The 57,671-nt window shown below is 72.8% G+C and carries 40 protein-coding genes and 1 pseudogene; 10 read left to right on the top strand and 31 right to left on the bottom strand.

Features of this window, described 5'->3' with window-relative positions; genetic code table 11:
* Positions 1 to 184: 184 nt before the first annotated feature.
* From AC068A_RS24145 to AC068A_RS24115, 7 genes are all read right to left on the bottom strand, one after another.
* Positions 185 to 1,051: a S1 family peptidase gene (locus AC068A_RS24145; RefSeq protein WP_478588066.1), complete on the bottom strand. Its 867-nt coding sequence runs from the start codon at positions 1,049 to 1,051 to the stop codon at positions 185 to 187.
* Positions 1,052 to 1,175: 124 nt separating this feature from the next.
* Positions 1,176 to 2,753, bottom strand: coding sequence for an RNA polymerase sigma factor (locus AC068A_RS24140; protein ID WP_478588064.1), 1,578 nt, complete (start codon positions 2,751 to 2,753; stop codon positions 1,176 to 1,178).
* A 451-nt stretch (positions 2,754 to 3,204) separates the two neighbouring features.
* Positions 3,205 to 4,146 (bottom strand): FadR/GntR family transcriptional regulator, encoded by a 942-nt coding sequence (locus AC068A_RS24135; RefSeq protein ID WP_478588062.1) that lies wholly within the window; start codon positions 4,144 to 4,146, stop codon positions 3,205 to 3,207.
* A 137-nt stretch (positions 4,147 to 4,283) separates the two neighbouring features.
* A complete protein-coding gene (locus tag AC068A_RS24130) occupies positions 4,284 to 6,113 on the bottom strand; it encodes an ATP-binding cassette domain-containing protein (protein ID WP_478588060.1) in 1,830 nt (609 codons plus the stop codon).
* 143 nt (positions 6,114 to 6,256) lie between these two features.
* The gene (locus tag AC068A_RS24125; protein ID WP_360629282.1) at positions 6,257 to 7,003 is read right to left on the bottom strand and encodes an NUDIX hydrolase; all 747 of its coding nucleotides are present in this window, start codon (positions 7,001 to 7,003) and stop codon (positions 6,257 to 6,259) included.
* Positions 7,004 to 7,072: 69 nt separating this feature from the next.
* On the bottom strand, positions 7,073 to 9,040 hold the full coding sequence (locus AC068A_RS24120) for a glycogen debranching N-terminal domain-containing protein (protein ID WP_478588058.1): 1,968 nt from the start codon (positions 9,038 to 9,040) through the stop codon (positions 7,073 to 7,075).
* Between the two features lie 245 nt (positions 9,041 to 9,285).
* Positions 9,286 to 10,548, bottom strand: a complete 1,263-nt coding sequence (locus tag AC068A_RS24115; protein WP_478588056.1) for a DUF4192 domain-containing protein — start codon at positions 10,546 to 10,548, stop codon at positions 9,286 to 9,288.
* 122 nt (positions 10,549 to 10,670) lie between these two features.
* On the opposite strand from AC068A_RS24115, the gene AC068A_RS24110 reads away from it, so the two are divergent.
* Together AC068A_RS24110 and AC068A_RS24105 are read left to right on the top strand one after the other, a co-directional pair.
* Positions 10,671 to 12,830 carry a RecQ family ATP-dependent DNA helicase gene (locus AC068A_RS24110; RefSeq protein ID WP_478588054.1) on the top strand — a complete coding sequence of 720 codons (2,160 nt, stop codon included), beginning with the start codon at positions 10,671 to 10,673 and terminating at the stop codon, positions 12,828 to 12,830.
* A gap of 214 nt (positions 12,831 to 13,044) precedes the next feature.
* Positions 13,045 to 13,674, top strand: coding sequence for a hypothetical protein (locus tag AC068A_RS24105; protein WP_478588052.1), 630 nt, complete (start codon positions 13,045 to 13,047; stop codon positions 13,672 to 13,674).
* Positions 13,675 to 13,878: 204 nt separating this feature from the next.
* On the opposite strand, the gene AC068A_RS24100 is transcribed toward AC068A_RS24105, so the two are convergent.
* The 7 genes from AC068A_RS24100 to AC068A_RS24070 form a co-directional block, all read right to left on the bottom strand.
* Positions 13,879 to 14,511 carry a hypothetical protein gene (locus AC068A_RS24100; protein ID WP_478588051.1) on the bottom strand — a complete coding sequence of 211 codons (633 nt, stop codon included), beginning with the start codon at positions 14,509 to 14,511 and terminating at the stop codon, positions 13,879 to 13,881.
* 62 nt (positions 14,512 to 14,573) lie between these two features.
* Positions 14,574 to 15,284, bottom strand: coding sequence for a ribonuclease HII (locus tag AC068A_RS24095; RefSeq protein WP_478588049.1), 711 nt, complete (start codon positions 15,282 to 15,284; stop codon positions 14,574 to 14,576).
* 430 nt (positions 15,285 to 15,714) lie between these two features.
* Positions 15,715 to 17,475, bottom strand: a complete 1,761-nt coding sequence (locus tag AC068A_RS24090) for a DUF4153 domain-containing protein (protein WP_478588047.1) — start codon at positions 17,473 to 17,475, stop codon at positions 15,715 to 15,717.
* 283 nt (positions 17,476 to 17,758) lie between these two features.
* A complete protein-coding gene (locus AC068A_RS24085) occupies positions 17,759 to 18,676 on the bottom strand; it encodes an ADP-ribosylglycohydrolase family protein (RefSeq protein ID WP_478588045.1) in 918 nt (305 codons plus the stop codon).
* Positions 18,677 to 18,687: 11 nt separating this feature from the next.
* Positions 18,688 to 19,347, bottom strand: a complete 660-nt coding sequence (locus AC068A_RS24080) for a histidine phosphatase family protein (RefSeq protein ID WP_478588043.1) — start codon at positions 19,345 to 19,347, stop codon at positions 18,688 to 18,690.
* A 73-nt stretch (positions 19,348 to 19,420) separates the two neighbouring features.
* Positions 19,421 to 20,026, bottom strand: a complete 606-nt coding sequence (locus AC068A_RS24075) for a YdbC family protein (protein ID WP_478588041.1) — start codon at positions 20,024 to 20,026, stop codon at positions 19,421 to 19,423.
* A gap of 32 nt (positions 20,027 to 20,058) precedes the next feature.
* Positions 20,059 to 20,898 (bottom strand): arylamine N-acetyltransferase family protein, encoded by an 840-nt coding sequence (locus tag AC068A_RS24070; RefSeq protein ID WP_478588039.1) that lies wholly within the window; start codon positions 20,896 to 20,898, stop codon positions 20,059 to 20,061.
* A gap of 76 nt (positions 20,899 to 20,974) precedes the next feature.
* Between AC068A_RS24070 and AC068A_RS24065 the strand changes: the two are divergent.
* Positions 20,975 to 21,467, top strand: a pseudogene (locus AC068A_RS24065) (DUF1152 domain-containing protein); the annotation flags it as partial.
* Positions 21,468 to 21,579: 112 nt separating this feature from the next.
* Here AC068A_RS24065 and AC068A_RS24060 read toward each other — a convergent pair.
* Positions 21,580 to 24,465 carry a vitamin B12-dependent ribonucleotide reductase gene (locus AC068A_RS24060; protein WP_478588037.1) on the bottom strand — a complete coding sequence of 962 codons (2,886 nt, stop codon included), beginning with the start codon at positions 24,463 to 24,465 and terminating at the stop codon, positions 21,580 to 21,582.
* A gap of 176 nt (positions 24,466 to 24,641) precedes the next feature.
* Complete coding sequence (gene nrdR, locus AC068A_RS24055; protein ID WP_478588035.1) at positions 24,642 to 25,154, bottom strand: transcriptional regulator NrdR; 513 nt, start codon at positions 25,152 to 25,154, stop codon at positions 24,642 to 24,644.
* 487 nt (positions 25,155 to 25,641) lie between these two features.
* Here nrdR and lexA point away from each other — a divergent pair, with 487 nt between their 5' ends.
* Positions 25,642 to 26,433, top strand: a complete 792-nt coding sequence (gene lexA, locus AC068A_RS24050; RefSeq protein ID WP_478588033.1) for a transcriptional repressor LexA — start codon at positions 25,642 to 25,644, stop codon at positions 26,431 to 26,433.
* 218 nt (positions 26,434 to 26,651) lie between these two features.
* Here lexA and AC068A_RS24045 read toward each other — a convergent pair whose 3' ends face one another.
* The 4 genes from AC068A_RS24045 to AC068A_RS24030 form a co-directional block, all read right to left on the bottom strand.
* Entirely contained in the window at positions 26,652 to 28,622 is a 1,971-nt protein-coding gene (locus AC068A_RS24045; protein ID WP_478588031.1) for an ATP-dependent DNA helicase, read from the bottom strand.
* 271 nt (positions 28,623 to 28,893) lie between these two features.
* Positions 28,894 to 29,571 (bottom strand): GNAT family N-acetyltransferase, encoded by a 678-nt coding sequence (locus tag AC068A_RS24040; RefSeq protein WP_478588030.1) that lies wholly within the window; start codon positions 29,569 to 29,571, stop codon positions 28,894 to 28,896.
* A gap of 5 nt (positions 29,572 to 29,576) precedes the next feature.
* Positions 29,577 to 31,568 (bottom strand): IucA/IucC family protein, encoded by a 1,992-nt coding sequence (locus AC068A_RS24035; protein ID WP_478588028.1) that lies wholly within the window; start codon positions 31,566 to 31,568, stop codon positions 29,577 to 29,579.
* Between the two features lie 1,982 nt (positions 31,569 to 33,550).
* Positions 33,551 to 34,807 carry an aminotransferase class III-fold pyridoxal phosphate-dependent enzyme gene (locus AC068A_RS24030; RefSeq protein WP_478588146.1) on the bottom strand — a complete coding sequence of 419 codons (1,257 nt, stop codon included), beginning with the start codon at positions 34,805 to 34,807 and terminating at the stop codon, positions 33,551 to 33,553.
* Between the two features lie 493 nt (positions 34,808 to 35,300).
* Here AC068A_RS24030 and AC068A_RS24025 point away from each other — a divergent pair, with 493 nt between their 5' ends.
* Positions 35,301 to 36,476 carry a trypsin-like serine peptidase gene (locus AC068A_RS24025; protein WP_478588026.1) on the top strand — a complete coding sequence of 392 codons (1,176 nt, stop codon included), beginning with the start codon at positions 35,301 to 35,303 and terminating at the stop codon, positions 36,474 to 36,476.
* A gap of 113 nt (positions 36,477 to 36,589) precedes the next feature.
* Here the strand turns inward: AC068A_RS24025 and hflX are convergent, their stop codons facing one another.
* The 6 genes from hflX to miaA form a co-directional block, all read right to left on the bottom strand.
* A complete protein-coding gene (gene hflX, locus AC068A_RS24020) occupies positions 36,590 to 38,095 on the bottom strand; it encodes a GTPase HflX (protein WP_478588024.1) in 1,506 nt (501 codons plus the stop codon).
* Positions 38,096 to 38,299: 204 nt separating this feature from the next.
* Positions 38,300 to 39,745, bottom strand: a complete 1,446-nt coding sequence (locus AC068A_RS24015; RefSeq protein WP_478588022.1) for a M1 family metallopeptidase — start codon at positions 39,743 to 39,745, stop codon at positions 38,300 to 38,302.
* Positions 39,746 to 39,992: 247 nt separating this feature from the next.
* Positions 39,993 to 42,119, bottom strand: a complete 2,127-nt coding sequence (locus AC068A_RS24010; protein ID WP_478588020.1) for a RelA/SpoT family protein — start codon at positions 42,117 to 42,119, stop codon at positions 39,993 to 39,995.
* Between the two features lie 140 nt (positions 42,120 to 42,259).
* Positions 42,260 to 43,135, bottom strand: a complete 876-nt coding sequence (dapF, locus tag AC068A_RS24005; protein ID WP_478588018.1) for a diaminopimelate epimerase — start codon at positions 43,133 to 43,135, stop codon at positions 42,260 to 42,262.
* A gap of 112 nt (positions 43,136 to 43,247) precedes the next feature.
* The gene (locus tag AC068A_RS24000; RefSeq protein WP_478588145.1) at positions 43,248 to 43,778 is read right to left on the bottom strand and encodes a hypothetical protein; all 531 of its coding nucleotides are present in this window, start codon (positions 43,776 to 43,778) and stop codon (positions 43,248 to 43,250) included.
* A gap of 131 nt (positions 43,779 to 43,909) precedes the next feature.
* Positions 43,910 to 44,848, bottom strand: coding sequence for a tRNA (adenosine(37)-N6)-dimethylallyltransferase MiaA (gene miaA, locus AC068A_RS23995; RefSeq protein ID WP_478588016.1), 939 nt, complete (start codon positions 44,846 to 44,848; stop codon positions 43,910 to 43,912).
* Between the two features lie 164 nt (positions 44,849 to 45,012).
* On the opposite strand from miaA, the gene AC068A_RS23990 reads away from it, so the two are divergent.
* Complete coding sequence (locus AC068A_RS23990) at positions 45,013 to 45,231, top strand: hypothetical protein (RefSeq protein ID WP_478588014.1); 219 nt, start codon at positions 45,013 to 45,015, stop codon at positions 45,229 to 45,231.
* A 23-nt stretch (positions 45,232 to 45,254) separates the two neighbouring features.
* Positions 45,255 to 45,500 carry an antitoxin gene (locus AC068A_RS23985; RefSeq protein WP_478588012.1) on the top strand — a complete coding sequence of 82 codons (246 nt, stop codon included), beginning with the start codon at positions 45,255 to 45,257 and terminating at the stop codon, positions 45,498 to 45,500.
* A gap of 90 nt (positions 45,501 to 45,590) precedes the next feature.
* Here the strand turns inward: AC068A_RS23985 and AC068A_RS23980 are convergent, their stop codons facing one another.
* Together AC068A_RS23980 and miaB are read right to left on the bottom strand one after the other, a co-directional pair.
* The gene (locus tag AC068A_RS23980; RefSeq protein WP_478588010.1) at positions 45,591 to 46,328 is read right to left on the bottom strand and encodes a class III extradiol ring-cleavage dioxygenase family protein; all 738 of its coding nucleotides are present in this window, start codon (positions 46,326 to 46,328) and stop codon (positions 45,591 to 45,593) included.
* 203 nt (positions 46,329 to 46,531) lie between these two features.
* Entirely contained in the window at positions 46,532 to 48,052 is a 1,521-nt protein-coding gene (gene miaB / locus AC068A_RS23975) for a tRNA (N6-isopentenyl adenosine(37)-C2)-methylthiotransferase MiaB (protein WP_478588008.1), read from the bottom strand.
* 524 nt (positions 48,053 to 48,576) lie between these two features.
* Between miaB and AC068A_RS23970 the strand changes: the two genes are divergently transcribed.
* From AC068A_RS23970 to AC068A_RS23960, 3 genes are read left to right on the top strand one after another with little or no spacing between them, the layout of a single operon-like run.
* The gene (locus tag AC068A_RS23970) at positions 48,577 to 49,635 is read left to right on the top strand and encodes a pyridoxal phosphate-dependent aminotransferase (protein WP_478588006.1); all 1,059 of its coding nucleotides are present in this window, start codon (positions 48,577 to 48,579) and stop codon (positions 49,633 to 49,635) included.
* 35 nt (positions 49,636 to 49,670) lie between these two features.
* A complete protein-coding gene (locus AC068A_RS23965) occupies positions 49,671 to 50,753 on the top strand; it encodes a cupin domain-containing protein (RefSeq protein WP_478588004.1) in 1,083 nt (360 codons plus the stop codon).
* A 27-nt stretch (positions 50,754 to 50,780) separates the two neighbouring features.
* Positions 50,781 to 52,628 (top strand): pyridoxal phosphate-dependent decarboxylase family protein, encoded by a 1,848-nt coding sequence (locus AC068A_RS23960; protein WP_478588002.1) that lies wholly within the window; start codon positions 50,781 to 50,783, stop codon positions 52,626 to 52,628.
* On the opposite strand, the gene AC068A_RS23955 is transcribed toward AC068A_RS23960, so the two are convergent.
* The 3 genes from AC068A_RS23955 to AC068A_RS23945 form a co-directional block, all read right to left on the bottom strand.
* Complete coding sequence (locus AC068A_RS23955) at positions 52,622 to 53,449, bottom strand: methyltransferase domain-containing protein (RefSeq protein ID WP_478588001.1); 828 nt, start codon at positions 53,447 to 53,449, stop codon at positions 52,622 to 52,624. The two genes, AC068A_RS23960 and AC068A_RS23955, sit on opposite strands and share 7 nt — an antisense overlap.
* Positions 53,450 to 53,481: 32 nt before the next feature.
* A complete protein-coding gene (locus AC068A_RS23950) occupies positions 53,482 to 55,830 on the bottom strand; it encodes an ATP-binding cassette domain-containing protein (protein ID WP_478587999.1) in 2,349 nt (782 codons plus the stop codon).
* Between the two features lie 95 nt (positions 55,831 to 55,925).
* On the bottom strand, positions 55,926 to 57,524 hold the full coding sequence (locus tag AC068A_RS23945; protein WP_478587997.1) for a condensation domain-containing protein: 1,599 nt from the start codon (positions 57,522 to 57,524) through the stop codon (positions 55,926 to 55,928).
* Between the last annotated feature and the right edge of the window lie 147 nt (positions 57,525 to 57,671).

The raw sequence follows: 57,671 nt of genomic DNA, 5'->3' as shown, positions 1-57,671 counted from the left end.
GGCCCTTCCGGCGCGCCGGGACCTCCGGGCGACCGTGGCGCGCATGGCCGAAAACAGACCCTGAGAGGGCCGGCGGCGCTCCCGCCCGACCCTGAGGCCACAGCGGCGCGGTGAGCCGCTCCCGCCACTCCCTCCGGATGCCCCGTAAGAGCCTTGCAGCCGGTGCGTAGCGCTTTGCGCCGCCCTACGCGATGTCCTGGTCGGCCGTGCGCCGCCGGGCCGCCTCGGGGGCAGTCACGAAGCCTGCGAAGGATGCGATACGCGTGTAGACGCCCGGGTTGTCCGCCTTGCCGCAGCCCCGCCCCCAGGACACCACGCCGATGAGCCGCCCCTGCGCGACGAGCGGACCGCCGCTGTCGCCCTGGCAGGCGTCCCTGCCCCCGCTGCGGTGGCCCGCGCAGACCATGGCCTCGGGCCGGTACTGGCCGTCCGCATCCCCCGGGTAGGCGCGCAGGCACGCCTCGTCCGCCAGCACCGTCACCTGGGCGGCGTGCAGCCCGTACGCATAGTCACCGAATCCGGTCGTGTCGCCCCATCCGTAGACGACGGCCTCACTGCCCTCGGCGTAGGCCGCATGCCCCTCCTCGGCCAGCGGCAGCACGGAACGTGCGGGTACGGCTTCGTCGAGTTCCAGGACGGCCAGGTCCCCGGTGTTGCTGTAGGGGTCGTAGTCCGGGTTCACCCGGGCCGCGCGCACCGCGATCTCCTTGCCCTCGGCCGCCCGCAGCTCCGTGCGGCCGGTGATCACCCGGAGGTCGGGGACGGTGTCGACCGGGCCGCCGAGCGCCTCGCTGCTCAGGCAATGGGCCGCGGTGACCACCCGGGTCGGGCCTACGAGGACGCCGCCGCAGAAGTGACCGGCCCGCATACCTCCGAACCGGTCACGGCTGGCCAGGGCCACCACCCAGGGGCTGTCGGCCACCTTCACCGGTCGGCCGCCGATCACCACACTGTCCGCGGCAGCCTGGGGCACGCGGGCCGGCGGCGCCGCGGCCGCCCCCGCCGCCAGGGCCAGCGCACCCGCCAGAGCACGGGAAAAGGTTCGACGCATCGGGCCTCCTGACTCTGAGTGTGGATGACTCCACCCAGAGTGGGATGCCCGGTGGCCGTGCGCATCTGCGGGCGGCCTGGGCCGCCAGGCGGCGACCCAGGCCGCCCGCGGCGGCCTCGGGATGTCAGTCCAGGTAGTCGCGCAGCACCTGGGAGCGGGAGGGGTGGCGCAGCTTCGACATCGTCTTCGACTCGATCTGGCGAATGCGCTCGCGCGTCACGCCGTAGACCTTGCCGATCTCGTCGAGGGTCTTGGGCTGGCCGTCGGTGAGGCCGAAGCGCATGGACACGACGCCGGCCTCGCGCTCGCTGAGGGTGTCGAGCACCGAGTGCAGCTGCTCCTGGAGCAGCGTGAAACTGACCGCGTCGGCCGGGACGACCGCTTCGGAGTCCTCGATGAGGTCGCCGAACTCGCTGTCGCCATCCTCACCGAGCGGGGTGTGCAGGGAGATCGGCTCGCGGCCGTACTTCTGGACCTCGATGACCTTCTCCGGGGTCATGTCGAGTTCCTTGGCCAGCTCCTCCGGGGTGGGCTCGCGGCCCAGGTCCTGGAGCATCTGCCGCTGCACACGGGCGAGCTTGTTGATCACCTCGACCATGTGGACGGGGATGCGGATCGTGCGGGCCTGGTCGGCCATGGCCCGGGTGATCGCCTGCCGGATCCACCAGGTCGCGTACGTGGAGAACTTGTAGCCCTTGGTGTAGTCGAACTTCTCGACCGCGCGGATCAGGCCCAGGTTCCCCTCCTGGATCAGGTCCAGGAAGAGCATGCCGCGGCCGGTGTAGCGCTTGGCCAGGGAGACCACGAGGCGGAGGTTGGCCTCCAGCAGGTGGTTCTTGGCCCGGCGGCCGTCCTCGGCGATGATCTCCAGCTCGCGCTTGAGCTTGGGCGCCAGCTTGTCCGAGCTGGCCAGCTTGTCCTCGGCGAACAGGCCGGCCTCGATCCGCTTGGCGAGCTCGACCTCCTGCTCGGCGTTGAGCAGCGGGACCTTGCCGATCTGCTTGAGGTAGTCCTTGACCGGGTCGGCGGTGGCGCCGGCCACGGCGACCTGCTGGGCCGGGGCGTCGTCCTCGTCGTCGGAGATGACGAAGCCCTTGCTCTCGCCGCTGTCCTCGTCCTCTTCGACGTCGCCCTTGGCCTCGCCGGGGCCCTCTTCGAGGAGGTCCTCCTCGGCGATCTCGCCGGTGTCCTTCTTCGCGGCCGTCTTCTTCGCGGCCGTCTTCTTGGCGGCGGGCGCGGCCTTCTTGGCCGCGGTCTTCTTCGCCGCCGTCTTCTTGGCCGCCGTCTTCTTCGCGGCGGGCTCGGCTGCGGGCTCCTGCACCAGCGCGTCCGCGGGCTCCGGGTCCGCCGTTTCGGCCGCCGGTGCCGCGGCGGCGACGGTCCGCGCAGCCGTCGTCTTCGTCGCGGCGGTCTTCGTGGCCGTCCGCTTGGCCGGGGTCTTCGCTGCGACGCTCTTGCGGGTGGTGCGCTTGGGCGACTCCGCGGCACTGACCATCAGCGTCACACCCTCTTCCTCGAGGATCTGGTTGAGGCTGCGCAGAACATTCTTCCACTGGGTCGCAGGAATCTGGTCAGCCTCGAAGGCCCGACGCACGTCATCGCCGGCGATCTGCCCCTCGGCCTTGCCCCGCTCGATGAGCGCCATCACAGACTCGGAATCGGCGATCTCCGGCGGGAGCGTACGGGATGTGCTGGCCGACACGAACAACCTCTCGGAACGATGGAAACGGCTTCCGACCCCGGCCGGGTGGTGCTGGACCGGAGCCGACGACCACCGACTGGGGATGGGCCGGGGGCGCGGGCAGGGGCCGGGGAGCTGCACAGCACCCGCAAGGGCTGCTGTCTTCCCTCCGTCGGCCATCACCTCTCTAGGTCATCGCTTGACTTCGCAGAGCGTTACGCCCCAATCTTCGTGGCCCAAGTCACACCGAGGGGCTGAAGAGGCCGCCGTGGAGGACATAAGCGCAGATCAGACGGGGTCTATGGGCGGCCGGGACAGAGTCGCAAAACGGCCGGAAAGGGCTCGGTGGGGGCCGGATCTGCGCGCCGCGGAGAGCCGGCGCCGAGGGGCTCGCGCACGCTGGTGCCGCCGGACCCGGCCGGGTCCGGCGACAGGTGCGAGTACCTCCGTGCCTTCCGTCCGCGCGGCTCCGTCAGTGCTCGCGCGGGGCGGGTACCACGCGCTCGACCTCGGGGTGCACCGTCAGCAGCTGCCGCATGGCGCTCTCGGCGTCGGCCGCGTCCCCCGATGCGAGGGCCTCGACGATCCGCGCGTGGTGGGCGACGCAGGCCTCGCTGGGGCGGTCGCAGGTGGTCGTGGGGCTGCCGGAGACCTGGAGCGCGGCGGAGACGATGCCGGAGAGGTGCTCCAGCATGCGGTTCCCCGCGACCTGGATCAGGAGGGCGTGGAACTCGTTATCGGCGCGCGCGAAGGTGATCGCATCGCCCTGTCCGAGGGCGTGGCCCATGATCTCGACCATGTCGGCGAGGCGCTGCTGGACGTCCGCGCGGCCGTGGCCCGCGGCGAGGCGGGCGGCGAGGGGCTCGATGGTCCAGCGGAGCTCGTTGAGCTCGCGGCGCTGGTCATCGCGCTGGGGGCCGAAGGCACGCCACTCGATGATGTCGGGGTCGAGGAGGTTCCAGTCGGCGACGGGACGGACCCGGGTGCCGACGTTGGGGCGGGCGCTGACGAGGCCCTTGGCCTCCAGCACGCGCAGCGATTCGCGGACCACCGTGCGGGAGACCTCGAAGCGCTGGCCGATCTCCTCGGGGACCAGCGGGCGGTCCGCGCCCAGGTCGCCGGAGACGATCATCTGGCCGAGCTGCTGGACGAGTTGGCCGTGCAGTCCGCGGCCTCGGCTGCCTGCCGCGCGCCGGCCGACCCGGCTCAGTTCGACGTCGGCGCCGTCCCAGTGGGGCGCTCCGCCGCGGTCGGTCCCGGAGGACTCCGTGTAGGGGTAGCGGTCCAGTTCGCCCGGGCCGACGAGGCCGGAGTCGGCATGGCGGGCGGCGGTCATCATGGTGTGCGCAAGGGTACTCACGAATCCTTTGTCGGCCGTGCCTTCATGAGCCTTGAGGTCTTTGGTGAAAAGCACACGAAAGGGTGATAGGCGTCACCTGCGCAATTGACGACTTATCGTAAAGAACCGGGCCTTTCATGGGGGGTTGCGGTCCCGTTCACCTGATGTGAGCGCGACCGGTCGTCCGGCGGCCGTTAACAGGGCCGCATCGATCACCAGCGGACGCGACCGCGCAGTCCTGTGAACCCATAGGCGCACAACAGGACCATCAGTGACAACACCAGTGCGGTGCCCACGGGTTGGACCATCATCCGGAGGACCCCGAGGACCAGGCGGTCGGCCTCCGGGGGCCACTGCGCCCAGGCCAGTCCGCGCAGTCGGGCCGCAACCCCGGTCACCGGATGGGCAGACGGGCCCTCCAGCACCTTGCGCACCAGCGGTACCACCGCGAGGGGTACGGCGAGCACCGCAGCCAAACCCGCGGTCGCCGATCGGAAGACGCCGGAGGCCAGCACCCCGGCCCAGGCACAGCCGACGAGCAGGCCGGCCCAGCTCACGGCCGGGGAGACCCACCGGTCGGGGGCACCCAGCGGTCCGCTGCCGAAGACGACGTACAGGGCCGCGGCGTCGGCGGTCACGGCGAGCGCGCCGAGCAGCAGGGCGAGGACGGCGCAGACGCCGAGCTTGGCGGCGAGCAGACCCATCCGGCGCGGCACGGTGCCGCGATGGGCGGCGAGCGCGGGGTAGCGGTACTCCTCACCGAAGGACAGGGCGCCGAGCAGGCCGGCCCCGAGGGCGGCGGGCGGCAGGGGCAGCAGCTCCGGCCAGGCGGCCAGCACGCGGCTCTGCGAGGCGTGGCCGGAGCGCGCCAGCGCCAGGGCGGTGACGGCGGAGACGGCGACGACGAGGGCGGCGGCGAGGGCGGGCGCGGCGGTTCCGAAGACGCGCAGCAGCTCGTAGCGCAGGGGCCGCAACGGGCCGCCCACCCTGCGCACCTGCGAGGCGGGCGGCCGGGCGGGAAGGGGCAGTCGGCGGCTCCCCCCGGCAGGGGACCGACTCTCCGTGCCGGAGGAGGAGGGGGAGGCGGTTCCGCCCGCTTCGGCGGGGGCTTCGGCATCGGAGGCGGAGCGCGCCTGCGGGACGGGCGTCTCCTCCGGCGCGACGGCCGCCCGGACGTCGCCGGTCTCGTAGGCGAGCTGGTGGACCAGGACGCCGTGGCGGAAGGCCGCCTCGCCGACCTCGGCGCAGTTCGTCCCGTACACGTACAGGTGGTTGCCGCTCTCCTCGACGATCTCGACGGCGCGCCGGGCGGTCCGGGCCTCCCGGCTCAGGACGTCGGCCAGCCGGGCGGCGTGCGGGGTGCGCACGGCGACCCGCGACCGCAGCCGGGTGCGCGCGAAGGCGGCGGCGTCCTGGTCGGCGACGAGCCGCCCGGCGGCGATGCTGACGACCCGGTCCGCCCAGCGTGCGGCTTCCTTCGCGTCTTCGGTGGTGAACAGGACCACGCCGCCGAGGGTGGCGTGGCCGCGGAGCAGGCCGTGGAGCCAGCCGCGGTCGCGGGGCGAGAGTCCCGCGGCGGGCTCGTCGAGGAGCAGGGTGCACGGGTCGGCCAGCAGGGCCGCGGCCAGGGCCACCCGGCGCTCCATGCCGAGCGAGAGGGAGCCGAGCCGCTGGTCGCGCAGGCCCCCGACGCCGACGACCTCCAGGACGGTGTCGGCCCGGGAGGCGGGCACCCCGGCCGCCGCACAGAGCATCCGCAGCTGGCCGCGGACCGTCCGCGAGGGGTTGCCGGGGACGTCGCCGAGCAGCACGCCGACCTCACGGCCGGGATGCGGGATCTGGTGCAGCGGGCGGCCGCGGAAGTAGGTGACGCCGCGGCCCGGTTCGAGCTCCAGCATGAGCCGCAGGGCGGTGGTCTTGCCCGAACCCGGTGCGCCGAGAAGGGCTGTGACGGTACCCGGGCGGGCCTCGAAGGTGAGGTCGTCCACGAGGGGCGGAAGGTCTCGACGGGGAGTGCTGGTGAGTCCGATGGCCTGGAGCATCGCTTCTCTCGCGAGGGGTGAGACCGCTCTGCGGCAGGGTCAATACCCCATGCAAGATAACTCGACATGTCCGATTTTCGCCGCATTCTAGGCGTATATACGCACGTGTCGGCATCGGAGTTCTCGGGCCCGGGACCCGGAACTCAGGCTTCCGGCCGCAGCATCGGCGGGTTGAGCAGGGTGGCGCCGCCGGCCCGGAACAGCTGGGCGGGCCGCCCGCCCTGACGGGTCGTCGTGCCCCCGGCCGGCACGAGGAACCCGGGGGTCCCGGTGACCTTGCGGTGGAAGTTGCGGGGGTCGAGGGCCACGCCCCACACCGCCTCATAGACCCGGCGCAGCTCGCCGACGGTGAACTCGGGCGGGCAGAACGCGGTGGCCAGGGAGGAGTATTCGATCTTCGAGCGGGCCCGCTCCACACCGTCGGCGAGGATCCGGGCGTGGTCGAAGGCGAGTCCGGAGGACGCTTCCTCCTCGGCCGCCAGGAGCTCGTCGACGGGGGCCCAGCGCGCGCTGTTGGCGTCTCCGCCGGCGCGGGGCGCGGGCAGGTCCGGAGCCAGGACAAGGTGCGCCACGCTGACCACGCGCATCCGCGGATCCCGCTTCGGGTCCCCGTACGTGGCGAGCTGCTCGAGGTGGGCGCCGTTGCCCGCGCCCGGCTCGGCGGGGTCGTGCGCGCACAGCCCGGTTTCCTCGGAGAGCTCCCGGGCCGCCGCGGCCGCCAGGTCCTCGTCCCCGCGTACGAAGCCGCCGGGCAGGGCCCAGCGCCCCTGGAACGGCTGCTCACCGCGCCGGACGACGAGTGCGCAGAGGGCGTGGCGCCGTACGGTGAGCACGACCAGGTCGACGGTGACGGCGAACGGCGGATAGGCCGACGGGTCGTAGGGAGACATGCCGCGATCATAGTCGTCTTCCTGACGATAAACAGGGCTTTCGTGATCCCGGAGACGACGACGGGAAGCCTACCCGCCCAGTTGAAGCGCATCCGCGGCCTCCTCCACCATGCCGAGGCCGAGCCTGCTGATCCGCAGGGCGAACGGCTCGCCCGCCACCCGCAGGCCGGAGAGCAGCAGTGCGCCCAGCGGAGCGCCGGGCAGGGGGACGAGGGCGACCGTGCCGGCCGGGGCGTCGGGGCGGATGCCGGCGAGCGCGACCAGCACGTGCACCCCCGCGGCCGCGGACACCGCGGCCGGACGGCAGGCCGCAGGGTGCGGGAGGGGAGCGCTGCCCGTGGTGCGCTGCTCGGCGGCGTACATCTCCGGCAGCCGGAACCCGAAGCTCTCCGCGGCGTCCAGCAGCCCCCGCAGCAGTGCGGCGGCCTCCTTCTCGAAGCCGGCCTGCGCCAGGCCGGCGACCGCCACGGCGCTCTCGTACGCCCGCACCGCGCCCGAACGGTGGCCGAAGGGGTTGTGCCCGGGCTCCCGCGAGGCCATGCTCCGCAGCCCCCATCCGGAATCCATGGCCGGGGCTCCGAGGAGGCGGGCGAGCTGTTCGGCGCGGACGCGGTCCAGCAGTCCCGGGGCGAGCAGGCCGCCGCCGAGCAGGCCGGTGTCCAGGAGGTGGGCGGCGGCTCCGGTGAGCCGGGGCAGCGGCCGCCCGTCGGGATGCAGGGCGGCGGCGGGCCGCCCGCCGTCGGGGCCGTCGATCCAGAACCGGTCCCGGAACCGGGTGCGCAGTGCCCCCGCCCACTCGCGCCACTCCTGCGCGCCGGGCCGCCCGCACCCGTCCAGCAGGTCGGCGCCGAGCAGTGCGGCCCGGTGGGCGTGGGCCTGGGTCTCGCAGCGGCGCGGCCCCGGATCCGGATCGGCGACGAACCCGTCCTCGCCGAGGGCGCCGCGCAGCCAGGCCAGGCACTGCTCCGCGACCGGGAGCAGCCGGGCCACGTCCGCTTCGGGCATCCCCCACCGCCGTGCTTCAGCCAGTACTGCCGGGAAGGCGAGCGTGGCCTCGGTGCCGGTACACCCCGGCGGGAGCTGCGGGCCGGCGCCGCGGAGCGGACCGGGGATCTTCCCGGCGTCGGGGCCGCGGCCGCCCGCCTGGGTCCGGGCCAGGGTGCGCAGGGTGGCCGCGGCGAGCCCGGTCCCGAGCGGCAGCGCCATCCTGGCGGCCCACAGGGACTCGGCGGGGGCCAGGCCGAGCCGCCACGGCACGCCGGCGGCGGCGAAGGCGTCGGTCGGCTGCTCGCGGTCCCGCAGGAGCAGCGCGCCGAGGTCCTCGACGCTGGTCCGGAACCAGGCCCCGGCCCGCGGATCGTCGCACTCGGCCCGGGCGTCGGACAGCGGGTTGGCCACCTGCCCGGCCGGCGCCCGGGAGGTGCGGGCGTGCGTGGTCCGCAGCTCGATGGTGCGGGACTCCCCCGGCCCGAGATCGAGCTGCCAGCGCAGCAGCCCCGGGGAGGCGAGCGCGTCGTCCGGAGCGGGTTCGGCGGCGGTGACGGCCTGCGCCTCGCCCGTGCTCCAGCGCAGCCCGGCGGCGTGCACCCCGGCGGGCAGTTCCGGCCCGGCCCGGCCGGCGGCCACCGCCGCGAGCTCCGCGAGGTCCGTGCCGAGCAGGATCTCCACGGTCAGGCGCACCGCGCGGGCGGTGAAGCTGCGCAGGGTGATCCGCTCGGTGCCGTCCGCGTGCCGCACCCGTTCGACGCCGATGTCGGGATCGGGCCCGGCTTCGGCACCGGTGCGGATGGTCGCGGTGAACGAGGCCCGGTCGGCACCGAGACTGCGTCCCTGGACCGCGACCGGCTCCCGGCCGCCGACCCTCAGCACGCAGCGGGACAGCAGCCGCCGCCCGGACCGGTAGATCCCGTCGATCCCGCGGCCGGTGAGCTGGCCGTGCTCGGGCGAGATGACCAGGCAGGGCGCCGATACGCAGATGACGGCGCCGTGCACGGGCGGCAGCTCGGGTCTGGGGGCTGGGATTACAGAGTGGGCCATGGTCCGCCTTGTCTGGGCGCGCTGCGCTCCGGTGGGTTCCGCCGGGCGGCGGGGCCGGGCCCCCGTCACCCTCCTGGGGAACGCCCCCGCCCCCGCGCGGGTCACGGGCCCCGGCGGCGGCGCGGCCCGCCGCCGGCCGGAGCAGTGGCGGATGCCTCGCTCCGGCCCCGCCCCGGCTGCGGTGTTCCGCCGTCCGCAGTCCCGCCGGTCACGGGCCCCGAGGCACGCCCGGGGCAGGCCCCGGCTCACCGGTCGCTCCCGGTCGTGCGGCGGCCCTCGCGGCGGCCTCCCCGGTCCTTGCGGCCCGGCGGGCGGGTGAGGGCCGCGGTGCGCTTGCGGCGGGGTTCCCTGCTCCGCCGCTCGGCCCGCAGGCAGGCACGCAGCCCTTCCGGGTCGATGCCCTCGTTGCAGGCGTGGTGGAGCAGTTGGGCGAAGCGGTAGTCGGCGTCGGCCTGCAGAGCGAGTCCCAGGGCGATGCGGGCGGTCGGCTCGTCCCCGGTGGACCACGAGACCCAGCCGGCGAGGGTGAGCGGGGCGGCGGCGTGCTCGCCGTAGGCGCCGACGCAGCGCCTGGCCAGGGCCCGCCACAGGCGCAGCGCGGCAGCTGCCTCCTCGTTCTCCATCCATTCGGCGGCGATGTCCCGCGTCTCGCGGTCCTGGAGGCCGAGGATCAGGGCCGCGGCCTCGTCGTGCCCGAGCAGGGCGTCGTCCCAGTCGTCGGCCCCGGGCCCGCCCTCGACGGGCGGGGCGAGGGTCAGCCGCTGCATGAGGGTGCGGGCCAGCGTGATGGTCTCGGCGCCGATCTCCTTTCGGCTCGCACCGTCGAGGATCCTCGGCACGAGGGTGGCGGCGGCCTGGTCGAGGGCGCGCTCCATCTCCCGCGCGGTCGCCCCGCGCAGCGGCGCGAGGCGGCCCTCGATCTCCCGCAGGGAGCCGCGGATGCGCAGGCCCGCGAAGGTGGCGGAAGCCGCTGCCACCGAGGTGCCCGGGGCCGCCAGGATGCTGCCCTCGGCGGGGCAGCAGTGCTCGTCGGGGCAGCAGTAGGACCAGTACCTGCCGCCGGAGATGCACAGGGCCTCCAGGACGGGGACGTCGAGCGCGCCGCAGGCCAGCCTGATCCGCTGGGCCAGGGGCCGCAGCCGGGTCATCACCCGCTGGCCGCTCTCGCCGGCGGACGGGTCCTGGCACAGGAACAGGATGATGCCGTCGGGCTTGCCGGTGCGCCGCTCGCTGCCTTGGATCAGGCATTCGACGACCAGCCGGGCGGTGTCCTCCCACTCCGCCGGCGCGGTGGGGATGCCGAGCCTGAGTCGGCCGCCGAAGCGCCCGCCCTCGCCGTGCACGGCGACCATGACGAGGGAGTCGGTGGGGTGGAATCCGAGCAGGTAGGGCAGCGCGTCGGCCAGCTCGGCCGGGCTGCGCAGGGTGATCTGGGGGTCGGTGGGAGATCCGGACGGGCTGATGGTGGGCCGGCCGGACGGGGTGCGGGATGTGTGGTCGTTCGTCATGCCCTGACGGTCCCGCGCAAGATCCGATCAGGAAAGCCCTGTGGATAACTCTTGATCGTTCAACATCCACAGGTTCGGGCCGCCGTTGGCGCGATGTCGGAGGCATCGGGTTGCATGGGGGCATGAACGCAGACCTGAGGTCCTCGGCCGACTCCGTACTGGCCCGTCTCGTGGGCGACACGACGGGCACCGCCCGACTGCGCGAGGACCAATGGCTCGCGATCGAGGCGCTGGTGGCGCACAAGCGGCGCGCCCTCGTGGTGCAGCGCACCGGCTGGGGCAAGTCCGCGGTCTACTTCGTCGCCACCTCGCTGCTGCGGGCCGCCGGCGCCGGACCCACCGTGATCGTCTCCCCGCTGCTCGCGCTGATGCGCAATCAGGTCGAGGCCGCGGCCCGCGCCGGCATCCACGCCCGCACCATCAACTCCGCCAACCCGGAAGAGTGGGAGGGGATCCAGGCCGAGGTGGCGGCGGGCGAGGTGGACGTCCTGCTCGTGAGCCCCGAGCGGCTCAACAATCCCGACTTCCGCGACCAGGTCCTGCCCAAGCTCGCCGCCGCGACCGGACTGCTCGTGGTGGACGAGGCCCACTGCATCTCCGACTGGGGGCACGACTTCCGCCCCGACTACCGGCGGCTGCGCACGATGCTGGCCGACCTGCCGCCCGGCGTCCCGGTGCTGGCGACGACCGCCACGGCCAATGCCCGGGTGACCGCCGACGTCGCCGAGCAGCTGGGCACGGGGGCCGGGAGCGACGCGCTGGTGCTGCGCGGCCCGTTGGACCGGGAGAGCCTGAGCCTGGCCGTGCTGACCCTGCCCGACGCGGCGCACCGGCTGGCCTGGCTCGCCGACCACCTGGGCGAACTGCCGGGCTCCGGGATCATCTACACGCTGACCGTGGCCGCGGCCGAGGAAGTCACCGCGTACCTGCGCCACCGCGGGCACACGGTGGCTTCGTACACCGGCAAGACGGAGAACGCCGACCGGCAGCAGGCCGAGGACGACCTCCAGGCCAACCGGGTCAAGGCCCTCGTGGCGACTTCGGCGCTGGGCATGGGCTTCGACAAGCCCGACCTGGGCTTCGTCGTGCATCTGGGCTCGCCGTCCTCGCCCATTGCGTACTACCAGCAGGTCGGCCGCGCCGGCCGCGGTGTGGAGCACGCGGAGGTGCTGCTGCTGCCGGGCCGCGAGGACGAGGCCATCTGGCAGTACTTCGCCTCGGTGGCCTTCCCGCCGGAGGAGCAGGTGCGCCGCACCCTGGACGTGCTGGCCCGGGCGGGCAGACCGATGTCGCTGCCCGCCCTGGAGCCGCTGGTGGACTTGAGGCGCACCCGGCTGGAGACGATGCTCAAGGTCCTGGACGTGGACGGCGCGGTGCACCGCGTCAAGGGCGGCTGGACCGCGACGGGCGAGCCGTGGGTGTACGACGCCGAGCGCTACGCCTGGGTGGCCCGCCAGCGGGCCGCCGAGCAGCAGGCCATGCGGGAGTACGCGGCGGCCACGGGCTGTCGGATGGAGTTCCTGCGGCGGCAGTTGGACGACGAGGCGGCGAAGCCGTGCGGCCGCTGCGACAACTGCGCCGGGGCCCGGTTCACGGCGGACGTCTCCGACACCGCCCTGGACACCGCCCGCGGTGAGCTCGGCCGTCCCGGCGTGGAGTTGGAGACGCGCAGGATGTGGCCGACCGGGCTCGCAGCCGTCGGCGTCGACCTCAAGGGGCGCATCCCTGCCGGGGAACAAGCCGCTCCGGGGCGGGCGCTCGGCCGGCTCTCCGACATCGGCTGGGGCAACCGCCTGCGTCCCATGCTCAACGCGGACGCCCCGGACCAGCCGATCCCGGACGACGTGGCACAGGCGGTGGTGGCGGTCCTCGCCGACTGGGCACGGGGCCCGGGCGGCTGGGCCTCAGGTGCCCCGGACGCGCCCGCCCGGCCGGTGGGTGTCGTGTCCCTGCCCTCGCGCAGCCGCCCCCGACTGGTCGGCTCACTGGCCGCGCGCATCGCGGAGGTCGGCCGACTCCCCCTGCTCGGGGCGCTGGTCTATACCGACCAGGTCCCGGAGTTCGGCCTGCCCTCCTCCAACAGCGCCCAGCGGGTGCGCGCACTCCACCAGGCCCTGGCCGTGCCTGCGGAGCTGGCGGCGGCAGTGGCCGCAGCGTCAGGCCCCGTACTCCTCGTCGACGACCGGGCGGAGACCGGCTGGACCCTCGCGGTAGCCGCCCGACTGCTCCGTCAGGTGGGCGCGAAGGAGGTGTTTCCGCTGGTACTCGCGGTTCAGCCGTAGCCGGATGGGGCGCCGTCAGCGCGGCGGGGCAGGGATATGAGCGGCATACAGGCGAATTCCGGTCGGCGGCGCCAATTGCTCATTGCCGCGCGCTCGCGCACCACGCGAGAATTGGGGAGCTCCCGCTCGGCTCGACGGCACTCATTGGGCCATGCTGCGGCGCGCCCGCACTCCAGCTGTGCCCGTCCGCGGGCGTGTACCCGAAGGGAGGACCGTGTCCTTCGGATTCGCCCCGCCCTCCACATCGCCACTGGCGTCAGCGGCCCGCGGCGGCAGTCGGCACGGAAGACTGCTGGAACCCGCAGAGTGGACGGCGGCGGGCATCCCCCTGCTGCGCAACCCCCGCGAGGTCGTCAGCGGACTGCACTCCCGGCACGGCCCCAGGCCGTCGACCGCGGTGATCGCCGTCCTCGACTCCGAGGAACGGCTCGTCGCGAGCGCGTCGTTCGTCCAGCGGTCCGCGTCGGCCGACGGCTGGGAGTACCGCAACGCGCTGCTGGCCGCCCTGCGCCGGGTCATACCCCACGACCTGCGGCGCCGCACCCCGGTGCGCACGGCCGTGCTGATGTACTGCCGGGAGGGCGACGAGCGGTGGACCGAGGAGGACGGCGCGTGGATGTGGGGGCTGCGGGACGCCTGCACCCTGCACGGGCTGCGCTGCGGCGCCTACATCACGCTGACCCGCAACGGCTGGCAGGTGCTCGGTGAAGGCCGCGGCGGCCGACGCCCCAGCTCTGACTCGCGACCGGAGCACCTCGGCGACACGGTGGCCGAGTTCGCCCCGCTGAACCTGAGCACCGGTGGCGGCGCGGCCGAGGCCCTGCGCCGCACTGCCGCACGCTGACGCGCCCCCGCCGATCCGCATTCCGGCCGGCTGCCAAGTCCCCCGCGCACGCGGTCGCTGCCGCGCAACGCGCGTCCGCGAAACCGCTTACGGGCAGCCCTTGCGACCGTACACCCTCGGCGGGCGTACGGCGGTTCGGGCCGCGGCTTCAGCGGGGCCGGCTCGGGCCAGCCCCGCCCCTCGCCCGCACCGGGGGACGGGGCGTCAGACGCCCGCGCCCAGCACGGAGTTGATCCGCTGCGGGTCACCGCACACGATCAGCAGCGCACCGGCCCGCGCCAGCGCGGTCGACAGGGTGGCGGCAGCGGCCTCCCCGGGTCCGCCGTTGGCCGCGAAGACCACGACGGGACGGGCCGCGGCACGCTTGACCTGCGCCGCGTCCGCGTAGAACACGTCGTCCGCGGCGTCGTGCAGGGCCCAGTACGCGGCCTCGCCGAAGGACAGTTCGTGTGCGGCCCACGGGTGCAGTTCGCCGGTGGTGAGCACGAGGATGTCACCGGGCGCGCGCCCGGTGTCGAGCAGCAGGTCGACGGCCTCTTCGGCCGCGTCGAGCGCGCCCTCGGCGGAGGCCGGGATCAGCTGGATCTGGGGCACCGCCGTCGAGACGGACGGTGCGGTGGCGGTGGGAACGGGCCCGGCTGCGGGTGCGGCCTGCGGTGCACGCTGTGCGGGCGGCGCGGGCCGGGGGGCGGGACCGGGGCGTCCGGGCCGCGGGACGGCGGCGGGACGCGGACCAGGTACGGGGCGAGGGGTCTGCGCGGTGCGGCTCGCGGCCGGCGTGACGCGGGGACCCTGGGCACTCTCGTGAATCTGAGGCTCCTCGGGGATGAGAGGCATGAGTTGATATCTATCAAACACCGGTACGAAACGTATCGGTGGGGGGCACTTGGGTGGTGCGATCAGAAATCGAAGCCGAGTTGGCCTCCGTTTTCCAGTTCCATCGCTTCCTCGCTGCGGCGCACCTTCTTCAGGTGGCGCCACCGGGGCAGTGCGTCGAGGTACGACCACGAGAGCCGGTGGAGCGGGCTGGGACCCAATTCCTCCAGCGCGGCCCGGTGTACGGGCGAGGGGTATCCGGCGTTGTCGCCGAAGCCGTAGGCCTCGAACCCGCCGCCCTGCACGCCGAGTTCGGCCATCATCCGGTCGCGCCTGACCTTGGCGATCACCGATGCCGCGGCGACGGCCACGCAGGACTGGTCGCCTTTGATCACCGTGCGGACCTGCCAGGGGGCGCCGAGGTAGTCGTGCTTGCCGTCGAGGATCACCGCATCGGGCGGTACGGGCAGCGCTCCCAGGGCGCGCTCCGCGGCCAGCCGCAGGGCGGCCGTCATCCCGAGATCGTCGATCTCCTCCGGGGAGGCGTGCCCCAGGCCGTACGAGGTGACCCACGCCTCCAGGACCTCGATGAGGGCGTCGCGCCGCTTGTGCGTGAGGAGCTTGGAGTCGGTGAGGCCTTCGGGCGGCCGACGCAGTCCGGTGATCGCCGCGCACACGGTGACCGGACCGGCCCAGGCCCCTCGTCCGACTTCGTCGACCCCGGCGATGACCTTGGCGCCGGTGGTTGCGCGGAGGGAGCGTTCGACGGTGTGGGTGGGTGCTTCGTAGGCCATGGCGCCAGCAAGATTACGCCGCCCCGGGCCGCCTGCACACCCCGGCCCGGGTGGAGTCCGCACGGCGGTGCGCTCGGCGGCCCGGGCACCGACGGCGGAGCGGTCGGCCGGGCGGCTGTTTCCCTGCTATCCGGGTCTTCTTGTTCGCTCCTGCATACTTTCTTGGAGCGTGTCGGTGGCGCCGCACGACACCGGGCGACAAACGGATCCCGCGCGTCCACAGGCCTTCAACCCGGCCCGACCCCCTGCGATACACGACCCCGATCAGCGGCGGCCCTACACTCCCGGGCCCTGCCGACGACAAGGCCACGGAGCCCGTTCGCACACGGGGCGTCGCATTCGTGAAGCACGGCTCGCAGCCGCTGACAGCACAGGGCCCGGGCGGGGGATCTCGTCCCGGGCCCGGGCCCGCGTACCGTGCGAGCGTCCCCTACTCGGAGCGGCTCGCGAACGCGCCGAGGCGGTGGCAGACCTCGTACGGGACGGTCACCGGACGGTCGTCGAGGATCTTCCGGGCCCGGTACTCGTCGAGGCTCATCGCGTACCACGGCACCCGGCCGGCCCGCGCGAGCTCGTCGTTGATCCCCCTCAGGGCGCAGGAGCGCTGCGGTTCGGGCAGCCGGTCCAGCGCGGGCACCGCGTCTGCCGACAGGAATCGGAAGTAGGCCAGGTCGATCTTGCCGGTCGCCCGGAAGCGGTCGGTGTTCTTGTCGGCCACCACGGCGTCCGGGGACATCAGCCCGAAGGCGAGGGCGGCTGCCGCGGCGCTGCCGACGACCGCGCGCGGCAGCCAGCGGGCGCCGAACACCCCGGCGGCCATGATCAGCACGATGACGAGGCCGAGCCAGAGCTCCATCGCGGCCACCGACACCCGCAGCCGGGTCAGGCCGTACGCGTCCACGTACAGGTCCATGCGGCGCAGCGCGGAGGCGACCACCACCAGGGTCAGCGCGCACAGCGTGCCGAGGACGCCGCGGACGAGCCGCCGGTCGGCGGTTCCGGAGCGCGGGGCCCAGCGCAGCGCGAGCGCGATCACGGCGAGGGTGAGCAGGGTCGCCCAGAGCAGCTGCCAGAAGCCCTGGCGGGCGTACTCGGCGTAGGTGAGCCCGGTGCTGTGCAGGACCTTGTCGTAGCCGCCGAAGAGGACGGCGAGTTGGACGGCGTTGAAGCCGGCGAAGAGCAGGTTCAGCACGACGAGCGGGAGCGCCCATTCGACGCGGGAGCGGGGCTTGCCGGCGGATATCTCGATCCGGTCCCAGCGCGACGGCGCCGCGGCGGTGCGGGCGAGGCCGAGGGCGACGACGGCCGCCATCAGGAAGAGCAGCAGCCGCACCGGGCCGTCGCCGATCGAGACGTCGGGGATGAGCCCGCCCAGCAGGTCTGCGAAGGCGGCGTCGGCGGACGCGAACAGGGCGCCGAAGAGCACCAGCAGGACCACCGCCACACCGGCCGCCTTGATCACGGGCATCCAGCGGCCCCGGTCGACCCCGCTGCCCCGCGCGCGCAGCCCGGCCCAGGTCCAGCGGATCCCGGTCACGGTCCCGTCGACTAGCCCGAGCGGGCTGAGCAGCGTGCCGTGCCAGGTGCGGCTGCCGTGCAGGGCGAGCGCGCCCGCGAGGAGGGCGCCGAGCAGCGCGAGGGTGGTGGGCCAGCCGGAGTCGCGCAGCGCGGGGACGGCGAGGAGGGCCACGCAGCCGAGCGCCCAGGCCACGGTCCACGGGCGGACGGTACGGCCGGCCGTGCGGGCGGCGGCGTACGCGGCGGCCATCGCCGGCAGGGCGACGAGCAGCAGGCCGGGGCCGAGGCCGTCGCCGAGGAACAGGGCGGCGGCGATGCCGGCGGCGAGGGCGGAGGCCAGTACGGCGGTGGAGACGGGCGCCGCCTCGGCGGGCTGGGCGGCCACGGCCCAGGAGAGCGGCGCGACGGACCAGGCGCCGCTGCGTCTGCGCTCCTGCCGGGTCTGGTAGGTCCGCCAGGCTGTGGGGTCCCAGCCCGGGGGCGGTCCGGCGGAGCCCCGCGCGGGTGCACCCGTGGCTGCGGCGCCGGGCCCGCCCGTTGCCGGAATCTGCTTCCCCGGTTGCGGGTTGGTGCTCCTCGGCGCTGCGTGCGTGCCGTCGCCCCCGGGCGCTGCCCCCGCATTGTCGTCCCCGGACGCTGCTTCCGCTGCGGCCGCGTCGGCGTTGTCTGCCATCGGGTTCCCCTCCCCTGTCAGCCGCCCCCGCCCACCTGCGGAAGCGGCGAAGCGCACAGGTTAGGCGTGTGACGCGCGGCTTCAGTGGGAGCGACAGACGCCTGTGGCAGGACCGTGACAATCCGGGGCGCGGGCGCGGGCGCGGGCGGCGGCGCGGGCCCGCGCGGCGGACTCTCCGGCCGGCTGTTCCGGCACAACACCCTCCGCCCGCTCCGGAGGAAACCACCTCACCCCCGCCCGGCCCCCGCAACGGGCAGCGATCCGTTCGGCTACCGGCTACCGGCTAGTGCGCCGGCGTCTGCGGAAGCCACGACGGGAGGGCTTCGGTGCGCGCCAGCCAGGCGGCCGGCAGCACTTCCTCCCCTTGCCCGCCCAGCACTCCGCCGACGATCGCGCAGGTCGTGTCGACGTCCCCGCCCACCTGCGCGGTGGTCCAGAACGCCTGCTCGTAGTCGTTCAGCGAGCGCGCCGCCGACCAGAGGGCGAACGGCACGGTGTCGTGCGCGCTGGTACGGCGCCCACAGCCCAGGACGGCCGCCACCGTGGTCGCGTCGCCGTAGTCCAGCATGTCCCGTGCCCGCCGCAGCCCCGCACCCACGGCGCTGCGCGGTACCAGGGCGATGACGTTGTCCAGCAGGTCGGGGGCGGTCGGCGGGCCCAGCGGATCTGCCGCCAGCGCGGCTGCCGCGGCGACGGCCATCGCCCCGCACACCGCCTCGCGGTGCTGGTGGGTGGTGTAGGCGGAGATCTCCGCCTGGTGGGTCGCCTGCTCTGGATCGCCGGCGTACCAGGCGCCCAGGGGCGCGATGCGCATGGCCGCGCCGTTGCCCCACGAGCCCTGCCCGTTGAACAGCGCGGCGGCGAGGGTCCGCCAGTCCTCGCCCTCCCGGATCAGGCGCAGCATCCGGTTCACTGCGGGACCGTAGCCGCGGTCGAAGTCGTGGTGGTGGGCGAAGGAGTTGGCGAGGGCGTCCTGGTCGATGCGGCCGTGTTCGGCGAGGACCGCGACGACCGAGCAGGCCATCTCGGTGTCGTCGGTCCACTGCCAGGTCTCGGTGCCTGCGGGCAGTTCCCGGCGCTTGAGCAGGGGGTAGTTGACGGGGACGAAGTACTGGGAGCCCAGGGAGTCTCCCAGGGCCAGCCCGCGGAGGCTGGCCATGGCGCGTGCGAGGCGCCGTTCGGAAGAGGAGTCAGCGGTCATCGCGCGTCACTTTAGCCGTCCAGGTCATAAGGCTCGGGTGTGGTCCACCGCTCAAACGGGCGGTCCAGGCGGTAGCGGCCGTCGGGCTCCAGCATGAGCACCCGGTACTCGCCGTTCCCGGGATTGGAGAGGCATTCGAATTCGGCCACCGACCAGTGGAACCAGCGCATGCAGAACAGCCTCATCGTCAGCCCGTGCGTCACCAGCAGCACGTTCGGGGGGTGGTCGGGTGCTTCGAAGCTGCGGTGGAGGCTTTCCAGGAAGGAGCCGACGCGGTCGTAGACGTCCGCTCCGGACTCGCCTTGCGCGAAGCGGTAGAAGAAGTGCCCGTACGCGTCCCGGTAGGTCTTCTGCAGGCGCACGTCCTCCCGGTCCTGCCAGTTTCCCCAGTCCTGCTCGCGCAGCCGCGGCTCCTCGCGGACCCGGACCCGCGCCGGGTCCAGTCGCAGGTCCCGGAAGGTCTGCAGGGTCCGGCGGTACGGGGACACGTACGCGCTGACGCGCTCGTCGCCGAAGAGCTCGCGCAGCCGCGCGCCGGCTTCGGTGGCCTGCTGGTGGCCCAGCTTGGTCATCCGCAGGGCGTGGTCGGGTTCCCGCTCGTACACGGTGTCGTCGACGTTGCCCTCGGATTCCCCGTGCCGGACGAGGACGATGCGCCGTGGTCTTGCCATCTCTCGACCCTATGCGGCCTTCGGCGTGCCCGGCACCCGGGCACGCCGGTCGAGCGGGCCGATCCTCATACGGTCATACCGTCCAGGAGGCTTCCAGGTCGACGACGTCCCCGGTGAGCGCCTCGATGTCGGCCTCGGTCTGGGCGCGCAGGGAGAGCCGCTCGACCCGCTCCTGGCGGTACTTGCCGTGCTCGGCGGCCGCGTGCCACATCGACAGGACCAGGAACTCCCGGCCCGGTGCCTCCCCGAACAGGCCGCGGATCATTCCGGGAGACCCGGCCATGGCCGGATTCCACACCTTCTCCTGCATGAGCGCGAAGTGGTCCACGCGGCCCTCCCGTACCCGGGTGTGGGCCACGCGGACGACGTCGGCATCGGTGAAGCGCGGCTCGAAGCCGGTCTTCACGTCGAAGCGGTGGTCGAAGAGGCTGACCCGCGCATGGGTGTACGTGCCGGCCTGGGCCGCGGCCAGCCGGTCGTGCGAGCGGGCCATGAACGAGTCGTAGAAGGAACGGCTCTCCCAGAACGCGAAGACATGCGCGACCCCCTGCCTCCCCCGGCTCCAACCGCCGCCCTGTCCCCGGAATCCCGGCTCCCCCGGCAGCCCCGCCCATTTGCGCTGCCCGCGCTCGAACCCGCGTCGGTCCGTCACCGTGCAGCGAATCCACTTGACCAGCACGGCGTCATGGTACGGGCCCGGCGCGGCCCGGGTCAGTCCCTGGCGAGGTTCACCCGGTCCAGTTCCTCCGCATCCCGCTCGGAGAGGCGAAGTCCGAACTCGCGGTCGAGCACGGCGGGCAGTTCGTCCGGGGCGACGGACCGGCGCTCGCTGCGCCCGTCCGGGTGGAGGCGGGTGAGTTCCCGCCCGACGAGCGCGCTGCGGACGGCGTCGCCCGGCTTCTGCACGATGACCTGTCCGATGAATGCGGACCGGGGGTGGGTGGAGCTGTAGTGGTTCAGCAGGACGTAGTCGACGGGGTGGTAGCGCTGCGGGGAGAAGGCGTACAGATCGCGCCAGACGTCCCCGCGCAACAGGGACAGGGCGAGGATGCCGTCCTCCTCCTCGCGGACGGCATAGGTCCAGCTCCCTTGCGTCACTTCGGCTCCGGGCTGCGCCAGCGGGACCGGCTCCAGCGGGCCCTGGTGACCGAACCCGGCGTCGCACAGCCAGGGTTGGCCGTCGACGGTGACGACGAGGACGGCGTGCGTCACCGGGAGGAGGGTCTCGCCCCGGGTGCGGTTGCGGGCGCCGCGCCCGGACACCTCGAAGCCGATCCGCTCCAGGGCAGCGGCCAGCAGCGAGTTCTGCTCGTAGCAGTAGCCGCCGCGGCGGCCGTGTACGAGCTTGTCCTCGATGGCCTTGACGTCCAGCGCGATGGGGCGGCCGAGCAGTACGTCCAGGCTTTCGAAGGCCAGGGCACCGGTGTGGGCCCGGTGCACTGCGTACAACGTCTCGAGGTCCGGCCGGAGTTCCCCGTCGTCGCCAACGGGTCCGCCGTATCCGATCCGCGCGAGATACGCCCCGAGATCCAGCTGGTCACCACTCCACATGACGCTCCCCCGTTCCGGCCTCGCGGCCCTGAAAAAGTCCGCGGCGCCCACGCGCCGCGCTCGCACAATGATCGGCATGACGGCCCTGCACACCAACCCGCTCTTCGCCCGCCTCGCCGATGCCGAGACCGTCCTGGTCGCCGGCGCCGGCGGAGGCTTCGACGCCGTACTTCCCGGAGCGGGCACTGGCCCGGTGGCTGAAACTGCACGGCTATCCGTCCACGGTCCACGCCTTCCCCCAGCTCGGAGTGCAACCCCTGCGCGCCGCCTACCGGGCACTGATCGACCGGCACGCCGTCGACGCGGTCGTCCTCGTCGACGACGGCACGGACATCCTGGTGCGGGGGGACGAGGCCGGACTGGGCACCCCGGAGGAGGACCTGGCCAGCGTCGCGGCACTGGCCGCCCTGGACGACGTTCGGGAACGCCTCGTGGTCTCGGTCGGCTTCGGAGTGGACGCCTACCCCGGGGTGAGCCACGCCCTGGTCCTGGAGAACATCCCGGCGCTGGACCGCGAGGGAGCGTACCTGGGCGCGTTCTCGATCCCGCGGGCCACCCGGGAGGGCGCGCCGGCGCGGTCGCCGGACACGACGACGGGGACCGACCGGTGGTCGATCCCCGTCGTGTGCTGCCAGCCCGCGGACCGGGCGGATCACCCCGCCCGGCCCGCGGCGCCGCGGATCAGCTGCAGCCGCTGGTGGAGCCGCAGCCCTCGCAGATGTAGCAGGAGCCGGCGCGCTGCATCTTCGTACCGCAGGAGAAGCAGAGCGGGGCGTCGGCGGAGACACCGAGCTGCATCTCGACCAGTTCCGCGCTGGAGTGCGCGGTCTTCGGCGCCGGGACGGTCACGGCCTGCGCCTTCGGAGCCGCGGGAATGGAGGCCAGCGGGGCGGACTGGGCCAGGGACTCCGTGTCGATCTCCTCCTCGAGGGGCTCGTACGAGCCGGTCTCCAGGTGGCGCTGGCGCTCCTCGGCGGTGTGGATGCCGAGGGCGGAGCGGGTCTCGAACGGCAGGAAGTCCAGGGCCAGGCGGCGGAAGATGTAGTCGACGATCGACTGCGCCATCCGCACGTCCGGGTCGTCCGTCATGCCGGCGGGCTCGAAGCGCATGTTGGTGAACTTCGAGACGTAGGTCTCCAGCGGGACGCCGTACTGCAGGCCGACCGAGACGGCGATGGAGAAGGCGTCCATCATGCCCGCGAGGGTGGAGCCCTGCTTGGACATCTTCAGGAAGACCTCGCCCAGGCCGTCGTCCGGGTAGGAGTTGGCGGTCATGTAGCCCTCGGCGCCACCGACCGTGAAGGAGGTGGTGATGCCGGGACGGCCCTTGGGCAGGCGCTTGCGGACCGGGCGGTATTCGATGACCTTCTCGACGGCCGCGCGGATGGTGTCCTCGGCCTTCTCCGTGATCTCGGCCTTCTCCTGCTCCTTCTTCTTGGCGGAGAGGGGCTGGCCGACCTTGCAGTTGTCGCGGTAGATCGCGAGGGCCTTGACGCCGAGCTTCCAGGCCTCGAAGTAGATCTCCTCGACCTCCTCGACGGTCGCCGACTCCGGCATGTTGACCGTCTTGGAGATGGCGCCGGAGATCCACGGCTGGATCGCGGCCATCATGCGGACGTGGCCCATCGGGGAGATGGAACGCTCGCCCATGGCGCAGTCGAAGACCTCGTAGTGCTCGGTCTTCAGGCCGGGGGCGTCGATCACGTTGCCGTGCTCGGCGATGTGGGCGACGATCGCCTCGATCTGCTCCTCCTGGTAGCCCAGGCGGCGCAGGGCCTGCGGGACTGTGCCGTTGACGATCTGCATCGAGCCGCCGCCGACGAGCTTCTTGAACTTGACCAGGGCCAGGTCCGGCTCGACACCGGTGGTGTCGCAGGACATCGCCAGACCGATGGTGCCGGTCGGGGCCAGGACGGAGGCCTGGGAGTTGCGGAAGCCGTTCTTCTCGCCAAGGCGCAGGACGTCCTGCCAGGCCTCGGTGGCCGCGGCCCAGATCGCGTTGTCCAGGTCCTCGGTGCGCGGGGCGGCGGCGTTGGCGTCGGCGTGCTGCTTCATGACGCGCTTGTGGGCGTCGGCGTTGCGGGCGTAGCCGTCGTACGGGCCGACGATGGCGGCCAGCTCGGCGGAGCGCTTGTACGCGGTGCCGGTCATCAGCGAGGTGATGGAGGCGGCGAGGGTGCGGCCGCCGTCCGAGTCGTACGCGTGGCCGGTCGCCATCAGCAAGGCGCCGAGGTTGGCGTAGCCGATGCCGAGCTGGCGGTAGGCGCGGGTGTTCTCGCCGATCTTCTGCGTCGGGAAGTCCGCGAAGCAGATCGAGATGTCCATCGCGGTGATGACGAGCTCGACGACCTTGGCGAAGCGCTCGGCGTCGAAGGACTGGCTGCCCTTGCCGTCGTCGTCGAGGAACTTCATCAGGTTCAGCGAGGCGAGGTTGCAGGACGTGTTGTCCAGGTGCATGTACTCGCTGCACGGGTTCGACGCGGTGATGCGGCCGGACTCGGGGCAGGTGTGCCAGCGGTTGATCACACCGTCGTACTGGATGCCCGGGTCGGCACAGGCCCACGCGGCCTCGGCCATCTTGCGGAAGAGCGCCTTGGCGTCGACCTCCTCGATGACCTCGCCGGTCATGCGGGCGCGCAGGCCGAAGCTGGTGCCGTTCTCGACGGCCGTCATGAACTCGTCGTTCACGCGGACGGAGTTGTTGGCGTTCTGGTACTGGACAGACGTGATGTCGTCGCCGCCCAGGTCCATGTCGAAGCCCGCGTCGCGCAGGGCGCGGATCTTCTCCTCCTCCTTCACCTTGGTGTCGATGAAGTCCTCGACGTCCGGGTGGTCCACGTCGAGCACGACCATCTTGGCCGCGCGGCGGGTGGCGCCGCCCGACTTGATCGTTCCGGCGGACGCGTCGGCGCCGCGCATGAAGGAGACCGGGCCGGAGGCGTTGCCGCCGGAGGAGAGGAGCTCCTTGGAGGAGCGGATGCGGGAGAGGTTCAGGCCGGCGCCGGAGCCGCCCTTGAAGATCATGCCCTCTTCCTTGTACCAGTCGAGGATCGACTCCATGGAGTCGTCGACGGACAGGATGAAGCAGGCGGAGACCTGCTGCGGCTGGGGCGTGCCGACGTTGAACCACACCGGGGAGTTGAAGCTGAAGATCTGGTGCAGGAGGGCGTAGGTCAGCTCGTGCTCGAAGATCTCCGCGTCGGCGGGGGACGCGAAGTAGCCGTAGTCCTCGCCGGCCTTCGTGTACGTCTTCACGATGCGGTCGATGAGCTGCTTCAGACCGGTCTCGCGCTGCGGGGTGCCGACGGCGCCGCGGAAGTACTTGCTGGTGACGATGTTGACCGCGTTCACCGACCAGAAGTCGGGGAACTCGACGCCGCGCTGCTCGAAGTTGACCGAGCCGTCGCGCCAGTTGGTCATGACGACGTCACGGAGCTCCCAGTTCACCTCGTCGTACGGGTGCACGCCCGGGGTGGTGTGGATGCGCTCGATCCGCAGGCCGCCCTTGGCGGCCTTGGTCCCCTTGGTGCGGGAACCACGTGCCGAGCTGCTCGCCGTCTCTGTCATGCCGCCTGCCTCCCATATGCGGGCAAAAACGCCCTAAAGTGCCAGCAATATTCCGCGGCACAGTGCTGTGTCTTGTTACGTTTCTTCTCCCCCGGCTGCACCGGGAGTCCCCCGGCTAGCTCGGGGCGCTGGCGCCAGGCCGAGCAGACGGGCCGCGCCGGCGCGCGGCCGTCCGGTCAGTCGGCGGCGGAGGCGGGCACGGGGACCGAACCGGCCCCTCCGGACTCGCACTCTTCAGGGCGAGGCCGCCGGTCGCGCAGTTCCGCTATGGCGGTCTCGAAGTCTTCAAGGGTGTCGAACGCTTTGTACACGGACGCGAACCGCAGGTACGCGACCAGATCGAGCTCCTGGAGCGGGCCGAGTATGGCCAGGCCCACGTCGTGGGTGGTCAGCTCGGCGCTGCCGGTGGCGCGCACCGCCTCCTCGACCCGCTGGCCGAGCTTGGCGAGGGCGTCCTCGGTCACGGGCCGTCCCTGGCACGCCTTGCGCACGCCGGAGATGACCTTGGTGCGGCTGAAGGGTTCGGTGACCCCGCTTCGCTTGATCACCATCAGCGAGGCCGTCTCCACCGTCGTGAAGCGGCGGGAGCAGTCCGGGCACTGACGGCGTCTGCGGATCGACGTGCCGTCGTCGGTGGTCCGGCTGTCGACTACGCGGCTGTCGGGGTGCCTGCAGAAGGGGCAGTGCATGGGTTTCCTTCACCCTCCCTCTCGGCACGACTGAATCACCCCGCCACACCCCTGGACGACAGGGGCTCACCCTGTCGGGGGCTCGCGGAGCAGCCACAAGCATATGCGATTCCGGGGGCCTCGTGAGCCCGCTGAAACACAAGTTGTGGGTGACCTCGCTCATCCAACCACTAGATATGGGGTTGTGTCGGATTGACTCCGCTACCGCGTGTCGCGGCCCGATGACCAGGCGGAAGGGCCGCGCGGTGCCACACTGGCCAGGGACCGGAAGGCGCCGATCCGCGCGGGAAGGGTACCGTAAGCAGCGAACGCAGGACCGAACCCGCGTTCGGTGGAGCTGTCGCCGCCGCCACAGCTGCCATACACCTCTCGATGCAGCCACGGCGAGCGATCTGCGATATTTCACTCGAACGTGTGTTTGGCGCAACCTTTCGAAAGCAACTACCGTTGTCCAGCTAGGGAGAACATTTCGAGAGGGGCCGCCGACGTGACCACGACCGCAGACAGTGCCGCCATCACTGCCCAGAACCGCTCCCAGAGCCGACTCGACCCGGTGCACGCCATGAACGAAGCAAGCCTGAACCCGGAGGCGGAGTCCGTCCGGCCCGCACGCTCGCTGCCAGGGCGCCCCCCAGGCATCCGCGCCGACAGCTCCGGGCTCACGGACCGGCAGCGGAGGGTCATCGAGGTCATCCGCGACTCCGTGCAGCGGCGGGGCTACCCGCCGTCGATGCGGGAGATCGGCCAGGCGGTGGGCCTGTCCAGCACCTCATCCGTCGCCCACCAGCTGATGGCCCTGGAGCGCAAGGGGTTCCTGCGCCGCGACCCGCACCGGCCCCGGGCGTACGAGGTCCGCGCGTCGGACCAGCCCAGCTCGCAGCCCACCGACACCACCGGCAAGCCCGCCGCCTCGTACGTTCCCCTGGTCGGCCGGATCGCGGCCGGCGGCCCGATCCTCGCCGAGGAGTCGGTGGAGGACGTGTTCCCGCTCCCCCGCCAGCTCGTCGGCGACGGTGAGCTCTTCGTCCTGAAGGTCGTCGGCGACTCGATGATCGAAGCCGCGATCTGCGACGGCGACTGGGTCACCGTCCGCCGCCAGCCGGTCGCCGAGAACGGCGACATCGTCGCCGCGATGCTCGACGGCGAGGCCACGGTCAAGCGGTTCAAGCGGGAGGACGGCCATGTCTGGCTGCTCCCGCACAACTCGGCGTACCAGCCGATCCCCGGCGACGAGGCCACCATCCTCGGCAAGGTCGTCGCCGTACTGCGCCGGGTCTGAGCCCGCGCCCCTGTCCAGCTCCGGGACTCACTGCGCCGGTCCCGGAGCTGCCTTGTATCGCTTGCCGGTGCAGAGCATGCAGCCGCCGAGCTGACGGCCGTCGGCACCCTGGCTCTGGTGGTCCCGGTCCGGGTGCCGGCGGCTTCGTCGTGTTCCGTCGCTGCTTCGCGGCTCGTCCTGCGCCGCCGCTTCCTGCCGTGCGCCGGTAGTTCCCGTCGTTACTTCCCGTCCGCCTTGGCGGCCGCGTCGATGGCGGCGAGGGAGCGGCGGACCTGGTTGCGGTCCGTGGTGTACCAGAAGTCCGGGAGCGAGGCCTTCAGGAAGCTGCCGTAGCGGGCCGTGGCCAGCCGGGGGTCCAGGACCGCGACGATGCCCCGGTCTCCGGATGCCCGGACGAGCCGGCCCGCGCCCTGGGCCATCAGCAGCGCGGCGTGCGTGGCGGCGACCGCCATGAACCCATTGCCTCCGTGCTCCTCGACCGACTTCTGCCGGGCGCTCATCAGCGGGTCGTCGGGGCGCGGGAACGGAATCCGGTCCATGATGACAAGCTGGCAGCTCGGGCCGGGCACGTCCACGCCCTGCCACAGGGACAGCGTCCCGAACAGGCAGGTCTTCGGGTCGGCGGCGAACGTCTTGATCAGCTCGCCCAGGGTTTCCTCCCCCTGGAGCAGGATCGGGTGGTCGAGCCGGCCGCGGAGCTCCTCGGCGGCCGCCTTGGCGCCGCGCATCGAGGAGAACAGGCCGAGGGTGCGGCCGCCGGCCGCCTCGATCAGCTCGGCGAGCTCGTCCATCATGTCGCCGCGGGTACCCTCGCGGCCAGGCGTGGCCAGGTGCTTGGCGACGTAGAGGATGCCCTGCTTGGGGTAGTCGAACGGCGAGCCGACGTCCAGGCCCTTCCAGGCCGGCGCGTCGTCCGCCTCCACACCTTCGGGGGACAGCCCCAGCGAGGCCGCGACCCCGTTGAAGTCCCCGCCCAGCTTGAGGGTCGCCGAGGTCAGGACCACGGAGCGGTCCTCGAACAGCTTCTCGCGCAGCAGCCCGGACACCGACAGCGGGGCCACGCGGAGGGTGGCGCCGAAGCGGTCGTGGCGCTCGTACCAGACGACGTCGTACTCGGAGCCGGCGATGATCCGCTCCGCGACCGCGTGGACGTTCTCCACGGAGGCGAGTGCCTGCTTGCGGACCGCGTCCTCGTCGTGGACGGACTTGTCCCTGGTCGCCCCGATCGCGGAGATCACATTGCGCGCGGCGTCCCGCAGGGCGGTCAGCGCGTATCCGAGGTCCTCCGGGATCTCCTCCAGCCGGCCGGGGAGGGCCAGCTCCATGACCCGCTCGAAGGACTCCGAGGCGGTCTGCAGGGAATCGGCGGTCTTCTCGTCGACCAGCTTCGCGGCACGCTTCACGGCGCGGTTGACCTGGCCGGGGGTGAGCTCGCCGGTGGCGACCCCGGTCACGCGGGACACGAGCTCGTGGGCCTCGTCCACGATCAGCACCTCGTGCTGGGGCAGAACGGGGGCGCCCTCGATCGCGTCGATGGCGAGCAGCGCGTGGTTGGTGACGACCACGTCGGCGAGCTTGGCCCGCTCGCGGGCGGCCTCGGCGAAGCACTCGGCGCCGTACGCGCACTTCGACGCGCCGAGGCACTCGCGGGAGGAGACCGAGACCTGGCTCCAGGCCCGGTCGGAGACACCGGGCGTGAGATCGTCGCGGTCGCCGGTCTCCGTCTCGTCGGCCCAGTCGCGCAGGCGCAGCAGATCCTGCCCGAGCTTGCTGGTGGGGGCGGCCGCCTCGAACTGGTCGAAGAGGCCCTCCTCCTCGTCCTGCGGCGCGCCCTCGTGCAGCCGGTGCAGACACAGGTAGTTGGAGCGGCCCTTGAGCATGGCGAACTGCGGGCGGCGGCGCAGTTGCGGGTGCAGCGCCTCCACCGTCCGCGGCAGATCGCGCTCGACCAGCTGCCGCTGGAGCGCCAGGGTCGCTGTGGCGACGACCACGTGCTCGCCGTGCGCGAGGGCCGGCACCAGGTAGCCGAGGGACTTGCCGGTGCCGGTACCGGCCTGGATGAGCCGGTGGGTGTTGTCGTCGATCGCTTCGGCGACGGCTTCGGCCATGGCGACCTGGCCGGGCCGCTCCGTACCGCCGACGGCGGAGACGGCGGCGTGGAGCAGGTCGGTGAGGGAGGGCTTCGTCATAGCACCTCCCACCCTACGGGGCGCCACCGACAGTGACGGCCAGAGCGAGGATGCATGGTCGATACAAGGGTGCCGCGACCCCGGGCGGCGAGGGCCTGGCGGACGACGGCTTCACTCTCCCGGGTGAACCTCCACCCCTCGGGAACCTTGCTGCGCGGCGCAGAGTTTTTGGAAATGAAAGGACGGACGAGGAGGCCACGCGGCGGCCAGGAGAAGTACGAGGAGGCAGAGGAGACATGCGACGTCGGGATCCCGGGATGCGGGGCGGCCGTCAGATGAGATTTCGCAGCGCTCGCTCCCGGATCATCAGCGCGGCCCGCTTCCCGGGGAGGTCGATCTCGGTGGAACAGCGGAAGCCGGATGCAAGGAAGGCCGACACGGAGGGGGTGTTGCGGATGTCCGGTTCGGCGATGACGCGGGTGCAGCGCGGGCGGTTGTCGAGCACCAGGTCGGCGGCGGCGCGGAGCAGGGTCGTGCCCAGGCCGCGGCCGCGATTCGCGCCGTCTCCGATGAGCAGGTGGATACCGGTGTCGTGGGGCCGCGCGCGGTAGTGGCGGGCGAGCGGGTCGAGGTCGGCCCGGTAGACCTCCCAGTAGCTCATCGGTGCACCGTCGAGGAAGCCGATGCAGGGGATGCGGCTGCCGTCGCCGTCGAGCTGGGCCCGCAGGTGTGCGGCAGCGACGGAGGCGGGGCCGGCGAGGTGCCAGTACGCAGCCACTTCGGGGTCGTTCATCCACCGGGTGAGGAGTTCCAGGTCGCGGCCGAGGCGGACGGGCTCGAGGCGGAACACCCCCGCCACGGTGGTGAGGCTGCCCCATCCGGCCGGTGAGTCGAGCAGCTCGGCTTCGGCGAGCAGGGGCAGCAGCCGGGCCGCGAAGCGGAATGCGGCGGTGTGGGCAGTGGTGGGCCCGGCCGCGGGGGCGCGGGTTTCGGTCTCGGTGGAGGGCATCGGGCTCAATCGTGGAGGGGGTTGGTGATGGTGACGTAGACGGACGGGGAGTCGAGGCGGCCGACGAGTTCGTCGGGCCCGGCCGGGCGGGTGAGCAGGTTCGCCTCGCAGCGCAGGGTGGGTGAATCCAGCAGCCGCGCGGGCAGGGGGCCGAGGCCGGAGGCCTTGCCGAGGAAGCGGCGGAAGGCGGCGAGCAGCACGCGTTCGTCGGTGAGCCCCTCGGACCCGAAGGCCCCGATGAGGCCGAGCACGTTGTCGATGCCCAGGGAGGAGGTCAAGCGGTCGTCGGTCACGGCGTCTGAGACGAAGGTGTCGCTGGCCCTGCCGATGCCGGGGAGCCTGCGTTCCAGTTCCGCGCGGCGGGACGCGCGGAAGCAGTAGCCCTGGTTGCCGCGGTACCGGCCGCCGACGGGCCAGCCGGCCGGGTCGAGCACGACCAGCGTGTTCTGCTGGTGCGCTTCGAGGGCGATTCCTGCGAGCGCGTCGAAGGAGAGGACGGGCAGGACGACGTGGTCGAGGTAGCGCAGGAACCACTCGGTGGCGACGGCGGAGGTCGGGCGCCGGGTGGTGGCGGCGAGGCGGGAGACGGTCTCGGCGAGCCGCGAACGGATCGTGGGCCGGCCCGGCCAGGGGCGGAGCGCGGTGAGTGCGGCGATGCACAAGGCGTCGTCGTGGGAGCGGAAGGGGTTGTGGCGCAGTACGACGTCGAGTCCGGGGACGGGGGTGCCGTCCGGGGCGTCGACAGCGACCCAGGCGGGGTCGCGTACGAGGTCGAAGCCGGGGTGGGCCGCCCGCCACTGTTCCGCGAGGCCGGTGCGGAGCAGCCGGTGCACCTCGACGCCGCGGTGGAGTTCCTCGCGGAGGTTCTCCCGGCGGGAATTGGCGATGCGCAGGCCGAGGGAGAGCTTGAGCATCGCGGGGGCGCCGGGGCGGTGGACGGTGCGGATGGAGGAGGTGGGGTACCAGGGCTCGCCGTGCGGGCCGAGGTCGTGCAGGAGTCCGGCGTCGCGCAGGGCGGCGACGGATGGGCGCTGGAGCAGGTCACGGGCCTGCCAGGGGTGCACAGGAAGGGGGGTTGTGCCATCGGGCAGCGGGAGTTCGGGGGCGAGCCGGCCGAGGAGCCGGGCGGCGGTCACCGGGCGGCCGCGTTCGGTCCAGGCGGAGTCGGTTGCGAGGACGGAAGGGGCGACGGAAAACCAGTGCAGGGGGAAGGAGCCGTGGAGTTCGGGTGAGTAGCGGCGCGCTTCGATCTCGGAGAGCCCTTCGCGGCTCTTCGGATCGGGTTGGAGGGGGTGACCGAGGAGGAGGGACTGTTCGGCGGTGAGGAAGAGGTCACCGGCGACAGGGGCGGGCGGGGTGGGCCGTGCACGCCGGTCGGCGATGAACACCGCAGTCTTGCGCACCGAGTCGGCGACCCGGCCGACGAGGTCGCTGCCGTCGCGGCCGAAGGGCCCGACGGGGCTGCCCTCGCGGGCGATGACCGAGGCGAGGGTGACGGCGTCCAAGGCCGGGGCGTGGGCGGGGGCACCTTCGAGCCGGGCAAGGGCGAAACGGTGCCGGCCGGACGGGGACCAGTAGCGGACCGCAACGAGCAGGGCGGTGCCGGACGCGGGGAGGGGGATGCGCAGCAGAGTGCCGGCGGGCCCGTCGGGACGGCCGATGCCGTTCTCGCGGACCCAGCACCGCAGGAGGTTCTCCACCGCCGCGGCCTCGGCGGCAGTGGCCGGGTCGGGGTGGTCCAACAGGTCGGGAAGCAAAGCGGGTTCGTGCCCGGCCGGGCGCGCGGATCCTACGCGGATGCGGAACGCTCCGTGGTTCTGGCGGGGCACCAGGGCCCCGGCAGCCGGGGGCATTGGCGGAGCCGGCAGGTCCGGGTCGACCCCGCTCCCGCCTGCACCGCCCTCTGACCGGGCAGGGCTGCCGGAGTCCGGCTGCGGGCGGGCCGGCGAGGCCGGATCCGGGACAGTGTTCCCGCTGCCACCCCCGGCATCGGCCATCCGGCCGCCCCCGCCCGGGTCGGCCTGCGGGGCCTCGGCCGCTGCCGGGTCTGGGGGCTCGGGGGGCGTCGCAGCGTCCCCGGGCACCTGCGCAGCCGCTGGCGGAACCCCCTGCGCCGAGGTGCCGCCCGCGTCCGGAACCCCCGGGCCACCGGGGCCCGGTACGGCCTCCGGCCGAGCTGCACCAAGCGGCTCAGCCGGAGCGCTTGCAGGGTCGTCCTGCACGCCGTGCCGGGCCGGCCCGGGACGCTCCCGCTCCGTGGCTCGGCCCGTCGGAGCCCCGGCCGGAGGCGCGGCGGGCGCAGGGTGCCGCACATCGGCGTGCTGGACCGCTGGCGTACCCGGCACCGGCGGCGGAGCCTCCAGGCCTCTGCCCGACCCGGCGAGCTCGGCCGCCGACGGGGCGCTTCCCGGCCCGACGGGTCCGGCTGGGTCGGCCTGCGGGACGCCTGCGGGGAGGTGCTGTGCTCCAGGTCCGAAACCCTGCCCGGCGGGCGGGTTGGGCAGTCGGGCAGCCGAAGGACGCTGCGCGGACTGCCCAACGCCTCCCGCCCTGGCGGCCACATCGGGCTGATCGGTGGACGTCCGCTTGGAGGCGCTTGCGGGATGTTCCGCGTCCTCGGGCTGGGCCGAAGGGAAGGAGGGCATACCCCCCTGCCTCTGCAGGGGGCTCCCGTGTCCGACGGACCCGGCCGCGTCGCGCTGCGGTGCGGCCGCGGGCGAGTACGGGACCTCGGCGTTGGACCCCAGCCGTGCTGCCGCAGCCTCCGGGAGGGCCTGCCCGGCCGCCGGTTGGCGCTGCGCGGACTGCTCAAGGTCTCCGGCCGGGGTTGACCGGGGCCCCTGGACAGCGGGCGGGATGGGTGCGGTCCCGGCCACGAGCCCGGGCCCGGCGGGCCCACCCGCCGGGATGGGCCGCCCATCCGTCGGAAGGTGATGCGCGGACTGCTCAACGTGCCCGGCCGGGGTTGAGCGAGGCACTTGGCCAGCAGGCGGGATGGGTGAGGTCCCGGCAGCGGCCGCCGGCCCCGCCGACTCTGCCTCCGGGAGGGGTTGCCCAGCCGCCGGAGAGCGGTGTGCGGGCTGCCCAAGGCCCCGGTCGGGGTTTGGCCGGGGCGCCTGCCCGGCGGGCGGCGGTGGTGTCAGCCCGGCCGCGGGACCCTGTCCGGTCGGCCCGGCCTTCAGGCTGGGCTGCTGGGCAGTTGGCGGGTTCTGCACGATCTGCCCAAGACGCCGCGCGGGGGTCGACGGGGCGGCCGACTGGTCGGCGGGCGGCAGGGGCGGGGGCCCGGCCGTCGGCCCCGCTCCTGCTGGCTCGATCTTCGGACGGGGCTGCTGGGCGGCCGGAGAGTGGGGCGCAGGCCGACCAGGGTCCCCGGCGGGGGTCGGCCAGGCCCGCTGGTCGGCGGGCGGCAGGGGCGTGGGCTCAGCCGCGGGCCCCGGACCGGCCGGTGGGGTGGAGGGGCGGGCAGCGGGAGGGTGGTGCGCGGTGTGTTCAGGGTCCCCGGCGGGGGTTGGCCGGGCCGGCCGGCCGGTGGGTGTCGGGTCGGCCGGTGGGGTGGAGGGGCGGGCAGCCGGGGGGTGGGGAGGGGTGTGCTCAGGGGCCTCGGTCGCGGCTGGTGGGGGCGGCGGGGGCGTGGGGGGCAGCTGCGGGCGGCCGGCTGTGGGTGCCGGGGCGGTCCGGGTGGGCTGTTCGGGGCATTCGGTCGGCTGGACCGCGGTGAGCAGCGTCGGGTTGGGGTGCGGGGTTGGGGGGTGGGGAGGGGTGGCGGTCGCGGGTGGGCGGGGGGACGAGTGGGCGGGGTCTTCCGCGGTGGGGAGATGCGGGCTGGAGGAAGGCGGGGTTGGGGTGCGGTGGTCCGCCTCTGCGGGGTGGGGCGAAGAGGGGAGTTGGGTGGGTCCGGGTGTTCTCGTGGGGGCGGGTGGGGTGGTTGTGGGGGGCGGGGGCGTGGGGTCGGGCATGGAGGGTCCTTCGGGGTGGGTCAGTGGCGGCGGGCTGCGGCGGCGGGGATCGCGTCGGCGAGGCGGTCGAGGACGGCGCCGGCCTGCTCGTCGGTGAGGGTCAGCGGGGGCAGGAGCCGTACGACGCCGGAGTGGCGGCCGCCGAGGTCGACGATCAGGCCCCGTCTGAGGCACTGCTGCCGGACTGCCGTGGCGAGGTCGGGGGCGGCGGCCCGGGTTTCGGGGTCGACCAGTTCGACGCCGGTCATCAGGCCGCGGCCGCGGACGTCGCCGATGCAGGGGTGGTCCTCGGCGAGGCCGCGAAGGGTGGTGAGCATCCGCTCGCCCAGCGCTGCGGCGCGCTCGGCGAGACGGTTCTGCCGTACGAAGGCCAGGGTGGCGGTGCCGGCGGCCATGGCCAGCTGGTTGCCGTGGAAGGTGCCGGTGTGGGCTCCGGGGGCCCGGACGTCCAGGCCGGAGCGGTACACGATCAGGGCCAGCGGGAGGCTGCCGCCGATGGCCTTGGACATGACCATCACGTCAGGGACCACCCCTGCGTGGTCGATGCCCCAGAAGGCCCCGGTCCGGCCGACGCCCGTCTGCACCTCGTCCGCGATCAGCGGGATCCCGCGTTCCTCGGTGATCCCCCGCATGCGGCGCAGCCAGGAGTCCGGGGCCGGCAGGACCCCGCCTTCGGTCTGCACCGGCTCGACGAGCATCCCGGCCGGAGCCGGCACCCTGCCCTTGGGGTCGTCCGGGAGGCTCCCGGTCCAGCGGGCCGCGAGCCGGACGCCCTCGGCGTCTCCGACGCCGAACGGGCAGCGGAAGTCCTGCGGGTACGGAAGCCGGGTCACCCGTACGCCGAGGGCCCTGGCGGTCGTGCCGTGGTCGGCTCCGGTGAACGCGAGCAGCCCGGATCGGCCGGTCGCGGTGGTGACCAGCTCGAGCGCGGCCTCGACGGCGTCCGCGGCGGTGGGCCCGCAGAACCGGATGCGGGCGTCCGCGGCCAGTTCCGCGGGCAGGGTGGCGAACAGCTCGGTGGTGAAGGCGTCCTTGACCGGGGTGGCCACGTCCGGGACGTGCAGGGGGGCACCGGATTCGAGGACGCCGCGGATGGCTTCGAGCACCACCGGGTGGTTGTGGCCCAGGGCGAGGCTGCCCGCGCCGGAGAGGCAGTCGAGGTAGCGGCGTCCGTCGGCGCCCTCGATGGTGAGGCCGCGGGCGCGGACCGGGACGATCGGCAGGGAGTGCGCGTACGTGCGGGCGGGCGGCTCCCGCACCGCCTGGCGCCGCAGGATGCCCTCCGGCGCCTCCGCAAGGCCGCGCCCCGCACCGCCGCCGCGCCCCGCGCCCCCGCGGCCCGTACTGCCGCGGTCCGCTCCCCCGCGCCCCTGCGCCGCCCGGATCGCCTGTGCCGGGACCTGTACCGGGGCTCGGCCCGGCTGCGGAGGCAGGGGGGACGGGCGGTCGGACGGCGTGCCCGACGCCACGTCATGCCCGGTCAACGCCACGAGTGTCGGACCTCCTGCACGGACTGCTCTACCCGGTTGCGCCTCGAACACGAACGCGGCGCCCCATTCCCCGTACGTACCAACGACGGTGACGGCGGCTGAACACGGGTGGGCCCAAGATCCTTGCGCTGCGCGGTGCCGGGCCTGAGCCTCCCGGGAACCGCGGGCCCCGGCTGTGCCGTCCCCAACGGCAGCGGCATAGTGGGGTGCTGCACTCTCGGCGGCCCGCACCCCACCGCGGCCGCCGCCCACGCCCGGAACCACCAGGGGGATTGACGACATGCGACCGAACCGACCGGTCACCGCGATTCTGTGCGCGGCGGCACTTGCGATGACCGCCGCCGCCTGCGGACCCGGCGACGGGGAGGCCGGCGGAGACGCCAAGCCGACCGTGGCGGCGAGCGTCCCGTCAGGAGCCGACGGGATCAAGATCCCGGACCAGCTCAAGGACAAGCTCAAGCAGCACGGAATCGACCTGGAGAAGTGGCGGGGAGGTGAGTGGAAGAACTGGAACAAGGAGGACTGGCTCCGCGAGGCGGGCGACTACATCAACCCGGTCATCGAGGGCCTCTGGGACCCGGACCGCATGCGCGAGGCCGCCAAGACCCCGCAGCCCCCGGCCATCGACCCGGACGCGGGCAAGGACCAGGGCGTCACCGACCCCACCCCGGCGGCGGTCGCGGCGAAGCCGGCTGCCACGCCGTACCACTCAAGCGTCCCGTACTCCGGCAAGGTCTTCTTCGACGGCCCCGAGGGCTCGATGGTGTGCTCGGCGACCGTGGTCAAGGACCCGGCCCACCCGGGCAAGTCGAACATGGTGTGGACGGCGGGCCACTGCGTGCACGCGGGCAAGGCGGGCGGCTGGTACCGCAACATCGCCTTCGTCCCGTCGTACAACAACGCGGGCAAGCCGGCGGCGCAGCTCAAGGGCGCGCCGCGGCAGGAGGTGGCCCCGTACGGCGTGTGGTGGAGCGACTGGGCGCAGACCTCGGACCAGTGGATCGCGCAGGGCGGTCCGTCGGGTGGTGCGGGTGCCCCGTACGACTTCGCGGTGCTGCACGTGACCCCGGAGAAGAGCACGGGCAAGTCCCTGGAGGAGACGGTCGGCGGGGCGCTCCCGGTGGAGTTCAACGCCCCGGCGGTGCCGAAGGTGGCGAACATGACGGCGACGGGCTACCCGGCGGCGGCCCCGTTCGACGGCCAGAAGGCCTACCAGTGCACGGACAAGCCGGGCCGGCTGTCGCTGAAGGCGAATGACCCGGTGATGTACCGCATCGGCTGCACGATGACGGGCGGCTCCTCCGGCGGCGGCTGGGTCGCGACGGGCAGCGACGGCAAGCCGGTGCTGATCTCGAACACCTCGATCGGCCCGGCCAAGGCGGGTTGGCTGGCCGGGCCGCGGCTCGGCCCCGAGGCCAAGGGGATCTTCGACGCGGTGAGCGCCAAGTTCAAGTGAGCCCCGCGTCCCGGTGACGCGGAAAAGACCGAGGCCCCCTGCACGGTTGCCGTGCAGGGGGCCTCGGTCTTTTCCGGGTTCCGGTCTCCGGTATCAGCGCGACTGCGCGCCGGTCACCGGTTCGCCGGGACGAACGGGGACAGCTCCGCCGCCAGTTGCTCGTGGACGCGCACCTTGAGGAGGGTGCCCTCCGGGGTGTGCTCCTCGGAGATCACCTCGCCCTCGGCGTGCGCCTTGGCGATCAGCGAGCCGTGCGTGTACGGCACCAGGGCCTCCACCTCGACCGCGGGCCGCGGCAGTTCGATGTCGATGAGCCGCAGGAGCTCCTCGATACCCTGCCCGGTACGGGCCGAGACGGCGATGGAGTGCCGCTCGATGCGCAGCAGCCGCTGGAGGACCAGCGGGTCCGCGGCGTCGGCCTTGTTGATCACCACGATCTCGGGCACGTCGACCGCGCCGACCTCGCGGATGACCTCGCGTACGGCCGCCAGCTGCTCCTCCGGGGCCGGGTGCGAACCGTCCACGATGTGCAGGATGAGGTCGGAGTCGCCGACCTCCTCCATCGTGGAGCGGAACGCCTCGACCAGGTGGTGGGGCAGGTGCCGGACGAAGCCGACGGTGTCGGCCAGGGTGTAGACCCGGCCGCTCGGCGTCTCGGCCCGGCGCACGGTCGGGTCGAGGGTGGCGAACAGGGCGTTCTCCACGAGCACGCCCGCACCGGTGAGCCGGTTGAGCAGCGAGGACTTGCCGGCGTTGGTGTAACCGGCGATGGCGACGGAGGGCACCTTGTTGCGGCGCCGCTCCTGCCGCTTGATGTCGCGGCCCGTCTTCATCTCCGCGATCTCCCGGCGCATCTTCGCCATCTTCTCGCGGATCCGCCGCCGGTCCGTCTCGATCTTGGTCTCACCGGGGCCTCGGGTGGCCATGCCGCCGCTGCCGCCACCCATCTGCCGGGACAGCGACTGGCCCCAGCCGCGCAGGCGCGGAAGCATGTACTGCATCTGCGCGAGGGCGACCTGCGCCTTGCCCTCTCGGGACTTGGCGTGCTGGGCGAAGATGTCGAGGATCAGGGCCGTCCGGTCGACGACCTTGACCTTGACGACGTCTTCGAGGGCGATGAGCTGGCCGGGGCTGAGCTCACCGTCGCAGACGACGGTGTCGGCACCGCTCTCCAGCACGATGTCGCGCAGCTCCAGGGCCTTGCCCGAGCCGATGAAGGTGGCGGGGTCGGGCTTGTCGCGGCGCTGGATCACGCCGTCGAGCACGAGGGCACCGGCCGTCTCGGCGAGGGCGGCGAGCTCCGCGAGGGAGTTCTCGGCGTCCTCCACCGTGCCGGAGGTCCACACGCCGACGAGCACGACGCGCTCCAGGCGCAGCTGTCGGTACTCGACCTCGGTGACGTCTTCGAGCTCGGTGGAGAGGCCGGCGACGCGGCGCAGGGCGGCGCGCTCGGAGCGGTCGAACTGTTCGCCGTCGCGGTCTCCGTCGATCTCGTGGCTCCAGGCGACGTCCTCTTCCATCAGGGCGTCGGCCCGAAGGCTCTCGGTGAAGCTCTGCGAGGCGCGCACGTCGTCCTGTGCGTCCCGCGCGTCCTGGGAAGGGGAAGAAGAGGAGGTCATGGGATCCTTACGTCGGTGTCGGATGGGCCCGCATCGGGTGGCCGCGGGCCGCAGCGCGCGGCCGGGGCGTCACTCCTGGCCGCAGCTCCGCCGACCGCGCGTGCCGCACGCGACACAGTACTGTCACGGTCAACGGGTCGCGTCACCGGAAGATTCCCTCCGGCGGGCGGCCCTGTCGATGGTGACATGCCCGTTCCCGCCGGGTCACACGCTTTTCGGGCCGCTCCATTCCGGATGGCCGGGCATCGCCGGGGTCGTCTTTCCGTACAGCCACGGCTCCAGGAAGGCCTTCAGGTCGCGTCCTGCCACGTCGGAGGCCATGCGGACGAAGTCCCGGGTGTCCGCGACGGAGTCCCGGTGCTCGGTGACCCAGCGGCGCTCCAGCCGGTCGAAGGCGGCGGCGCCGATCTCCTGCCGCAGCGCGTACAGGATCAGGGCGGCCCCGTCGTAGACCACGGGCCGGAAGAGTCCGATCTTCTCGCCGGGGGCGGCCGGCTTCGGTGCCGCCGGGGGCCCGCCGGCCGCACGCCACTGGTCGGAGCGCTGGTACGCCTCGCGCATGCGCCGTTCCAGGGAGTACTTGCCGAGGCCGTCGGCGTACAGGGCCTCGTACCAGGTGGCGTGCCCCTCGTTGAGCCACAGGTCGGACCAGGTGCGCGGGGCGACGCTGTTGCCGAACCACTGGTGGGCGAGCTCGTGGACCATGACGGCCTCGACGTACCACTCGGCGTAGACCTCGCTGGAGAAGAGGCCGCTCTCGAAGAGCGAGAGGGTCTGCGTCTCCAGCTCGAAGCCGGTCTTGGCCTTGGCGATCAGCACCCCGTACGTCTCGAAGGGGTAGCGTCCGACACGCTCCTCCATCCACTCGATGTGTCCTGGAGTCTTCTTCAGCCAGGGCTCGAGCCGCTCTCGATCGGCGGCCGGGACGACGTCGCGCAGCGGCAGCCCGTGCGGTCCGGTGCGCTCCACGACGGCCGAGTCGCCGATGGAGACCTGGGCGAGCTCGGTGGCCATGGGGTGCAGGGTGCGGTACGTCCACGTGGTCGCGCCCGTCGCGGTGCGGGCCGGGAGGGCGCCCGGCAGCCCGTTGGCGACGGCCGTGAGCCCGGCTGGGGCGGTGATCCGGAACGTGAAGTACGCCTTGTCGGCGGGGTGGTCGTTGCACGGGAAGACGCGGTGGGCGGCGTCGGCCTGGTTGGCCATGGCGAGGCCGTCCTCGGTGGGCACCCAGCCGCCGTCGGTGATGCCGCGCGGGTCGCTGGTGTGCTTGACCGTGATGTGCAGCGGGCCGCCCGCGGCCACCGGGCTCGCGGGGGTGAGCACCAGGTCCTCCCCGGCGCTCTCGAAGCGCGCCGGTTCCCCGTTGACCTCGGCGGAGGCGACCGTGCCGTGGGTGAAGTCGAGGTTGATCCGCTCCAGCGGCTCCTGGGCGCGGGCGTCGATCGCGGTGACCGCGTCGAGGGGGGTCGCGTTGTCCCGGTAGGTGAGGGACAGGTCGTACGCGAGGACGTCGTACCCGGGGTTGCCCAGCTGCGGGAAGAGCGTGTCGCCGATGCCCAGCGGTGTCGGCGGGGGCAGCACGGCGGCGGTGAGGGTGAGGGAGGCCGCGGCGAGCAGGGCGGCGCGCAGGCGCGGGGAGGTGAGCTGCATCCCCTACCGCATACCAGCGCCCGCCGCGTGCCGGGGTACGGCGCGCGACGGGTCCACCCGAACGGGATCTTGCGGCCTCGGCCCGGCCGCCATGCGGCCGACACCCCGCCAGCGGCCCCCTCCTGTCGTGCCTCGGTCCCGTCATGCCCCGGTACCGGTCCCGGACGGCCGGCGCCGACCGTCCGGGCCCCGATCCCGGCCCCGATCCCGGCCCCGCCCGGTGCGTGCCTCGTGCCCGGTGCGTGCCCTACGCCCGATCCACGTCGTAGACCCCGGGCACGTCCCGCATCGCCCGCATCAGCGCCGGCAGGACGGACGCGTCCGGCAGCTGGAGGGTGTAGGTGTGCCGGACCCGCTGCTCGACGGGCGGTTCCACGGTCGCCGAGACGACCTCGACCCCTTGGCGGGCGATGGCCTCGGTCAGGTCGGCCAGCAGGTGCGGGCGGCCGAACGATTCCGCGGTCAGGGTGACCCGGCAGTCCGCGGTGGCCCGCCAGTGCACGGCGACGGAGGTGCGCCCCAGCGAGCGCATCTGGGCCACGGCGGCGCACTCGACGCGGTGGACGGTGACGGCCCCGCCCCGGACCACGAACCCGGCGACCTCGTCGGGCGGCACGGGCGTGCAGCAGCCGGCCAGCCGCACGGTGGCGTCGGGCAGGTCGGCGGCGGCGTTGCCGCCGCCGCCCCGGGCCCCGACCACCGAGAGCGGGGCCCGTGCCGGCGTGGTGGTGGGGGTGGCCCCGTCGGGGTGGTCCCGGAGCCAGCTGCTGATGGCGATCCGGGCGGCCTGGGTCTTGGCGTGTTCCAGCCATTCGGCGGCGGGGCCGGAGGAGGAGTCCTGGGCGAGCAGCAGTTGTACGGTGTCCCCGTCGGACAGGCGGGTGCCCAGGGAGGCGAGACGCCCGTTGACGCGGGCGCCGATGCAGCCGTGGGCCGTCTCCCCGTACTGGGCGTAGGCGGCGTCGATGCAGGTGGCCCCGGCGGGCAGGCCGAGGGTGCCCCCGTCGGCGCGGAAGACGGTGATCTCCCGGTCCTGGGCGAGCTCGGCGCGCAGCCCGCTCCAGAAGGTGTCGGGGTCGGGTGCGGAGCGCTGCCAGTCGAGCAGCCGGGCCAGCCAGCCGGGCCGGGTGGGGTCCACCCGCTCCTCGTCGCCGTCGCCGCCGTCCGCCGCAGCGGTGCCGGCGGCCGTGGCGGTGGGGGTGGCGGTGGCGGTGGGGGTGGCGGTGGCGTACGGGTTGCCGAGCGCGATCACGCCGGCTTCGGCGACGCGGTGCATCTGCCGGGTGCGGACGATGACCTCGGCGACGTACCCGTCGGGGGTGGCGACGGCGGTGTGCAGGGACTGGTAGAGGTTGAACTTCGGGGCGGCGACGAAGTCCTTGAACTCCGAGACGACCGGGGTGAAACAGGTGTGCAGCTCCCCCAGCACCCCGTAGCAGTCGGCGTTCTCCCCGACGAGGACGAGGATGCGGCCGAAGTCGGAGCCGCGCAGCTCGCCGCGTTTGACGGCGACGCGGTGCACGGAGACGAAGTGCCGGGGCCGTACCTGGACCTCGGCGGCGATGCCGGCGTCGCGCAGGACGGCACGTACGGAGTCGGCGATGCCGGGCAGCGGGTCGGCCTCGCCGGCGTGGGCCGCGATGAGGGCGCGGGTGTGCTCGTACTCCTCGGGGTGCAGGATCGCGAAGACGAGGTCTTCCAGTTCGGTCTTCAGGGCCTGTACGCCGAGCCGTTCGGCCAGCGGGATGAGCACGTCCCGGGTGACCTTGGCGATGCGGGCCTGTTTCTCGGGGCGCATCACGCCGAGGGTGCGCATGTTGTGCAGCCGGTCGGCGAGTTTGATGGACATGACGCGGACGTCGTTCCCGGTGGCGACGAGCATCTTGCGGAAGGTCTCGGGCTCGGCGGCCGCCCCGTAGTCGATCTTCTCGACCTTGGTGACGCCGTCGACGATGAAGCAGACCTCGTCCCCGAACTCGGCGCGGACCTGATCGAGGGTCACGTCGGTGTCCTCGACCGTGTCGTGGAGGAGGGAAGCCGTCAACGTGGTGGTTTCGGCGCCGAGTTCGGCGAGGATCAGGGTGACGGCGAGCGGGTGTGTGATGTACGGCTCACCGCTCTTGCGCATCTGGCCGCGGTGCGACGACTCGGCGAGGACGTACGCGCGGTGCAGGACGGACAGGTCCGCGTCGGGATGGTGGGCGCGGTGCGCCTCGGCCACATGGCCGATGGCATCGGGCAGCCGGTCCCGGGGCGTGGGCCCGAGGAGGGCCGCGCGCCCGAGTCGACGCAGGTCAATGCGGGTCCGGCCCCGTCTGCGGAGCTCGGGGCGCACTTCGGGTCGTGCTTCGGGGTTCGTGGCCTCTGCACTCATGGGCACCTCCGGCGGCTTCGACCGGCTGCGGCGGGCATGGGGTGAGCCCTCAGGGCCGGTGTCTGATGCTACCGGCCCCACCACGTGGCGCAGTCCGCCTCTCGCTGAGCGTGAAACGGATCACCCATGAGAGGGAATCTTCAGGCGAAGGCCGTTTCGGTCAGCCAGGAGGGGTCGAGCTCCCCCGCTGCCACGATCACGGCGGGTCCGGTCATGTCGATCCGGCCGTCGGGGTGTTCGGTGATGAGGAGGGTGCCGCCGAGGAGGTCCACCGTGTACGTGACGGGCTGTCCGGTGACGGCCGGGTCGGCGCCGTCGCGGCGGACGGCGGCCACGGCGACGGCGCAGGCGCCGGTGCCGCAGGAGCGGGTCTCGCCGGAGCCGCGTTCGTGGACGCGCATGGCGACGTGCCGGGGGCCGCGGTCGATGACGAACTCCACGTTGACGCCGGCCGGGTAGACCTCGGCGGGGCTGTACTGCGGCGGGTCGAGCAGCCGTCCGGCGTGGTCGAGGCTGTCGACGAACGCGACGGCGTGCGGGTTCCCCATGTTCACGTTGCGGGCGGGCCAGGCGCGGTCGCCGACGACGACGGTGACCTGCTCCTCCGGGAGGACGGCGCGGCCCATGGAGACCGTGACGTCGCCGCTCTTGTCGAGGTGCACCCGCTTGACGCCGCCGCGGGTGGCGACGGCGAGGTCGCCGGGCTCGACGTGCCCGGCGTACTGCAGGTAGCGGGCGAAGACGCGGACGCCGTTGCCGCACATCTCGGCGATGGAGCCGTCGCTGTTGCGGTAGTCCATGAACCACTCGGCCTCGTCGGCCATGTGCGCGGCCTCGGGGTGGGCGGCGGACCGGACGACGTGCAGCACTCCGTCCGCGCCGATGCCGGCGCGCCGGTCGCACAGCCTGGCGACGGCGGCGGCGGGCAGGTCGACGGCGTTGTCCGGGTCCGGGACGATCACGAAGTCGTTCTCGGTGCCGTGGCCCTTGAGGAAGGAGAGGCTGGTCTGCGTCACGCGCCCATCGTACCGAGGAAGGTTTCCGACCGGCCGGCGGCCACGGCGGACGCCGCGGGCACGGCAGGCTTGTCGGGCACGGCCAGCGCTGCGGGCACGGCAGGCACGGCGGCTACCGCAGCCGGGCCACCCGGTAGACGGCGAGGCCTACGACGGCCAGCACGACCAGGGCGTACAGCGCGGCCATGCGCCAGTCGGGGCGGCGGCCGCTGCCCCGGGGCGGGAGCCCGGGCCAGGTGTAGCCGACGCGGCGCGCGGCCATCATGCCCCAGCCTGCCGCGCAGCAGCTGATCAGGAAGCCGAGCATGGCGACCACGGCTCCGCCGTCGCCGAACTCGAAGGCGAGGGGGAAGGCGAACATCAGGGAGCCGGCGGCGGCCAGCATCACGATCGGGGCGATCTGCCAGATGCGCAGCCGGCGCTGCGGGCGCAGCTCCACCTCGAACTCGGGGCCGGCCGGGTCCTCGCCCTCGCCGGAGCCGGAGGCGTCCGGGCCGTCGGAGGTCAGCCGGGCAGGGTCGGCGGGCAGCCCGAGCTCTTCGGGGACCGCGGGCACGACGGGCACGGCGGGCTCGCCGAGGACCGCCGGGTCCGTCGTCCCCCGCGTCCCGTCCCGCCCGGTGTCACGAGGGCCGGCCTCCATCGCCACGCGCCCTCCCCACTCGGACTTCGCACGCTGCCGTTCACCGCCGGTGACCACACCCGCGGAATTTGATGATGGCACGGTCCGGGGCCCCGAACGCGCGCGCGGGGCGTCCCGATGCCATCACGTGATCAGGCTGTAACCGCTCGTTCGACCAACGACTGCGCGAGTCCGGGGAGTTCCCGGCGGTCCGCGGCAGCTCCGCTGAGCCAGTGGACACGGGGGTCGCGGCGGAACCAGGAGTCCTGGCGGCGGGCGAACCGCTTGGTGGCCCGGATCGTCTCGGCCCTGGCCTCGTCCTCGGTGCACTCCCCGGCCAGGGCGGCCAGCACCTGCTGGTAGCCGAGCGCCCTGGAGGCGGTGATCCCGTCGCGCAGGCCGCGGACCTCCAGGGCCCGGACCTCGTCCACGAGCCCGTCCTCCCACATCCGGTCCACGCGCCGGGCGATCCGCTCGTCGAGTTCCGGCCGGCCCACGTCGACGCCGATCTGGACGGTGTCGTAGACGGACTCGTGGCCGGGCAGGTTGGCGGTGAAGGGCTTCCCGGTGATCTCGATGACCTCCAGGGCGCGGACGATGCGGCGGCCGTTGCCGGGCAGGATCGCCTGCGCCGCGGCCGGGTCGGCGGCGGCGAGCCGGGCGTGCAGGACACCGGGGCCGCGCTCGGCGAGCTCCTCCTCCAGCCGGGCCCGGACGGCGGGGTCGGTGCCGGGGAACTCCATGGCGTCGAGGGCGCCGCGGACGTACAGCCCGGATCCGCCGACGAGGACGGGCGTACGGCCCTGGGCGAGCAGCTTGTCGATCTCGGCGCGGGCCAGGCGCTGGTACTCGGCGACGCTCGCCGTCTCGGTCACGTCCCAGATGTCGAGGAGGTGGTGCGGGACCCCGCCGCGCTCCTCCTCCGTCAGCTTGGCGGTGCCGATGTCCATCCCGCGGTAGAGCTGCATGGAGTCGGCGTTGACGACTTCGCCGTCGAAATGGCGGGCCAGGGCCACGCCCAGGTCGGACTTTCCGGCCGCGGTGGGGCCGACGACGGCGATGACCCGCGGGGCGGGGGCTGCGTTGCTCACTGCCCCAGTCTCGCAAACCCTCCGGCATGTACTCGATCGAGCTACGTGACGGGGTGGGGGCGGGGTCGTTGCCCTGACGTGGTTCCGCCGGGCGTGCGCCCGGCGCAGGCGCGGCCGGACCGGGCGGAACTTCACCCGCACGAGTAACGTTAAGGGGAGTAGACATGGGCGTTTTTGACCGGTTTTTTCGTCGCAAGGGCCATGTGGCGGCTGATGACGTCGCGACGGAGGACGTGACGGCGGAGTCCGTGGTGGCCGACGGGGCAGCCGGGCCCGGGTCGGCTGCGGTGCAGCCTCCCGCGGCGGAGGCCGCGGAGATTCCGCAGCAGCAGTCGGCGCGGGCCGCGGCGGACAGCGAAGCCGGCGAGGACGCCCGTACGTAGCCACCGCCACGGGAAGGTGACCCATGGGCCTGCTGGACACACTGAAGGCCAAGCTCGCTCCGGCGAAGGAGAAGGTCGGCGACCTCGCGCACAAGAACGAGGGCAGGATCGGCGAGGGTCTGGACAAGGTCGCGAAGGCCGTGGACTCCAAGACGCACGGCAAGTACAGCGACAAGATCACGTCCGGAACGGGCAAGGCGAAGGAAGCCCTGGGCAAGATCGCGCACAAGGAAGCCCCCGGCGGGCCCACGCCGCCGGCCGCCTCCTGACCGCGGTCCCGGAAGGGGCGCGGGGCCGGCGGCCACCGCGCCCTTTTCCATGTCCGGGGCCGGGGCCGGGGCGGCGGCCGGTCAGGACGGCTAGGACCAGGCGGCGACGAAGTAGCCGACGCCGTAGGGGGCGTCCTCGTAGAGCAGCCGGCCGCCCAGGCCCGCGCCCTCGGCGGCGCCGGCCAGCACCTGCCAGGGGGCCCGGCCCGCGGCCTGGAGCTCGCGGGCGAGGCCCGCGTCGAGGGCGGCGAGCGCGGCGGTGTCGGCGTCGGCGAGGGCTCGCGCGGCGGCGGCGTCGAAGGGGGCGGCGCGCTCGTCGAGGTAGCCGGGCGCCTTCACGGTCCGGCAGGCGCTGCCGTCGCCCATGACGAGGAGGGCGACGCGGTCGGCGCGCGCGGCGAGTTCGCGGCCCGTCTCGAGGCAGCGGGCGGTGTCGAGCGCCTCGGGCACCGCGAGCGCCTCCAGGGGTGCGGCCCCCCACCGGGCACGGTCGAGGAGCCAGGCCGCCACGGCGAGCGAAGTCGGCAGCGGAAGCGGCCCCGTGCCGCCCTCCCTGCCGCCGTCGCCGTCGCGCTCGCCGTCTCCGAGGCGTACGTCGACCCCGACGCCGAAGCGGCGGAAGCTGCCGCGGGCGCCCTGGGGGTAGGGCCCGGATTCCCCCTCCCCGGCGGCGCCCACCACGACCAGCACGTCGGGGCGGGAGGCGGCGAGCACCGCGAGGGCGTCGGAGCAGGCGGTACGGGCGTCGCCGAGTTCGGCGGCGGCCCCCGCGGCGACCTCGGGCACGAGGAGCGGCGGGGCGGGGCAGACGGCGGCGGCTACGAGCATGATCCGCAGCCTAGCCGCCGGCACCGCCCCGCGGGATCCGCCGGCCCGGGCTCACCGCGGGTCCGATCCGGGTTCCGGCGGCGCCTCGCATCCGCCGCGGCAGGCAGCACCTTGCCCGGCTCCGGAGGTCGGCAGCGCGAGTAGGACCGCCGACCCGGGTGCCGGTGCCGGCCGGGGCGGCGGGACGGGGGCGGCGATCCGGCTCAGCCGGCGAGGCCGCAGGAAGGGGCCGACTCCGGGAGCGGGGCGGGGACGCCCAGCGTGGGGATGCCGAGCATGACGCCCTTGGGCTGCGCCGGGGCCGCGTTGCGCTTCTCCCAGGCGTCGCCGGCCCGGGTGCGCCGCACGGACTGCGTCGGGCCCTCGGCGAGGAGGTGGTGCGGGGCCGCGTAGGTGATCTCCACGGTCACCACGTCGCCCGGGCGGACGTCCTCGTCCGGCTTCGTGAAGTGGACCAGACGGTTGTCGGGGGCGCGGCCGGACAGGCGGTGCGTGGTGCCGTCCTTGCGGCCCTCGCCCTCCGCGACCATGACCTCGAGGGTGCGGCCGACCTGCTTCTTGTTCTCCTCCCAGGAAATCTCCTCCTGGAGGGCCACCAGGCGCATGTAGCGGTCCTGGACGACCTCCTTGGGGATCTGGCCCTCCATGTCGGCGGCCGGGGTCCCGGGGCGCTTGGAGTACTGGAAGGTGAACGCGCTGGCGAAGCGCGCCTCGCGGACCACGTGCATCGTCTGCTCGAAGTCCTCCTCGGTCTCGCCGGGGAAGCCCACGATGATGTCGGTGGAGATCGCGGCGTGCGGGATGGCCGCGCGGACCTTCTCGATGATGCCGAGGAACCGCTCCTGGCGGTACGAGCGGCGCATCGCCTTCAGGATCCGGTCCGAGCCGGACTGGAGCGGCATGTGCAGCTGCGGCATCACGTTCGGGGTCTCGGCCATGGCCGCGATCACGTCGTCGGTGAAGTCGCGCGGGTGCGGGGAGGTGAAGCGGACCCGCTCCAGGCCCTCGATCTGCCCGCAGGCCCGCAGCAGCTTGGAGAAGGCCTCGCGGTCGCCCAGGTCGGAGCCGTACGCGTTGACGTTCTGGCCGAGCAGGGTGATCTCGGAGACGCCCTCGCCGACCAGGGCCTCGATCTCGGCGAGGATGTCGCCGGGACGGCGGTCCTCCTCCTTGCCGCGCAGCGCCGGGACGATGCAGAAGGTGCAGGTGTTGTTGCAGCCGACGGAGATCGAGACCCAGGCGGCGTACGCGGACTCGCGGCGGGTCGGCAGCGTGGAGGGGAAGGCCTCCAGCGACTCGGCGATCTCGATCTGCGCCTCCTCCTGGATGCGGGCGCGCTCCAGCAGGACGGGCAGCTTGCCGATGTTGTGCGTACCGAAGACGACGTCGACCCACGGGGCCTTCTTGACGATCGTGTCGCGGTCCTTCTGCGCCAGGCAGCCGCCGACGGCGATCTGCATGCCGGGGCGCCTGGTCTTCATCGGGGCGAGCCGGCCGAGGTTGCCGTACAGCTTGTTGTCGGCGTTCTCGCGGACGGCGCACGTGTTGAACACTACGACGTCGGCGTCGCCGTCGGAGCCCTCCGGGGCCCGGGTGTAGCCCGCCTCCTCCAGCAGTCCGGAGAGTCGCTCGGAGTCATGCACGTTCATCTGGCACCCGTAGGTGCGCACCTCGTATGTTCCCTTGACGTCCACTGCCGTGCTCCGGTCGCTGCTGCTGGTCATGGAACAAGGGTAGGTGCTGCCCGGGAGAGCCCACTGCCGCAGCCCGGCAGAGCCGCCCCGCGGAGGCCGCTGCTGCCGCTGCTGTCGCTGGAGAGCGTGGTCCGGCGCGGGAAGGCATGACGGCCGCGGCGCGCGGACGGGGCATTCGTTGTTTCCGGCGGGACACAGCCGCTTTGCGCTGCGATTTTTCGAGTGCGCGGAATCGATTCCGTATACCGAAACGTTTTCCCCGTCACACGAATGAAACCCGGAAGATCGATTTTAGGATATTCATGACTGTGCAGGGGTGTTGTGCGAAGGTTGCACAATTCGGTGCGGACCCGTAACACTGTGCGCAACACCCCCCTCCCGGGGCGGCGTACCGAAAGCGGCAGTGCGCTGAATTCGGCGGTACCGGCGTGGAATGCGCACCGAATTGCGCCCCATTCTGCGCCCATCGGGAAGCGTGAACGTCACTGTGATGCGAGATAGGCTGCCTCATGCCTCGTAGAGAGTTAAGGCGAGCACGGGAGTCCGTTCTTTCCATGGGGCTGCTGGGTCCGTCCGGACCCAGGCCGGAAAGCCTCGGACTCGTTGACCTCCGATCCAATCAGAACCCCTTCGGCGGGCGGTACGGCCGCTATCCCGAGTACTCGCCGGATTTCCTCGCGCCCCTCTACCTGGCGGCGCTGGAGGTTCTTGATCCGCCTCCGTCCTGCGGCCAGGGTGAGGGTGCCTTCCCGCAGGACGGCAGTCGTCCCCGGCAGGCGGATGTGGCCATCACCCGTGGGGCCACGGAGGCACTGGACCTCCTCCTGCGGGCACTGTTCGAGCCGGGCAGGGACGCCGTGGCGGTCACCTGGCCGAGCTTCGGCGTCTTCGAGCAGTTCGCAGCACTGCACGACGTGACGCGATACCGGGTGCCGCTCGGCGGGGTGCGGTACGACCGGCTGGACGTCGATCGGCTGCTGTCGCTTCCGGTCAAGGGGATCTTTCTCTGCAACCCCAACAACCCGACCAGCACCTGTCTGGACGCCGACGACCTGGACCGCCTGCTGGACCGGTTCGACGGCATCGTGATCGTCGACGAAACGTATGCCGAGTTCACCGGCCGGCCCTCACTCGGCCACCGGCTGAGTTCACATCCGGGTCTGATTTCGGTGAGGTCGATGTCGAAGGCGCTCGGCATGGCGAATCTGCGGCTGGGAGCGGTCCTCGGGGCACCCGATCTCATCGAGGCGGTGCGCCGGGTCCGGCCGCCGTTCCCCGTCCCCGGCCCGGTGGCCGAGGCCGCCGCGGCGGAATTGTCCGACCATGCGCAGCTCGTATCGCGTGTCTCCTCCTGCGTAGCGGAACGCGACCGGCTGGCGAAGGCGCTCGCGGACTGCCCGGGCGTGCAGGACGTCTTCTCCGACGCGGGATTCGTGACCGTTCGGGTGGTCGACCGAGACGCCGTGATGGCGGAACTCAAGGACTCCCGCATCGCTGTGCATCCCGAGCCGGAAGGCTGGCACGGATTTCTTCGGGTCTCCGTCGGAGCACCGCAGGAAAACGCGCTGCTGCTTTCCGCTCTCCGGCGCAGCGCCCGACACATCCCCCTCTGACCCCTCTGCCCCCCTCTCACAGGAAGCAGCCATACATGAACGACGCACTCACCATCGACAGGCCGCAGCTGGCCACCGACGTCGTGACCGTCAGGCGCAAGGACATCCGCGCGATCTCCTCCGTCATGGTCGACGGAAAGTCCCACCGGCTCGGCGAGCAGCGGGACTTCCGGCGCAACGACCTCCTGGCCGACTTCGTCCCGGAGGCGGGACGGCTGTCTCTGGCCTGGGTACGCCTGGCCGACGGCGAACAGCTGGACGTCCACCAGCATCCGACCAAGTCGATGATCCTGGTCTGCAAGGGTTCGGTGCGCCTCCTCGGAGACCGGGAGGAAGAGCTGGCCGAGGGCGACACCGTCGTGGTCCCCCCGGGCGCCCGGCACGGCTTCGTCACCAGGCCGGGCGAGGAGTTCCAGGGACTCTCGGTGCAGTTCGAGGGCGGCGGGCTCTACGAGGACGAGTCGGCGCCGCGTGTCGAGTTCAGCGGCGGCCTCGCGTCCCTGGCCGACCTCGAGCGGTACAACGACGAACGGCTGCAGGCGTTCGGCAAGCACCACATGTTCGACCTGTTCGACAGTGGTCGGGTCGGGGCGGACCCCGAGATGCGCGACCGCTTCGTTTCCGCTCTGTACGTCTGGTCCGTGTATTTCCAGCGCATGCTCTACGCGCGGCAGGCGGTCTGTGCCGATCCGCTGCTGCGCGAGGTGTACGCCGACCACCTGCGGGAGGAGTTCGGGCACGACGTGCTGCTGAAGGAGCAGCACGGCGTCAGTGAGACGGTCTACGACCCCATGCTGGAAGCCGTCGGCAACTGGTTCGTCATGCAGATGCACGGCACGGACGAGGCGGCGAAGATCGTGATCGTTCACATGGTCGTCGAGTCGTGCTGCGCGGTGTTCGGCGAGCGCACCAGTGTGGCCTTCACCGAGAGGTCCGCGGCCGACGGCTCCTACTTCGACCTGCACGCGGAAGTGGACGAGGACCACCGGGAGCTGGGCCGCGACTACCTTCGCGGGCTGTCCGCCGCCCAGTACTCCCCGCTGCGGCAGGTCTGTGCCCAGGCATGGGACCAGATCGACCTGCTCTTCGACCGTATCGCCGCCCACATGGTGCGCTGAGCTGCCGACCTGCACGGAGGAGGGCCGATGCGCCACGCACGCTCGGATGCGGGCCTGTTTCCGCACCCGGACAACCGCGACACGTTCATGGAACTGCTGCGGCACGTCACCGACGACTACTACCGGTGGTACACGCAGTGTGCGGGAGCGGCGGCACCGGCTCTTCCCGCGCCCGAGGACGGGGGGTACGGCGGGCACCGCTCCGCCGGGCCGCCCGAGAGCATGAAGACCGTCGGCGACCTGGTCCGGGAGCTGTCCGGGCGGCTCGCGCGGGAGTCGACGCCGTTCCCCTCGCCGCTGTATCTGGCCCACATGACCACGGACCTCCCGGTGGCGGCGAGTCTGGCCCACCTCTGCGCGATGCTCTACAACCCCAACAACGTCACACCGGAGGTCGCTCCGGTCACCACCGAGCTCGAACACGAGGTGTCCGAGGACCTGTGCCGCCTGATCGGCCACGCCCCCGGCACGGGGTGGGCGCACCTGTCGTCGGGAGGGCACGCCGCCAATTACGAGGCCATGTGGATCGCACGCAACCTGCGCAGCGTGCCCAGCGCCGTGGCGGCCCACCCCGCCGCACGCGACCTCGTCTCCGGCGTGCCCCCGGTCGTCCTGGCCAACATGCCGGTCGCCCGTGTCCTCGACCTCGTCGAGGCCCTGTCCGGGCGCGGACTCCTCCCCGAGATCGCGCGGCTGGCCGCCGCACAGCGGCGTGAGGCGAACACCGCCGGCACGCTCCTGCTCGCCCGCAGTGCCCACTACGCCTGGGACAAGTGCGCCGACCTGCTCGGGCTGGGACCGGCCGACGTGGAGCCGGTGGGACTGACGCCGGCACACCGGCTGGACGTGCACGCGCTCGGTCGGCGCGTACGGGACCTGCTGCAGAGGGGACAGCCGATCCTGGCCGTGGTCGCCATGTGCGGCAGCAGCGGCGAGGGCGCCGTCGACGACCTGGACGCCGTTCTGCGGTTGCGCGCCGATTGCGAGCGGCACTTCGGAGCATCGTTCTACGTCCATGTCGATGCCGCATTCGGCGGGTACTTCCGCAGCCTGTGGCTGGAACCCGACGGTGGCATGGCGCCCTACGACGACCGGCCGCAGGCCGGCAGCGGCGCCCGAATGAAACCAGAGGTCCACGCCGCTTTCCGTGCGCTGCCCGGGGCCGACTCGGTGACCGTGGACCCGCACAAGAGCGGTCACACCCCGTACCCCGCGGGCAGTCTGGTGCTGCGCGACCGGCGGGCCGTCGCCCTTGTGGCCCGGGAGTCGGCGTATTTCGGTCACGGGGACGGCAGCCGGCTCCCCTTCGGTCCGCACACGCTGGAAGGGGCGCGCCCCGGGGCTGCGGCTGCGGCCGTCTGGGCGGCGCACCGGCAGATCGGTCTGCACGCCGATGGCTACGGCCGCCTGCTGGGCGGCTGCATCGCATCGGCTCAGCGTCTGCACGAGCGGTTCTCGCCTCGGCGGTCCCTGCCCACCGGGCCAGGGACCGCCGGGGCCCCCGAGATCGTCAGCTGCTTCCCGCCGGATCTGAACATGATCAACTTGTCGGTCGGCCCGATGGACACCGATGGGGGCAGCGTCCCGGCCGGCCGGGCGGCGGGCGCCGCCGGCCGCCGGGTGCTGGAATCGATCCTTGCCGAGGCGGCCTCGGCGCCACTGACCAGCCTCTACGTCTCCGGGAACACCCTCACCGGCCGCTCCCGGCCCGGAGAGGCGGAGCAGGTGCTGCGGCTGTGCCTCATGAAGCAACTCGGAGCGGGGGCCCTGGACACGGTGGTGCGGAGTCTGCAGGCTGCCGTTTCCCGGTCCCTGGGCACGGCGGGCGCTGCCGGTACCGTCGCGCGGCCGGCCCCCGTTTCCGCGGTTCAGTGACGGCGGGCGACGATGAAGAGGCGCCGGAACGGGAAGAGCGTCCTCCCGTCGGGCAGTGACGGGTACGCCGCACGCAGCCGGTCCAGGTAGGAGCTGCGGAAGGCACCGAACTCGGCCGCGGACAGCCCGTCGATGACGGGCCGCAGCCCAGCGGCCTCGACCCAGGTCCACACCGGGTCGGGGCCGCTCAGCACGTGCAGGTACTCGGTGCTCCAGATGTCCGGTTCGACGGCGGGGCTCGCGAGCAGGGCGTGGTAGTCGGCCGCATCCAGGGTGTGGGGCCGGGAGAGCGCCCCGCGCAGCTCCGGCGGACCGAGCGGCGTTCCTCCCGGCCCGCCGTCCTCCAGTGTCTCCAGCATCAGGCGGAACCACGGCGTGTGATGGAACACCGGCATCTGCACCGCCAGCGCACCGCGGGGGGCGAGGTCGCCGGCCAGGCGCCGCAGGATGCCACCGTGGCCGGGAACCAGGTGGAACAAGGAGTTGGCGAGCAGCAGACCGGGCGGGCGCGGGGGGCGCCACGAGCCGATGTCCTCCTGGTGCAGGAGCGCCTCCGGCGCTGTCTCGGCAGCCGCTCGCAGCATCTCCGCGGAACTGTCGACGCCGTGCACCTCGGCGCGGGGGAAGCGTTCGGTGAGGAGACGGGTGATGGTGCCGGGGCCGCACCCGATGTCGTACACGACGGAGGGGGGAGCCTCGAACCGGACCCGGTCCAGCAGCTCCAGCGCGGGCCGCATCCGGTGTTCCGGGAAACGCAGGTACAGCTGCGGGTCCCAGCTCACGGCGGCGTATGAGGCACTGCACGTGTCTCCGGCAGTCATGGTCGTCCGTTCGTTGGAGGTACGGTCTGGCATCAGGCGGACACCAACTGGCCGGCCTGCAGTTTCCAGAGACCGGCGTACATGCCGTCGCGCGCCAGGAGTTCGCCGTGGGTCCCCTGCTCGGTCACCCGGCCGCCGGCGCTCAGGACGTAGATCCGGTCGGAGCCCCGGACGGTGGACAGCCGGTGCGCGATGATGATCAGCGTGCGGTTGGTCCCGAACTTCTGCAGGGCGTCCTGGATGGCCGCCTCGGTCTCGTTGTCGACCGCGGACGTGGCCTCGTCCAGGATCACGACCGGAGGGTCGCGCAGGACCGTGCGGGCCAGCGCGATGCGCTGCTTCTGTCCGCCGGACAGCGCGGCACCGCGTTCTCCGACCAGGGTGTCGTAGCCGTGGGGCAGCGCGTCGATGAAGTCGTGCGCCCCGGCGGTGCGGGCCGCGGCGACGAGCTGCTCGTCGGTGGCGTCGAAGGTGCCGTAGCGGATGTTCTCCGCGATCGTGGCATCGAACAGGAACGGCTCCTGGGACACGTACCCGATCGTGCGGCGCAGCTCGGGCAGGGAGAGGGCGCGGACGTCCGTGCCGTCGAGCAGCACCCCTCCGTGGCTGGGGTGGCGGAACCCCATGAGCAGTTTGGCAATGGTGGTCTTGCCCGCGCCGGTGGTGCCGACGATGCCGATGGTCTGGCCGGCACCGACGGTCAGAGAGGTGCCGCGCAGCGCCGGGGGCCGTCCGGGGTAGGCGAACGCGACCTTCTGGAGCTCGATCTCCCCCTTGACCTGCTGTGCGGGCAGCGGATGGCCGCCCCGGGCACTGCGCTCCTCCGGCAGGTCGTGCAGGTACTGCACGCGGTCCAGAGCCGTGAGTGTGCGCTGGTACTGGTCGGTGACGCTGCCGAGCCGGTTCAGCTTCGCGAGGGCGTTGCCCGGCATTTCGATCAGTGGGCCGAACGCCACGGCGGACAGCGTGCCCCCCAGCACGGCCTTGCCTCCCAGCAGCAGTGTTCCGACCAGTGCCGAGCAGGCGGACAGCCGCAGGACCTGGGTCCGGGCCGCCGCGCTGCGATCGGTGCGCCGGTTGAGCTCGCGGTAGTCACGGCTCAGGTCGGCGACGCGCCCCCGCTCGTGGTCCTCGGTGCACGCGGCCTTGATGGTGGTGTGCGCCTGAAGGTTCTCGGCCATGCGGCCGTTCAACCGCGCGCGCCGCTCTCCGGAGGCACCGTGGTCGGCGATCGCGCGCCTGTGGAACCGGAAGGACAGCCAGGTGACCAGCGGGACCGGGGCAAAGGCGACCCACGCGATCTGCGGTGCCAGGAGCATGTACACCGGGACGAGCACGGCGAAGCTGGTCGCGAGTTGGACCACTTCGTGCAGGTTGGTGCTGACGAAGGAGCCGATCTGGCCGATGTCCTCGGTCAGCACCGATGTGATCCGGCTGGTGCGCTCGTTCTCCAGATCGGCCGGCGCCAGGCGCTGGACGTGGTCGTAGGTGCGCGTGCGCCAGTCGTCCTCGACGGCCTGCCCCAGCCGTCGCCAGCTGACGTCGGCCTGGTAACCCAGGGCAGCCATGGCGACGCACGCCAGCCCTGCGGCGCCGGCGAGAGCCGACAGCTGGGCCGCGGTAGTCGCCAGACCCCACTGCGCCAGGGTGGTGCTTCCGCCTCTGGCGAGCACCAGGATGATCGAGGGGACCAAGGCGTACATCGCCATCTCCGCGAACTGGGCGAGTACGGAGAGGAGCGTCGCCGCGCGGAGCTGCCGCTTGTGCTTGCCGATGATGTGCCGCAGCGGACGCTCGCGCGGAGCTGCACCCTCTGGCCGCTGTGCGCGGTCGAACTGCCGCCATGACCGTTTGACCACGATCGCTGTCGCCGTGGCGGCCAGTCCCAGGCTGACGACCGGGTTGGCGAGCAGTTTCAGGCAGAGCGTGCCGCAGGCTGCGACCGCGGCGGCGGTCGTGACGGCAGCGCCCGAGGTCACGGCCTTGGGAAGGACGTGACGCCGAGCCGGTGCGGCCCGTCCGTCCGGGCCCGGACGGCTCGCGGTGCCGTTTCGGGAGGTGCCGCGGTCGCGGTACGCGTCGGCCTGCATCAGGCCGCGCGTGACGGCCACGTGCACGCGCAGGGCGATGTCCTGTGAGGCGATGCCGGGGTCGTGCAGCACCAGCACCCGCCCGGTGACCGGGTTCACGTGCGCCTCGGTGATCTCGTCACCCTCGGTGAGGTGGTTTTCGATCAGGCGCGCGAGGAACGGCCTGCCCGTGACCTTCTCGAAGTCCCAGCGCTGTCTGCCGGGAATCACTGAGCGGGCCCGCAGCATCCCCCGAACGTCGGGATGGCGTGGCATGGGCGGGGTGGTGGGCTGGGCTACCAGCAGGGACATCGCGACAATCACCGGTTTTCGGATGGGGCGCCGGATGGTGCGGCACCGCCGCGGGGCACGTCCGTACCCCGCGGCTGGGATGGGGGACCCAGGAGCTAGCGAGCGCGCCCGGGGAGAGGACGGGACGGGGCCGACCGGTGATCCAGGGAACTCAGCGGCAGGTCGGGGGAGTGCGCGACCGCTGCCAACAGCCGTACCCAGCGAGCGAAGAGATCGCTGATCGTCCGCCGGTCGAACAGGTCGGTGTTGAACCGGAACAAGCCGTCCATGCCGGCCGGACTTCCGTCCGCCTCTTCTCGTTCCGTCAGGCCGATGCACAGCGGGTCGTGGGCCGTGCCGGTCCCCACGTCGACTTCACTCACGTGCATTCCGGGCGGGTCGAAGCGGCCCTGGGGGGTGTTCTGCAGGATGAGCATCACGTGGTAGAGCGCGTCGGGGGCCCCGAGCGCCTCCACCAGCTGAAGGAAGTGCAGGTCCTGGTGGGCGTAGGCGCCGAGCGCGGTTTCCCGGGACTGTTCCAGGAGCTCGGCGAAGGTGGGGTCGCCGGAGGTGTCCGTCCGCAGCACCAGGAGGTTGGCGACGAAGCCCACCAGGTCGTCCAGGGCCTGGTCCGTGCGTCCGGCGACGGGGATGCCGACAAGGATGTCGGTGCCGGCGCCCAGCTCGGTGAACACGGCGGCGAGAGCGGCGTGGAGCACCATGAACAGGCTCGTCCCCGTGCCGCGGGCCAGTTCGGCCAGCTGCGCGTGCAGCCCGGCGTCGATGCCGACCCTGATGTGGTCGCCACGGTGCGAGACGGCGGAGGACCAGGACCGGTCGTAGGGGAGCGGGAGTTCTTCGGGGATGCCGGTGAGGTTCTTGGTCCAGTACGCGAGTTGGCGGGCGGCGAGGCTGTCGGGGTCGCCGGGGTCGCCGAGGAGGTGCTGCTGCCACAGCGTGTAGTCGGCGTACTGCACGGGCAGGGGCTGCCAGGACGGCTGCCCGCCCCGGCTGCGGGCCGCGTACGCGGTGGCCAGGTCACGCGTGAGCACCCCGACCGACCAGCCGTCGGCAGCGATGTGGTGCACCACGAGCAGGAGCACGTGCTCACCGGGCCCGACCGCGAACAGCTCGGCATGCACCGGCAGCTCCGCGGCCAGATCGAACGGATGCCGGGCGGCCTGCGCCAGCAGCCCGGGAAGACCCTCCTCGTCCGTATCGGTGACCGCGAGCACCGCGGACGTCCCGGACGGCGCGAGGACGTGCTGGCAGGCCACGCCACCGCTCTCCCGGAACACCGTCCGCAGGGCCTCGTGCCGGGCCGTCACATCGGCCAGCGCCCGCCCGAGCGCCGCACGGTCCAGATCACCGGTCAACCGCAACGCCAGGGGAATGTTGTACGTGGCACCCGGCCCCTCTTCGCAGTACAGGGACCACAGCCACTGCTGTCCGTAGGACAGCGGCATCCTCTTGGGACGCCGTCCTCGCACGAGGGCGGCGCGGACCGGCTGGGAAGCGCTGCCCAGCCGGGTCGCCAGTGCGGCGACGGTGGGGGCCTCGAACAGTGTGCGTACGGTCAGTTCTGTGCCGAGGGTGGTGCGGATGCGGCTGGTGAGCCGGGTGGCCAGCAGGGAGTGGCCCCCCAGGGCAAAGAAATCGTCATCGGCTCCCACCACCGGCATACCCAGCACCTCGGCGAACAAACCCGCAAGCACCTGCTCCTCAGGCGTACGCGGAGCCCGACCACCCCCCACAATCTCCGCACCGGGCACAGGCAGCGCAGCCCGGTCCAGCTTCCCGTTCGGAGTCAGCGGCAACGCCTCCAGCACCACCACAGCCGAAGGCACCATGTAAGCCGGAAG

The sequence above is a fragment of the Streptomyces sp. NPDC043854 genome, from assembly GCF_056436005.1.
The sequence above is the reverse complement of the archived record's forward strand: the minus strand, read 5'-3'. Positions and strand labels throughout refer to the sequence as shown.

What these genes read in the sequence shown, in the direction of transcription:
- AC068A_RS24145 (WP_478588066.1), bottom strand. Translation starts at nt 1,051, where the DNA reads ATGCGTCGAACCTTTTCCCGTGCTCTGGCGGGTGCGCTGGCCCTGGCG.
- AC068A_RS24130 (WP_478588060.1), bottom strand. Translation starts at nt 6,113, where the DNA reads ATGCTCCAGGCCATCGGACTCACCAGCACTCCCCGTCGAGACCTTCCG.
- AC068A_RS24125 (WP_360629282.1), bottom strand. Translation starts at nt 7,003, where the DNA reads ATGTCTCCCTACGACCCGTCGGCCTATCCGCCGTTCGCCGTCACCGTC.
- AC068A_RS24120 (WP_478588058.1), bottom strand. Translation starts at nt 9,040, where the DNA reads ATGGCCCACTCTGTAATCCCAGCCCCCAGACCCGAGCTGCCGCCCGTG.
- AC068A_RS24115 (WP_478588056.1), bottom strand. Translation starts at nt 10,548, where the DNA reads ATGACGAACGACCACACATCCCGCACCCCGTCCGGCCGGCCCACCATC.
- AC068A_RS24110 (WP_478588054.1), top strand. Translation starts at nt 10,671, where the DNA reads ATGAACGCAGACCTGAGGTCCTCGGCCGACTCCGTACTGGCCCGTCTC.
- AC068A_RS24100 (WP_478588051.1), bottom strand. Translation starts at nt 14,511, where the DNA reads ATGCCTCTCATCCCCGAGGAGCCTCAGATTCACGAGAGTGCCCAGGGT.
- AC068A_RS24095 (WP_478588049.1), bottom strand. Translation starts at nt 15,284, where the DNA reads ATGGCCTACGAAGCACCCACCCACACCGTCGAACGCTCCCTCCGCGCA.
- AC068A_RS24090 (WP_478588047.1), bottom strand. Translation starts at nt 17,475, where the DNA reads ATGGCAGACAACGCCGACGCGGCCGCAGCGGAAGCAGCGTCCGGGGAC.
- AC068A_RS24085 (WP_478588045.1), bottom strand. Translation starts at nt 18,676, where the DNA reads ATGACCGCTGACTCCTCTTCCGAACGGCGCCTCGCACGCGCCATGGCC.
- AC068A_RS24080 (WP_478588043.1), bottom strand. Translation starts at nt 19,347, where the DNA reads ATGGCAAGACCACGGCGCATCGTCCTCGTCCGGCACGGGGAATCCGAG.
- AC068A_RS24070 (WP_478588039.1), bottom strand. Translation starts at nt 20,898, where the DNA reads ATGTGGAGTGGTGACCAGCTGGATCTCGGGGCGTATCTCGCGCGGATC.
- AC068A_RS24060 (WP_478588037.1), bottom strand. Translation starts at nt 24,465, where the DNA reads ATGACAGAGACGGCGAGCAGCTCGGCACGTGGTTCCCGCACCAAGGGG.
- nrdR (WP_478588035.1), bottom strand. Translation starts at nt 25,154, where the DNA reads ATGCACTGCCCCTTCTGCAGGCACCCCGACAGCCGCGTAGTCGACAGC.
- AC068A_RS24045 (WP_478588031.1), bottom strand. Translation starts at nt 28,622, where the DNA reads ATGACGAAGCCCTCCCTCACCGACCTGCTCCACGCCGCCGTCTCCGCC.
- AC068A_RS24040 (WP_478588030.1), bottom strand. Translation starts at nt 29,571, where the DNA reads ATGCCCTCCACCGAGACCGAAACCCGCGCCCCCGCGGCCGGGCCCACC.
- AC068A_RS24035 (WP_478588028.1), bottom strand. Translation starts at nt 31,568, where the DNA reads ATGGCCGATGCCGGGGGTGGCAGCGGGAACACTGTCCCGGATCCGGCC.
- AC068A_RS24025 (WP_478588026.1), top strand. Translation starts at nt 35,301, where the DNA reads ATGCGACCGAACCGACCGGTCACCGCGATTCTGTGCGCGGCGGCACTT.
- hflX (WP_478588024.1), bottom strand. Translation starts at nt 38,095, where the DNA reads ATGACCTCCTCTTCTTCCCCTTCCCAGGACGCGCGGGACGCACAGGAC.
- AC068A_RS24015 (WP_478588022.1), bottom strand. Translation starts at nt 39,745, where the DNA reads ATGCAGCTCACCTCCCCGCGCCTGCGCGCCGCCCTGCTCGCCGCGGCC.
- AC068A_RS24010 (WP_478588020.1), bottom strand. Translation starts at nt 42,119, where the DNA reads ATGAGTGCAGAGGCCACGAACCCCGAAGCACGACCCGAAGTGCGCCCC.
- AC068A_RS24000 (WP_478588145.1), bottom strand. Translation starts at nt 43,778, where the DNA reads ATGGAGGCCGGCCCTCGTGACACCGGGCGGGACGGGACGCGGGGGACG.
- AC068A_RS23990 (WP_478588014.1), top strand. Translation starts at nt 45,013, where the DNA reads ATGGGCGTTTTTGACCGGTTTTTTCGTCGCAAGGGCCATGTGGCGGCT.
- AC068A_RS23985 (WP_478588012.1), top strand. Translation starts at nt 45,255, where the DNA reads ATGGGCCTGCTGGACACACTGAAGGCCAAGCTCGCTCCGGCGAAGGAG.
- AC068A_RS23980 (WP_478588010.1), bottom strand. Translation starts at nt 46,328, where the DNA reads ATGCTCGTAGCCGCCGCCGTCTGCCCCGCCCCGCCGCTCCTCGTGCCC.
- miaB (WP_478588008.1), bottom strand. Translation starts at nt 48,052, where the DNA reads ATGACCAGCAGCAGCGACCGGAGCACGGCAGTGGACGTCAAGGGAACA.
- AC068A_RS23970 (WP_478588006.1), top strand. Translation starts at nt 48,577, where the DNA reads ATGGGGCTGCTGGGTCCGTCCGGACCCAGGCCGGAAAGCCTCGGACTC.
- AC068A_RS23965 (WP_478588004.1), top strand. Translation starts at nt 49,671, where the DNA reads ATGAACGACGCACTCACCATCGACAGGCCGCAGCTGGCCACCGACGTC.
- AC068A_RS23960 (WP_478588002.1), top strand. Translation starts at nt 50,781, where the DNA reads ATGCGCCACGCACGCTCGGATGCGGGCCTGTTTCCGCACCCGGACAAC.
- AC068A_RS23955 (WP_478588001.1), bottom strand. Translation starts at nt 53,449, where the DNA reads ATGACTGCCGGAGACACGTGCAGTGCCTCATACGCCGCCGTGAGCTGG.
- AC068A_RS23950 (WP_478587999.1), bottom strand. Translation starts at nt 55,830, where the DNA reads ATGTCCCTGCTGGTAGCCCAGCCCACCACCCCGCCCATGCCACGCCAT.